We start from the raw sequence: 40714 nt of genomic DNA, 5'->3' as shown, positions 1-40714 counted from the left end.
GCGAGGCTCTGACACCAGCGCTTGGCACGTGTCGGGGCGCCCGGATATCCCCGGGCGCCCCTACTCAGCCCATCCGGCGTTTGAGGACGAGGGCGGACAGCCACCCCACCCAGCCCGCCCGACGTTTGAGGACGAAGGCGGACAGCCACCCCACCCAGCCCGCCCGACGTTTGAGGACGAAGGCGGACAGCCACCCCACCCAGCCCGCCCGACGTTTGAGGACGAAGCCGTTCAGGCCGAAGCGGGGGTCTGGGGGCGGCAGCCCCCCAGGGATGGGAAGGGTAAGGGCGGCGGGGGCGACCTTCACTCCCCGGCGGCCCCCGCCCGCTCCGCAGCCTTACGCTCCTGCTCGGCCTTCTCCTCCGCCTCCATCTCGGCGAACACATCGATAGGCGCCGGAGCCTTCGCCAGGAACACCCACGTCAGCCACACAGCCAGCAGGAACGGCGGAATCTTCAACGCGACGAGCACCCACCCGAGCTGAGTGGTGTCCGCCCACCAGTACAGCGGGAAGAGAATCGCGCACTTGGCGAGCAGAATCAGCCCCCAGGCCCAACTCGCCTTCGCATACGCCTTCTTGCGCCCGGGATTACGCGTACGCCACGACAGGTTCTCCTTGAAGACCGGCCCGAGCATCAGCCCGATCAGCGGCACACCCGCGAGCGTGGTGATGATGTACGCGAGGGCGAGCCCCAGCGTGTAGAGCATGCCCGGCAGATAGAAGTCCTTGGCGTTGCCGGTCATCATCGCGAAGACCACACCGAAGGCGACCCCGAAGACACCACTGAAGGCGTGCTTGACGGTGTCCTTCATGACGAGCCGCACCACGACCAGCAGGATCGAGACACCAAGGGCGGCGATGGCCGAAGAGTGCAGATCCTTGTTGATCGTGTAGATGGTGACGAACAGGAGCCCCGGCAGCACGGTCTCGACCATGCCCCGCACGCCGCCGAAGGCCTCGAACAGCGCGGCCTCGGTCACCGCCTTGGAGTCCTGCGCGCCGTCCTGGACACCCGGGGTGTCCCGGTGGTCGCGCTGGGCGTCTTCCGTCGGCTTGTCGAGCGACGTCACCGGCTACTCCCGTCCGAGCGGTCTGAGTTCGTACTTCGGGTTGAAGAGCACCCTACGGCCCCGGCTCATCGAGATCCGCCCGGATGCGATCAGCTTGCGCCCCGGCTCTATCCCGACGATGGAGCGCCTGCCGAGCCACACCACGTCCAGAGCGGCCGAACCGTCGAACAGCTCGGCCTCCAGGGCCGGGACACCGGCGCGCGGACGCAGCGTGACCGTGCGCAAGGTACCAGTAACCGTCACTATCTGTCGGTCGTGGCAGTCACAGATCCGCGTGCAGCCCGTGGTGTCCGCGTCCTCGCGCAGCTCCTCGGACTCAAGGTCCTCCTGCGACGAGGACAGCCGGTCGAGCATGCGCCGGAACCGGCCCACCGGCTTCTCGGAACGAGGGACAGCACTCATGCCAAAGAGCCTACCGGGGCCCACCGACAGACCCGACCCCCCGTACGCTCCACGCTGATCACTTCTCGAACCGATATCCCATCCCCGCCTCCGTGATGCATCCCCCGGGGACAACCCCCGGACCCCCGGCCGCGGCCCGGCTCATTTCTCGAACCGATACCCCATCCCCGCCTCCGTGATGAAGTGCCTCGGCCTCGACGGGTCGGCCTCCAGCTTGCGGCGCAGTTGGGCCATGTAGACCCGGAGGTAGTTGGTCTCCGTCCCGTACGACGGCCCCCAGACCTCCTGGAGCAGCTGCTTCTGGCTGACCAGGCGCCCGGTGTTGCGCACCAGCACCTCCAGCAGATGCCACTCGGTGGGCGTCAGCCGGACGTCCTTGCCGCCCCGGTTCACCTTCTTCGCGGCGAGGTCCACGGTGAAGTGGTCGGTCTCGACGATCACGTCGCCCTCGTCGCCGCCGACGGGCTCGGCGCGGCGGACGGCGGCCCGCAGCCGGGCGAGCAGTTCGTCCATGCCGAAGGGCTTGGTGACGTAGTCGTCGGCACCCGCGTCGAGCGCCTCGACCTTCTCGTCGGAGGTGTGCCGGGCGGAGAGCACGATGACCGGCACCCGGGTCCAGCCGCGCAGCCCCTTGATCACCTCGACGCCGTCCATGTCGGGCAGCCCGAGGTCGAGTACGACGACGTCCGGGTGCCGGGCGGCGGCGAGCTGCAGCGCGGTGGCCCCGTCGTGGGCCGCGTCGACCTCGTACTTGCGGGCCTTCAGGTTGATCACGAGCGCACGCACGATCTGCGGTTCGTCCTCGACCACGAGCACCCGGGTCATGTGGTTCGCCTTTCTGCCGAAGAGACCGCGTCCACCGACACGGCCGAGTCCCCTGCGCCGCCCGGCCGCACCGATGCGACCGGAGCCCTCGCCCCGGCCCCCTGTACGGCGCGCACCGTCAGCACCATGGTCAGCCCTCCCCCAGGTGTGTCCTCGGCGTCGAGGGTGCCGCCCATGGCCTCGGCGAAGCCACGGGCCACCGCGAGCCCCAGCCCGACACCGGCCCCGCGCGGAGCGTCGCCGTAGCGCTGGAAGGGGGCGAAGATGCGGTCCTTGGCCTCGTCGGGGACGCCGGGGCCGCGGTCGACGACCCGGAGCTCGACACGGCCCCCGAGGGCACTGGCAGCGACCAGAACGGACGTACCCGGCGGGCTGTACTTGACGGCGTTCTCGACGACGTTGGCGACCGACCGCTCCAGCAGCCCGGGGTCGACGGCGACCATGGGCAGGCTCTCGGGGATCTCCAGCTCCACGCTGCCCTCGGGCACCCCGCCGAGGGCCATGGGCACCACTTCGTCGAGGTCGATCTCGCGGATCAGCGTGGTGACCGTACCGGTCTGGAGGCGGGACATGTCGAGGAGGTTGCCCACGAGGTGGTCGAGCCGGTCGGCGCCCGACTCGATCCCTTCGAGCAGTTCGGCCTCGTCCTCCCGCGACCAGGCCACGTCGTCGGACCGCAGCGAGGAGACGGCCGCCTTGATCCCGGCCAGCGGCGTCCGCAGGTCATGGCTGACGGCGGCGAGCAGCGCGGTCCGGATGCGGTTGCCCTCGGCCAGCTCCTTGGCCTGGTCGGCCTCCTGCTGAAGCCGCTGCCGGTCGAGTACGACGGCGGCCTGGGCGGCGAACGCGGCGAGCACCCGGCGGTCCTCGGCGGGCAGCACGCGCCCGGAGAGGGCGAGCGCCATATGGTCGCCGACCGGCATGTCCACGTCCGCGTCCTCCGGGCGGTCCACCACCGCCCGGGGCCCCACGCTCCCCGCGCACGTCCACGGCTCCATGTCGCCCGCCCGCTCCAGCAGCGCCACCGACTCCATGGAGAAGGTCTCCCGGACCCGCTCCAACAGCGGGTCGAGCCCGGCCTCGCCGCGCAGCACACTGCCCGCGAGGAACGACAGGATCTCCGACTCGGCACGCAGCCGCGCCGCCTGCTGGGTACGCCGGGCCGCGAGGTCGACGACGGACGCGACCGCCACCGCGACCCCTATGAAGACCGCTATCGCGACGATGTTCTTGGGGTCGTCGATCGTGAGGGTGTGCACGGGCGAGGTGAAGAACCAGTTGAGCAGCAGCGAACCCAGCACCGCGGAGGCGAGGGCGGGCAGCAGTCCGCCCAGCAGGGCCGCGGCGACCGTCACCGACAGGAACAGCAGCATGTCGTTGGCGAGGCCGAGGTCGCTCTCGATGGTGGCCAGCAGCACGGCCAGCAGCCCCGGTCCGGCCACCCCGACCAGCCAGCCCCACACCATCCGCGCCCGCCCGAGCCGCGCGCCCCGGGCCACCGGCAGCCCGCGCCCCTTGCCCGCCTCGTCGTGCGTGATGAGGTGGACGTCCAGGTCGGGGCCCGAATCCCGGGCCACGGTCGCGCCGACGCCCGGCCCGAACACGTACTGCCAGCTCTTGCGCCGCGAGACGCCGAGCACTATCTGCGTGGCGTTGACACCGCGCGCGAAGGCCAGCAGCGCGGCCGGGATGTCGTCGCCGACGACGTGGTGGAAGGTGCCGCCGAGGTCCTCGACGAGGGTGCGCTGGACGGCGAGTTCCTTGGGCGAAGCGGAGGTCAGCCCGTCGCTGCGGGCGATGTAGACGGCCAGGACCTCGCCGCCGGCGCCCTTCTCCGCGAGCCGCGCGGCCCGCCGGATCAGCGTCCGCCCTTCGGGTCCCCCGGTCAGCCCGACCACGATCCGCTCGCGCGAACCCCAGATCGCCGACACCTGGTGCTCACTGCGGTACGCGTTGAGGTACTCGTCGACCCGGTCGGCCACCCACAGCAGCGCCAGCTCGCGCAGGGCCGTCAGATTGCCGGGCCGGAAGTAGTTGGAGAGCGCGGCGTCGACCTTGTCGGGCTTGTAGATGTTGCCGTGCGCCATCCGCCGCCGCAGCGCCTGCGGCGACATGTCGACCAGCTCGATCTGATCGGCCCGCCGCACCACCTCATCGGGCACGGTCTCGCGCTGCCGCACCCCCGTTATCGACTCGACGACATCGCCGAGGGACTCCAGATGCTGGATGTTGACGGTCGAGATCACATCGATGCCGGCCGCGAGCAGTTCCTCGACGTCCTGCCACCGCTTGTCGTTGCGCGAGCCGGGCACATTGGTGTGCGCCAGCTCGTCCACCAGGGCCACGGCCGGGGCCCGCCGCAGTACGGCGTCCACGTCCATCTCCGTGAAGACCGCGTCCCGGTACTCCAGCTCCCGGCGGGGTATGCGCTCCAGCCCGTGCAGCATCACCTCGGTGCGCGGCCGGTCATGATGCTCGACGAAGGCCACCACACAGTCGGTGCCCCGCTCGACCCGGCGGTGCGCTTCGGACAGCATGGCGTACGTCTTGCCCACCCCCGGTGCCGCACCGAGATAGATCCGAAGCTTCCCGCGTCCCATGGCCCCATTGTCTGCCACGTCTTCCACGGCAAAGGGACACAGCGGCAGCCGCACTCGCTCTTTGACAGAACCCTGACGCGCCACGAACACGACAATGGGCCGCACCTCACAGAAGGTACGGCCCACTTACCTGGCCGAGGGGACGCACCGCGCCCCTTGAGGGGCGCGCGGCGGCACTGTGTGCAAGGAGCGCCTAACGAACCTCGGTGATCTCCGGCCCCCGCTGCAGCTGCCCCATCCCACCGGAGAACCGAGACCCGCTCTGCTCCTCCTGCTGAACCCCTTCGGGGACCATCTGCGCGTCGTTCGGCAGCTTCAGGACGATCGGGTCACGCGGAGCCATCGGCCCCTCACCGCGTACGACGACGGTGTCCCGGAAGATCTGCTCCAGCAGCCCGGCGGTCTGCGGCTCCACCGCGCCCCGGCCCGAGATCACCCCGCGCAGGAACCAGCGCGGCCCGTCCACACCGACGAACCGCACGACCTGGAAGCCGCCCGTGCCGTCCGGCAGCTGCACCGGCACCTGGGCCCGCAGCTCCCAGCCCAGCGGGCCCTCGACCTCGTCGATGACACCGCCCTGCTGGGTGATACCGCTGGCGATCTCCTCGCGCACCTCGCCCCAGATGCCCTCACGCTTGGGCGCTGCGAAGGCCTGCAGCTGGACCGCGCTGTCGCGCAGTACGACGGTCGCGGCGACGATCGCGTCACCGGCGACCTCGACCCGCAGTTCCATGCCGTCGACCCCGGGCACGAAGATGCCGCCGAGATCCACACGGCCCTCGCCGGGCTCGCGCACCTCGGTGCTGTCCCAGGGCCCGTCGGGCCGCGGCTCGGGTTCGAGCCGCACACGCTCCCGCTCGCCCTCGTCCGCCTCAGTGTCGACTTCTTCGGCTACGCCGTCGACCTGCTCGGCCTCGCTCGCCGCGTCCGCCGCGTCCTCAGCGGAGCCCTTCTTCTTGCGACGTCCGAACACGTCACTGTCCTTCCCGGTCGGATACGACCGAAGCGTATCGATTCCCACCCGTTGTGCTGCTTGTGTCGCCCACGGCGGCATGACCGCCGGTGGACCCGAAGCCCCCCTCGGCCCGCGCCGAGTCGGGAAGCTCCGCCACTTCTTGGAAGCGCACCTTCTCGACCTGCTGGACGACCAGTTGGGCAATCCGGTCGAAGCGCTCGAACCGCACGGGCTCGTACGGGTCGAGGTTCACCACGATCACCTTGATCTCCCCACGGTACCCGGCATCAACCGTCCCCGGGGCATTCACCAGGGCGACACCGCAGCGGGCGGCGAGACCGGATCGTGGGTGCACGAAGGCCGCGTACCCCTCCGGGAGCGCGATGGAGACTCCCGTGGGCAGCACGGCCCGCTCGCCCGGCTTCAGCTCACGGCTCTCCGTGGTCCGCAGATCGGCCCCGGCGTCACCGGGATGCGCATAGCCGGGCAGCGGTACGTCCGGATCGACGCGCCTGATCAGAACGTCGACGGGAGCACGACCCGCGCTGTTCACGGGTTCACCTCGAAGGCGCGGGCACGCCGGACCTGGTCCGGGTCGCTCATGGCCGCCCGGATCTCCTCGGGGCGGCCGTTGTCGATGAAGTGGTCGACCTTCACCTCGACGAAGAGCGCGTCGGCGCGGACGGCCACGGGACCGTCGGGGCCGCCGATGCGCCCGGTGGCCGTCGCGAAGATCTTCCGCCCGGCCACGGCCGTCACCTCGGCCTCCAGGTGCAGCACGGTGTCGACGGGCACGGGCCGTACGAAGTCGGTCTCCAGCCGTCCGGTCACGGCGATGGTGCGCAGCAGCCAGTTCAGGGAGCCGAGCGCCTCGTCGAGGGCGCTGGCCAGCACTCCACCGTGCGCCAGCCCGGGTGCCCCCTGGTGGGCGGGCTTGACCGTGAACTCGGCGGTGAGGGAGACCCCTTCCCCCGCCCGTGCCTCCAGATGCAGCCCGTGGGGCTGCTCCGCCCCGCACCCGAAGCACTGCTCGTAGTGCGCGCCGAGCAGCTCGCCGGGGGCGGGCGCGTCGGGATGCCGTACGGGCGGTGTGGCATCGGCCGGGGGCAGCAGGGCCGGGGAAGTACCTCTCACAGCCGCAGACCTTACCCGTCTGCCGGCGCCGGGCCATCGCCCCTACGGGCAGGGATTCCCCTCGACCGCCCTGATTCCGGGGCCGCAGGGGCAGCGTGCCAAGCTTGACGCCATGCAGCTCTCCGCTTCGCCGTACGAAGAACGCCTCACCGCACCCCGCACCTGGTGGCTGATCTGCTTCCTGGTGGGCGTCTCCATGGCGCTGATCCTCCTGCCCTTCGGCACGCTCCCGCTGCTGGGCGGTCTGGCCGGTGGCACGGCGGCCGCGGCGGTGGTGGCCAGTTCCTACGGCTCGATCCGTATCCGGGTGGTGGGCGACGCGCTGATCGCGGGCGAGGCGAAGATCCCGGTCTCGGCCCTCGGCACCCCGGAGATCCTGGACCGCGAGGAGGCGCAGGCCTGGCGCACCCACAAGGCGAACCCGCACGCCTTCATGCTCCTGCGCGCCTATATCCCCACGGCCCTGCGCATCCCGGTGACGGACCCGGCCGACCCGACCCCCTACCTCTACCTGTCGACAAGGGAACCGGAACGCCTGGTGGCCGCCCTGGAGGCAGCGAAAACACCGGCCCGGCCCACGGCGGCCGACGAGGGTGAGAGTTAGACGGTAAGAGTCAAGAGAGAATCCGCTCGGCCCGACGGCAAGCACCCCAGGCCCAAGGGCGCCCACCCGCCCTCTTTCCGCCGCGACGGCGCCAAGCCCGCAACGACGCATTTCGGCGTTGCCGAACCCAGCCGAACCCAGCCGCACGCAGCCGCACCCAGAAACCGCTACCCAGGGGTCAGCCCCCGCCCAGCTCCTTGGGCGGCTCCACCTCAAGCGCGTCGGCCGGCTTCTCCAGCGGCGGCAGTTCCCCCAGCGCCTCCCAAGGCACCTGCACCGTCCGCAGATCCTTCCGAATCCGCGCCGCGAGCTGTCTGGTGTCCCGTCGGTTCATGACCGCCCCCACCGCGGCCCCGATCAGGAACGGCATCAGATTCGGCAGATTCCGAACCATCCGCTTCATGATCTGCTGCCGAAGCTGTCGCTTCATCTGCCCGCCGAGCGCGGCGTCGATGGTCATCGGCTTGGTCACGTCGATCCCACGCTCGCCGGACCACGAGTCGAGATAGGCGGCACTGCGCTGCCGCAGATTCCCGGCAGGCCGCACCCCGTACACCTCGTGCAGCTCGGCGATCAGCTTCAGCTCGATCGCGGCGACCCCGGTGATCTCGGCGGCCAGCTCAGCCGGCAGGGCGGGCGGTGTCGGCAGCATCGCGGCGGCCCCGATCCCGGCCCCCACGGTCGAGGTCCCGTTGGCGGCACCCGCGACGAGCTTGTCGGCGATCTGCTCGGGCCCCAGCCCGGGGAACTGCGCACGCAACGTCGCGAGATCCCGTACGGGAATCCGCGGGGCCATCTCGATGATCCGGTCGGTGAGATACGCGAGCCCCGCCCGCGCCCGTTCACCGCCCTTGCGGGCCCCGGTCCTCAGGCCCTCTCTTATGCCGTCCCGGACGACGACCACGCGGCGCCGGGCGACCGGCGCCGGAGTGTCCAGCGGTACGGGCAGGCGTCCCTGCTCCTCCGCGGCGCCCCCCGACGCCGTACCAGACGCACGTTCGAGCGAGGCCGCTCCTGGATCGGAGGAGCCTCGCTCGTCGTCACGCACGCCGTCAGAGCCGTCGTACGACTCCGGGTCCGCTCCCTTGCGGAAGCGGCGCTTCCAAGGAGGGGTCGAGCCAGTCACGGCCGACCCGGCCTCAGTCGCAGTCGCGGCAGATCGGCTGACCGTTCTTCTCACGCGCCAGCTGGCTGCGGTGGTGCACCAGGAAGCAGCTCATGCACGTGAACTCGTCCTGCTGCTTGGGCAGGACGCGGACGGCCAGCTCCTCGTTCGAGAGGTCGGCGCCGGGCAGCTCCAGGCCCTCGGCGGCCTCGAACTCGTCGACGTCGACCGACGAGGTCGACTTGTCGTTCCGACGGGCCTTGAGTTCTTCCAGGCTGTCCGAGTCGACGTCGTCGTCGGTCTTGCGTGGGGTGTCGTAATCCGTTGCCATGTCGCTCTCCCCCTCTGGGTGTCTGCGGTGTCTCCAGCGCACGTAACGCGTGAGAGGCCGGACTTGTGCCCGACCTGAGGCGGAGATTTTGCCTCACATCAAGGTCTGTTACTCAATCGACACCCAACCGCACTCCTCAAGAGTGATCGGCTTGGATGGCGAACCGGACCGTACACGGTCCCAACACTGCATTTCAAAGGCGCTTCAGCATCTACTTCCCGTGATCTCAACCACTGAAAACCCGGATTTTCCCGGCTTTCCGACAGCCTCATGATCACGCTCAGTAGATGGCTGGAAATTCGCCTATGTGATCGATCACACATTGGTCGCGCACGACCGTTTCGATCAGGCCACCGGAAAATTCCGCGCAAAGCGAACATCGTCCCGAGGCCGGGGGTCATTTTCTCAGACGGGAAGGGTCACTCGCATCACGAGCCCGCCTCCCTCTCGTGGCTGGGCCGCAATGTGTCCGCCATGCGCGCGCGCCACGGACCGGACGATCGACAGGCCCAGCCCCACACCCTTGTCGCTGCCCGTGCGCTCCGTGCGCAGCCGCCGGAACGGCTCGAAAAGGTTGTCGATCTCATACGCCGGCACCACGGGTCCGGTGTTGGTGACGACCAGGACCGCCTGGCCGTGCTGGAGCTCCGTCGTCACCTCGACCCAGCCCCCCTCCGGCACGTTGTACCGGACGGCGTTCTGGACGAGGTTCAGGGCGATCCGCTCCAGCAGGACGCCGTTGCCCTGGACGACCGCCGGGGCCCGCTCGCCGCAGATCTCGACCTTCTTGGTCTCCGCCTCGGAGCGCACCTGGTCGATGGCCTGGGAGGCCACCTCGGCGAGGTCCACGGGCTTGCGCTCAACGATCTGGTTGTCGCTGCGGGCGAGCAGCAGCAGGCCCTCCACCAGCTGCTCACTGCGCTCGTTGGTGGCCAGCAGCGTCTTGCCGAGCTGCTGGAGCTCCGCCGGGGCGTTCGGGTCGGAGAGATGCACTTCCAGGAGCGTGCGGTTGATCGCCAGCGGTGTGCGCAACTCGTGCGAGGCGTTGCCGACGAACCGCTGCTGGGCCGTGAAGGCGCGTTGGAGCCGTTCCAGCATGTCGTCGAAGGTGTCCGCCAGCTCCTTCAGCTCGTCGTCCGGGCCGTCCAGTTCGATACGGCGGGACAGGTCCGACCCGGCCACCGCGCGGGCGGTGCGGGTGATCCGGCCGAGCGGGGCGAGCACCCGGCCCGCCATCGCGTATCCGAAGGCGAACGCGATCACGGCGAGTCCGAGCAGGGCCAGCAGTGAGCGGCTGAGCAGATTGTCCAGGGCGCCCTTGCGCTTGCTGTCGATGCAGTCGGCGATCGCGGCGTTGAACTCCGAAAGCGGCAGATTGCCGGTGTCCACGGCGGGACAGCTGTCGCTGTTGACGCTGATGTCCGTACCGCCCACGATCTTGAACAGCGGCTCGTTACCGGTGTTCACGGCCTGGGCGGCCAGCAGGTAGATGATCGACAGCAGCAGGATGCCGGCGATCAGGAACATGCCGCCGTACAGCAGCGTCAGCCTTATCCGGATGGTCGGGCGCAGCCAGGGGAGCTGGGGCTGCGGTCGCCTGGGGTCCCAGGTGGGTTTCGGGGGCGTCTGGGGCGGCGCGGGTGTCGTGGCCACGGCCGATCAGATCCGGTAACCGGAGCCGGGCACGGTGACGATCACCGGTGGCTCACCGAGCTTGCGGCGCAGGGTCATGACCGTGACCCGGACGACATTGGTGAACGGATCGGTGTTCTCGTCCCAGGCCTTCTCAAGCAGCTGCTCCGCCGAGACGACCGCTCCCTCGCTGCGCATCAGCACCTCCAGGACGGCGAACTCCTTCGGCGCGAGCTGGACCTCCTTGCCGTCGCGGAAGACCTCGCGGCGGTTGGGGTCGAGCTTGATCCCGGCCCGCTCCAGGACCGGCGGCAGCGGCACGCTCGTCCGCCGGCCGAGGGCACGCACGCGTGCGATCAGCTCGCTGAACGCGAACGGCTTGGGCAGATAGTCGTCGGCGCCGATCTCCAGGCCCTCGACGCGGTCGCTGACGTCGCCGGACGCGGTGAGCATCAGCACGCGCGTGGGCAGGCCGAGCTCGACGAGCTTGCGGCAGACGTCGTCGCCGTGGACGAGGGGGAGGTCGCGGTCGAGGACGACCACGTCGTAGTCGTTGACGCCGATGCGCTCCAGGGCGGCCGCACCGTCGTACACGACGTCGACGGCCATGGCCTCCCGGCGCAGTCCGGTGGCCACCGCATCGGCGAGCAGTTGCTCGTCCTCGACGACGAGTACGCGCACGTCGCTTGTCCTTCCTGATGTCCACCCGCGTAGCGCGCGGACGGCGCACACGGGCAGGGTGTTCGTGGGTGTGTGACCTCCATCCTGCCTTTTTCGGCCGTAAGTCGGCTGTAAGACGACCCTCGGGAGATCGGCCCGGGGGGCGGGACGGGGAATGCGGGATTTTTTCGTCGGGTTGAGGTTTCCGTCGGAGACAGCGGGGGGAGGACGGCTTTACACCCCGCGATCACACTCTGCTTGTGCCGCACCACCATGCGGTACGCGGCGTTCCGCTTTCCGCAGAGCGGGCGTGGGTGTCCGGCACCGTCGCCGCCCGGCCAGGGTGGCGCTGGGCATCCGCAAGAGACGTGATCGTCCCTTCCGAACGGCACACCCCCGTGCCATCGACCCACGACCCAAGGACGAGGGGGCGCAGCATGGACGCATTCACCGCAGGACTTCTGCAGCGCATAAAGGCGACCGAGTCCGACCTGACCAGGGCTCGTGACGAGGGCGACGACTTCCTCGTCGAGGTGGAGCAGGCCGAGCTGGACGACCTGCACCGCCTCGCCGCCGACCACGGTGTGGAGGTCGGCGCGTACAGCGTCTGATCGAGAGCCCATACGCGCGACAGCGGGACCCCGGCAAGATCCAGGCCGGGGTCCCGCTGTACGTCTCGTCCTCTGCAGGGCCGTCCGCCGGCCGGAGCGAGTGCCCGGCGGGACTCGCTGTCAGTCGTGCCAGGCGCCCAGCGCGTCCAGGCGGGTCTGGAGGGTCTCGAAGAGGCCGGGTGGTGCCGCGATGGTCAGATCGGGCGAGAGGGGCTGCGAGGGGCGGCCACCGGTCAGGGCGCCCGCTTCCCTGGCGATGAGGTCACCGGCCGCGTAGTCCCATTCGTTCAGCCCGCGCTCGTAGTACGCGTCGAGGCGGCCCAGGGCCACATCGCACAGGTCGATCGCGGCCGAGCCCCCGCGGCGGATGTCGCGCACCTCGGGGATCAGCTCGCGCACGACGTCGGCCTGCCTGGCGCGGCGCTCGGCGAGATAGCCGAAGCCGGTGCCCACGAGGGCCAGGCCCAGTTCGGGTGCGGGGCGCACACGCGCGGGGCGGTCGTTGACGTGGGCGCCCTCGCCCAGGACCGCGCGGTAGGTCTCGGCGCGCATCGGGGCGTGGACCACGCCGACGACCGTCTCGCCGTCCACCCGGGCCGCGATGGACACGGCCCAACTGGGCAGTGCGTACAGGTAGTTGACCGTACCGTCGATGGGGTCGATCACCCACTGGACGCCGCTGGTCCCCTCGACGCTGGCGCCCTCCTCACCGAGCACGCCGTCGTCGGGGCGGCGCTCGGCGAGCAGGCCGGTGATCAGCTTCTCGGAGGCGATGTCCATCTCGGTGACGACGTCGACCGCGCTGGACTTGGTGGCGGCCACGCCGAGGTCGTCGGGCCGTCCGTCACGCAGGAAGGTGCCCGCGCGATGGGCGGCTTCGAGGGCTATGGCGAGCAGTTCGGCTCTGAGGGCGTCCTGCTGCGGCTGGTCGGTCACGGTGCTCCTCACGCGTACGGGCTGTCGACGCCCGCGGCGGCGGGCAGCGGGGTGCGGGCGGGGCAGCAGCCCACCGGGCACAGGTTGTGGCTCGCGCCGAGCGCGCCCAGGGCACAAGGGGTGACGTCCTGGCCCCGCTCGACCGCCGCGCGCTCCAGGACGAGGTCGCGGATGGCGGCGGCGAAGCGCGGATCGGCGCCCACGGTGGCCGAGCGGCGCACCGGCAGTCCCAGTTCCCCGCCCTTGGCCATGGCCTCGGTGTCGAGGTCGTAGAGGACCTCCATGTGGTCCGACACGAACCCGATGGGCGCCATCACGACGGCCGGGGCCCCGGCCGCCTTGCGCTCCTCCAGGTGATCGCAGATGTCCGGCTCCAGCCACGGGATGTGCGGGGCGCCGGAGCGGGACTGGTAGACGAGCCGCCAGGGGTGCTCGACGCCGGTCCGCTCGCGCACGGCGTCGGCGATGAGCTTCGCGACGTCCATGTGCTCCGCGACATACGCGCCGCCGTCGCCGTGGTCCTCGACCGGGCCGGAGGTGTCCGCCGAGGCGTTCGGGATGGAGTGGGTGCAGAAGGCGATGTGCGCGCCGTCGCGGACGTCCTCGGGGAGGTCGGCGAGGGACTCGATCACGCCGTCGATCATGGGTTCCAGGAAGCCCGGGTGGTTGAAGTAGTGCCGGAGCTTGTCGACCTTCGGCGGCTGAAGTCCCTCGGCCTCCAGCGCGGCGAGCGATTCGGCCAGGTTCTCGCGGTACTGGCGGCAGCCCGAGTAGGAGGCGTACGCGCTGGTGGCGAGGACCAGGACGCGGCGGCGGCCGTCGGCGGCCATCTCACGCAGGGTGTCGGTCAGATAGGGCGCCCAGTTGCGGTTGCCCCAGTAGACGGGAAGGTCCACGCCGTGCTCCGCGAAGTCCTTGCGGAGGGCGTCGAGCAGGGCGCGGTTCTGGGCGTTGATGGGGCTGACCCCGCCGAACAGGAAGTAGTGCTCGCCGACTTCCTTCAGGCGCTCCTTGGGGATGCCTCTGCCTCGCGTGACGTTCTCCAGGAACGGGATCACGTCGTCCGGGCCTTCGGGGCCGCCGAAGGAGAGCAGGAGGAGGGCGTCGTAGGGGGTGGCGTCGTGCGCGTGTGGCATGACTCCGATCCTGCCACCCGGCACTGACAACCGGGATGGCGCCCCATATCCCGGGTGACTCGGGGTTTACCCGCCGCGTAAGCTGTATCGGCTTGCTTCGCGCCTTACCGTGCCCGTGGGGAACGACCTCGGCCCCCGCACGCATGGTCCTCGGCCACCCGCACCCTTCGGAGACCTCCGTGCCCAGCCCCTACACCGCCCTGTTCGCCTTCCCGGGCACCAAGGCGTTCACCGCTGCGGGTCTGCTCGGCCGGATGCCGCTGTCGATGATGGGCATCGGCGTGGTCACGATGATCTCCCAGCTCACCGGGCAGTACGGCCTGGCGGGCGCCCTGTCCGCGACCATCGCGCTGTCCGCCGCCGTGCTCGGCCCGCAGATCTCCCGGCTGGTGGACCAGTACGGGCAGCGCCGGGTGCTGCGCCCGGCGACGCTGCTGGCGCTGGCCGCCGCCGCGGGGCTGCTGTTCGCCGCGCACTACGGGTGGCCGGACTGGGTGTTGTACGTCTGCTCGGCCGGCATCGGCTGTGTGCCGAGCCTCGGCGCGATGACCCGCGCGCGCTGGGCGGCGCTGTACCGGGGCACCCCGCAACTGCACACGGCGTACTCCTTCGAGTCGGTCGTGGACGAGGTGTGCTTCATCTTCGGGCCGATCATCTCCATCGGGCTGTCCACCGCCTGGTTCCCGGAGGCCGGGCCGCTGCTCGCGGGGTGCTTCCTCGCGGCCGGTGTCTTCTGGCTGACCTCGCAACGCGCCACCGAACCGGAGCCCCACCCGCGCGAGCGCCACGAAAGGGGCCGTTCCGCGATGCGCTCGCCGGGACTGCGGGTCCTGGTGGCCACCTTCGTGGCGACCGGGGCGATCTTCGGGGCGGTCGACGTGGTCACCGTGGCCTTCGCCGAGGAGCAGGGTCACAAGGCCGCCGCGAGCGTCGTCCTGGCGATCTACGCCGCCGGTTCCTGCGTCGCGGGCATCGTCTTCGGGCTCATGCGTTTCTCAGGAGCCGCAGAGGTTCGATGGCTGCTGGGCGTGTGCGGCATGGCCGTGAGTATGATCCCCCTCCTACTGGTCGGAAACTTGCCGTTTCTGGCCGTGGCGCTCTTCGTCGCCGGCCTGTCCATCGCACCCACGATGATCACGACCATGGCCCTGATCGAGGAGCACGTACCACGCGCGCAACTGACCGAGGGCATGACCTGGACGAGCACCGGGCTCGCGGTCGGGGTCGCGTTCGGCTCGTCCGTGTCCGGCTGGGTGATCGACGCGGCCGGGGCGGAGGCCGGGTACGGGGTTCCGGTGGTGTCCGGGGCCGTCGCGGTCGCGGTCGGTTTCCTCGGGTTCCGTCGGCTGCGCAGGCCGGCACAGGAGCGGGGAGGGCCCCATGAGCACCACAGTGATCGGCAAGAGCGGCACGTGGCGTAACTGGGCGGGGAACGTCACCGCCCGGCCCGTACGGGAGGTCGCCCCGGCCACCGTCGAGGAACTCGCCGCCGCCGTACGCAGGGCCGCCGAGGACGACCTCAGGGTGAAGGCCGTCGGTACAGGGCACTCCTTCACGGCCGCCGCCGCGACCGACGGCGTATTGATACGCCCTCAACTGTTGACGGGCATACGCAACATTGATCGTGATGCCATGACCGTCACGGTGGGTGCCGGCACCCCACTCAAGAGACTCAACATGGCGCTCGCGCGTGAGGGGCTGTCGCTCACGAACATGGGCGACATCATGGAGCAGACGGTCTCCGGCGCCACCAGCACCGGCACGCACGGCACCGGCCGTGACTCGGCGTCGATCGCGGCCCAGATACGGGGACTTGAGCTGGTCACGGCCGACGGCTCGATCCTCACCTGCTCCGCGACGGAGAACCCGGAGGTGTTCGCGGCGGCCCGGGTCGGCATCGGCGCCCTGGGCATCGTCACCGCGATCACCTTCGCCGTGGAGCCGATCTTCCTGTTGACGGCGCGCGAGGAGCCGATGCCGTTCGAGAGGGTGCTCGCCGAGTTCGACGAACTCCACGCCGAGAACGAGCACTTCGAGTTCTACTGGTTCCCCCACACCGGCAATACCAACACCAAGCGCAACAACCGCAGCGCGGGCCCCGAGAAGCCGGTGCCCCAGCTCAGCGGCTGGTTCGAGGACGAGTTCCTCTCCAACGGCGTCTTCCAGGTGGCCAACTGGGTCGGCCAGGCGGTCCCCGCCACCATCCCCACGATCGCGCAGATCTCCAGCCGCGCCCTGTCGGCACGGACGTACACCGACATCCCCTACAAGGTCTTCACCTCTCCGCGCCGAGTCCGTTTCGTGGAGATGGAGTTCGCGGTGCCGCGCGAGGCATTGGTGGACACTCTGCGTGAACTCAAGGCGATGGTGGACCGTTCGAAGCTGCGCGTCAGCTTCCCCGTGGAGGTCCGCACCGCGCCGGCCGACGACATCACGCTCTCCACGGCCTCCGGTCGCGAGAGCGCGTACGTGGCCGTGCACATGTTCAAGGGCACGCCCTATCAGGCGTACTTCACGGCCGCCGAGCGGATCTTCACCGCGCACGAGGGGCGTCCGCACTGGGGCAAGGTGCACACGCGGGACGCCGATTACTTCTCCAAGGTCTATCCCCGGTTCGGCGAGTTCAGCGCTCTGCGTGACCGGCTCGACCCCGAACGGCGTTTCCAGAACGACTACTTGAGGCGCGTACTGGGCGCGTAGCCGGAGCGGGCGATTTCGGTGATCTCGTAAGGCGTCTTCCTCCCCGCGGTCCTGAAGTGGCACGTTCCGTCGGCCGATTGCCGTCGTACCCGAGAAGTTGAGCGGCGTGCCGATCCACGCAAGTGGCCCGAATGGAGTACTGTTGCGAGCCCTGGGTCCGGACTCCCGCCAGGGTGTCCGGGGCCTTCGAGGACCGCCGGGAGGGGGATCGTTGCACAGGGTGATGGATTTCGTCACTTAGCGTTGCGAATAGGTAACCGTGCCATAACGGCGTCCTCGGGCCCACGCCCGACACGCCGGGCAACTCGGCAAGGTTGTGGCAGGCTGCACCCGGGCAGGCCACACTCGACTAGCGGAAGCAGCGACGCACGTGACGTCGGCAGGCACCACCCGGGAGGTCCCCATGCCCGAACTGCGTGTCGTGGCCGTCTCAAATGACGGCACACGGCTGGTGCTGAAGGCTGCCGATTCCACGGAGTACACCCTCCCGATTGACGAGCGCCTGCGCGCCGCCGTCCGCGGCGACCGCCCGCGTCTCGGTCAGATCGAGATCGAGGTCGAGAGCCATCTCCGCCCCCGTGACATCCAGGCGCGTATACGCGCGGGCGCCACGGCGGAGGAGGTCGCGCAGCTCGCCGGCATCCCCGTCGACCGGGTGCGTCGCTTCGAGGGTCCCGTACTGGCCGAGCGCGCCTTCATGGCGGAGCGGGCCCGCAAGACCCCCGTACGCCGTCCCGGGGAGAACGCGGCCGGGCCCCAGCTCGGCGAGGCCGTGCAGGAGCGGCTGTTGATCCGGGGCGCGGAGAAGGACACGGTCCAGTGGGACTCGTGGCGTCGCGACGACGGCACCTGGGAAGTGCTGCTGGTCTACCGGGTCGCGGGTGAGCCGCACTCGGCGAGCTGGACGTACGACCCGCCCCGCAGGCTGGTCCAGGCCGTGGACGACGAGGCGCGCTCGCTGATCGGCGAGTCCGACGATCTCGGGGCACCGGAGCCGAGCTTCCCGTTCGTGCCGAGGATCGCGCGGCTGCCGCGCGACCGCCCCCTGGACCGTCAGGCGGAACGTCCCGTCCTGCCCCCGGTGCCCGATCCCGACGAGGAGAGCGTGAGCGAGCGGGACTCGCTGACCAGCATCCTCGAAGCCGTACCGAGCTACCGGGGCGACCTGGTCGTGCCCGAACTGCCTTCCGCCGAGCCGCAGGAGGAGTCCGTCGAGGAGGCGGTGGAGGAGGAGTCGGCGGCGCCCGCGGCCTCGGCCGGTTCCGCCTACGCGGACGTCCTCATGCCGCCCCGGTCGGTCAACGGCCACCGTGACCGGCTGATCGGCGCCACCGACCGGCAGGCCGAGGCCGATGGCGTCCGGCCGGGCCGTCGCGCGGCGGTGCCCAGCTGGGACGAGATCGTGTTCGGCACGCGCCGGAAGAAACAGGAGTAGGAAGGCTCGAAGGTACGTGCGCGGCCGTTCTTTGTCGTAGGTCCGTTCGTGCAGGATCGGTCTTTCATACATACGTATGTGGGGCCCGCGTCGTTCAGACGCGGGCCCCACGGCGTTGCCGTCAGTGGGGTGTCACTGGGGGTCGGGTCCCGTGGCGACCGGGCGGCTGCCGTCCCGGGACCACTCCGACCACGAGCCGACGTACAGGGCCGCCTGGATGCCCGCGACGGCCAGGGCGAGCACCTCGTGGGCTCCGGAGACACCCGAGCCGCAGTAGACGCCCACCTTCGAGTCGGCGGTCGCGCCGAGTGCCTTGAAACGATCGGCGAGTTCGGCGGCTGATCGGAAGCGACCGGATTCGGTCACGTTCTCCGTGGTCGGAGCCGACACGGCCCCCGGAATATGGCCACCGACCGGGTCGATGGGCTCCACGTCGCCGCGGTAGCGCTCGGCGGCCCGGGCGTCCAGCAGCAGCCCGCTGCGGGCCAGGGCCGCGGCACCGTCCGCGTCGAGCAGCGGGAGGGCTCCCGGGGCGGGTGTGAAGGTGCCGGGGGCCGGTTCCGGGACCTCGGCCGTCAGCGGGCCGTCCCAGGCCGCGAGGCCGCCGTCCAGAACCCGCACCGAGGGGTGTCCGGCCCAGCGGAGCAGCCACCACGCGCGCGAGGCGGCCCAGTTGAGGCCGCCGTCATAGACGACGACCGCGCGGTCGGCGCAGACTCCGGCCGCCCTCATCTCCGTACCGAAAGCGTCCGGGTCCGGCAGCGGATGACGGCCCTCGGCACCTGCGGGACCGGCGAGTTGGGAATCCAAATCGACGTAGACGGCCCCCGGGATGTGCGCCTTCTCGTACTCGGGGCGCAGGTTCGGGCCGCCCAACTGCCAGCGGACGTCCAGGAGGACCGGTGGGCGCGATCCGGCCAGCTCGCTCGCGAGATCGGGTGCGGAGATGATGGCGTTCATGGCCACCATCCTCGCTCACGGAGTGGCCGCGCCGCCCCGGTCCGGCTACTCTGCCTGCCCCGGTCCCGATCACGAGGCGTACGGGACCGGGCACATGCCGTACAGCCGATGGACACCGCACGGCAGCGGTACGGAAAGCCACGGGTACCGACGCGCCGGGCATCCTCACGTGGTGCGCGTCGCGCGGCGGTGCGGCGCGGAGGCGTGGCGCTACGGGTGGTGCGAGCATCGGCACGGGGCGTGATCGCGCGTGGACGTGGTACACGCGTACGGAGGGCTGACGGACACGGCCACCGCGAGGGGCCGAGGAGAGAGTGACGATGACCGAGGCACGGGAGTCGACCGGCCTGAACGGTGATGTGTATCCACCGGGTACCCCCTGTTGGGTGAGTCTGATGGTGCACGGGATGGCCGCGACCCAGGAGTTCTACGGAGCGCTGTTCGGCTGGGAGTTCCAGCCCGGTCCCCGGCAGCTCGGCCCGTACGCGCGGGCGCTGCTCGACGGGCGTGAGGTGGCGGGCATCGGTCAACTGCCGCCCGACCGCCATCTGCCGATCGCCTGGACGCCGTACTTCGCCTCGGACGACGTGGATCTGACGGCGGAGACGGTACGGCACTGCGGGGGCACCGTGGGGGTGGGGCCGCTGGACGTCGGGGACGCGGGGCGCCTCGCGATCGGCTCCGACCCGGCAGGAGCCGTCTTCGGCGTCTGGCAGGCGGCGGAGCATCTCGGCGCGGACATCAGCGGTGTCCACGGCACGCCCGCCTGGGTCGAGTTGCTCACCATGGACACCACCCTCGTCACCAAGTTCTACGAGGCCGCGTTCGGCTTCGGGGAGGAACCGGTGGTCTCCGACGACCTCGACTACGTCACCCTCTTCGTCAAGGGCCACTCGGTCGCCGGCATCCACGGCGTGGGCAACGCTCTCCCCCGCGACCGGGGACCGCACTGGCTCACCTACTTCGAGGTGGCCGACCCCGACGAATCCACGAACCGTGTCATCGAGTTGGGCGGCCATGTCATCAAGCCGCCCCACGAGACTCCGCACGGTCTGGTCGCCTCGGTGGCCGACCCGGAGGGCGCCAAGTTCGCCATGGTCCACCGGGAGCGCTGAGCGCCGGCCGTGGGGCGCACCGGTGCCGGTGCCACCACCGGCGTCACTGTGGGCGCCGAGGCTCCGGTCAGGCGGTCTCGACCGGGAGCACGTCCGGGGAGAGGGCACCCGCGCGGGCCGTGGCCGCTGTCAGACGGCGGCGATGGTGGCGGCGGCAGAGGACCTCGTAGCCGATGTCGTCGGGCCGGTTGACGTCGCCGACGACGACCTGGGCGCCCTCGACGACCATATGGCCGCCCACGGTGCGGGCGTTGTGCGTGGCACGGGCGCCGCACCAGCACAGGGCCTCGACCTGGAGCACCTCCACACGGTCGGCCAGCTCCACCAGGCGCTGGGAGCCAGGGAAGAGCTTGGAGCGGAAGTCGGTGGTGATGCCGAAGGCGTAGACGTCGAGGCCCAGATCGTCCACCACGCGCGCGAGTTGGTCGATCTGCTCGGGGGTGAGGAACTGGGCCTCATCGGCGATCACATAATCCGCGCGGCGGCCATGGGACAGGTGGTCGACGAGGTACACATACAGGTCCTGGCCGTCCTGGACCTCCACGGCGTCGGTGACCAGGCCGAGGCGTGAGGAAAGCTTTCCCTCGCCCGCGCGGTCGTCCCGCGTGAAGATCATGCCCTGCAGCCCGCGCGCCGATCGGTTGTGCTCGATCTGGAGGGCCAGCGTCGACTTTCCGCAGTCCATGGTTCCGGAGAAGAACACGAGCTCGGGCATGTCGAGTGGGGCACCTTTCGGCAAGGAGGAGGCGGCGAGGGGGCGTTCGAAGGAGTACGGGGCGTCAGGAGCGTACTTCGAGGAGGGGGACCAGCTGTTCCACGGGGGTCATCGAGCCGTGGTTGCCGACCATCGCCGACTCGTTGGGCTCCTGCTCGGAGGCGATGATCAGGACGTCGTCGTGGGCGGCGGCGACGACATCGCCGATCCGGCCGTACACGCGTTCGTCGATGTGCGGTCCGAACCAGCCCGCCGCGATCGCCTCGTCGCGCGAGGCCACCCAGAACTGCTCGCCGAGCACCTCACGCCAACAGGTCAGTACGTCCGACTCGGCGCCCGGCACCGCGTACACATGGCGTGCGCGCCCCTCGCCGCCCAGGAGGGCGACCCCGGCGCGCAGTTCCCAGTCGGTGTCGAAGTCGATCCGGGACTGCTCGTCGAACGGGACGTCGATCATGCCGTGGTCGGCGGTGACGTACAGGGCGCTGCGCGACGGCAGTTGCTCCGCCAGCCGCTGCACCAGGCGGTCGACATACATGAGCTGGCCGCGCCAGGTGTCGGAGTCGACGCCGTAGCGATGGCCGGCGCCGTCCAGTTCGGCGTAGTACGTGTACACCAAGGCGCGGTCCCCGGCGGCCAGTTGCTCGGCGGCGAGGTCCATGCGCTCCTCGCCGGTGAGCCGCCCGTGGAAGGTGCCGCCGCTGAGGGCGACCTTGGTGAGCGGGGTGCTCTCGAAGGCGGGGGACGACACCTGCGCCGCGTGCACGCCCGCCCGGTCGGCGAGTTGGAAGACGGTGGGGTACGGCTGCCAAGGGCGCGGGGCCGTCCAGGGCGTCCAGCGGAGCTGGTTCATCAGCTCGCCGGTGGCCGGGTTGCGCACGGTGTAGCCGGGCAGGCCGTGCGCGCCGGGCGGGAGGCCGGTGCCGATGGAGGCGAGGGAGGTCGCGGTGGTGGCCGGATACCCGGCGGTGAGGGGGCGGCCGGTGCCGCCGCGCGAGGACGCCAGCAGCGAGGCCATGAAGGGCGCCTCGTCCGGGTGCGCCTTCAACTGCTCCCAACCCAGCCCGTCGACCAGGAACACACAGGCGCGGTCGACCGCGGTCAGTTCCGATATCGCGGCGGTCATGCCGGGGACCTCCATGCCCGCCGCGAGGGTGGGCAGCAGGTCGGCGAGGGAACCGGCGCCGTACTCGGGGACGGGCGCGGAGCCGAGGGCGAGGGGTTCCGGGTGGTCCCAGGTGGGCAGCGCCATCAGCTCGCGAGGTCCGCGGTCGCCTCGGAGAGGGACTGCGCGAAGGCGAGGGCCTGGCGGACCGTCTCGGGGCCGTCCCCGGCCTCGCTGACGCGCAGGCTGAGGTCGTCGGCCGTCGAGTTGCCCGTGTAGCCGTGGTCCGCCTCGCAGTTGGGGTCGCCGCAGGCGGCGGGCTCCAGGTCGATACGGGAGACGGCGCCCCAGCCGATGGTCAGGACGACCTCGCGGGGCAGGGTGCCCGGGGTGTACGACTCGGGGTTGGCGACGACCCTGCTGACCACGACCGACGAGATCCGGCCGAGCTTCACCGACTCGGTGGACGTGGTGGCGTACGGCGTCGGTGACGTGCTGTCCGCGGCCTGTTCGTCGGTGTGGCTGACGATGAAGCGGTTGCCCGTGAGGACCAGCACGGTCACATGGCGACGGACCTCGTTCGCGTCGAACGTGGTCTCCTGATGGACCAGGTACGACTTGATGGCCTCGCCGCCGACAGCGGCCTCCACCGCCTCGGCCACGAGGGCCGGGTAGTAGCCGCTGCGCTCGATCGCCGCGCGCAGCCCCTGGGTCGTCGTACTGGTCTTGGCCATGTCGTCCATCCTACGGTGACCCACTGACTGCGAGGGACCGGTCGACCATCACTGTCGTGGACGGATCAATAACGGAACCGGGCGTGATGCGTACGCGCGCGCGTGGGCGGTGTCGCGGGGTGGGCTGTGGTGCCGTCTGCCGTGGCGCGCCGCACGGTCGTCCGTCGTGGCGGTCAGTACACCGGCAGGGTCCTCGGGCCGAGGTCGTCACGGACGGGTGGGCGCGCGAGCCGTACGGTGGCGCCGAGCACGCTCAGCCCGCGCGGGGCCACGACGACGGGCTCCAGGGAGACCGCCACGACCTCGGGGTGGTCGTCGACCAGCCTGGAGACCCTCAGCAGCAACTCCTCCAGCGCGTCCGTGTCGACCGGTGCGGAGCCCCGCCAGCCGAACAGGAGCGGAGCCGTCCGGATCGATCGGACCAGGGAGGCCGCGTCCCGCTCGGTGACCGGGATCAGCCGGTGCGCCATGTCACCGAGCAGCTGGGACGCGGGCCCGGCGAGCCCGAAGGAGAGCACCGCTCCGGCCGCCGGGTCCACCACGGTCCGCACGATCGTGTCGACGCCGCGCGGGGCCATGCCCTGGACCACCGGCCGCAGCTCCTCCGGCTGCCCGAACAGCTCCGTCAACTCCGCGTACGCCCGCCGCAACTGCTCCTCGTCCGCCAGATCCAGCCGTACGCCGCCCAGGTCGGCGCGGTGGCGCAGGTGGGGGGCGGTGGTCTTGAGGGCGACCGGGTAGCCGATGTCCCGCGCCGCCGCGACGGCCTCATCGGGCGAGGGCGCGGGGCGGGCCTTCCGCACGTGGATGCCGTACCGCGCGAGCAGCTCACACGTCTCGTCCCCGCCGAGCGTGAGCCCTTCGCCCCGGACCAACAGCCCGTCGATCTGCCGGGCGGCCCCCTTCTCGTCGATGTCCTCGAACTCGGGCACCTTCCCGGGCTCCGCCGCTTCCCGCCGCCACTGGGCGTACTTGACGGCTTCGGCGAGGGCCCGGACGGCCCGCTCGGCGGCGGGGTAAGCGGGGATGAGGCGGGGGGTGGGAGAGGAGCTGGCTTCGGCTGTCGCCATGGAAGGCGCCGACGCGGCGTCTTCCACCACGGTGGGCATACGTTCCGCAGGGCGATGGGGGTCCCCCCGCTCGAGCGAAGCCGAGAGTGGGGGAGGGTGGGCACCGCCTGCAGCGCCGGGCGCCCTCTCACCCACCTGTGGCCCAGTACTGGCCGCAGCCGACAACGCCTCCGCAAGCCCACCCAACTCCACATGCACCACAAGCACCGGCTTCGAAGCGTGCGCGGCAGCCGCACTCAGCGCCTCCGCCAACTCCGCATCCCCCGGCGACACCTCCCCCAGCGCCGGAATCGCGGTCACCACCACCGCGTCGCACGACTCATCGGCCAGGGCCCGCGCCAGCGCCCCGTGGAAGTCCTCCGCCGAGGCCCCGGTCGTCAGGTCCAGCGGCGGCAGCGGCCGCAACCCCTCGGAGAGGCACGCGTCGTACGTGAGCATCCCCAGCGACTCGGAGTTCCCGAGGATCGCCACGCGCGGGCCGACCGGAAGAGGCTGGCGGGCGAGCAGCAATCCGGCGTCGACCAGTTCCGTGATCGTGTCGACCCGGATCACGCCGGCCTGGCGCAGGAGCGCGGAGACGGTGGTGTGGGGCAGCCGGGTGGCGCGCACGGCGTGCCCCTGGGGCGCGGAGCCGTGGCGCGCGCCCTGGACGACGACAAGTGGTTTGACGGCGGCCGTGCGCCGGGCGAGGCGGGTGAACTTGCGGGGGTTGCCGATGGACTCCAGGTACATCAGGACCACATCGGTGTCCGGGTCCTCGTACCAGTACTGGATGAGGTCGTTCCCGGAGACGTCCGCGCGGTTGCCGGACGACACGAAGGTGGAGACTCCGGTGACGCCGGTGACGCCTCCCCCGCGTCGGTGCAGCCGGGACAGCAGGGCGATGCCGATGGCGCCGGACTGGGCGAAGAGGCCGATGCGTCCGGAGCGGGGCACCTCGGGGGCGAGCGAGGCGTTGAGCCGGACGTCGGGGGCGGTGTTGATGATCCCGAAGGCGTTGGGCCCGATGATGCGCATGCCGTACGTACGCGCCTGGCGCACCAGTTCGCGCTGGCGCTCGCGCCCCTCGGGCCCGCTCTCGGCGTACCCGGCGGAGACGACCACGAGCCCCTGTACGCCGTGCTCGCCGCACTCGGCGACGACCTCGGGGACCTGCTCGGCGGGGACGGCGATCACGGCGAGGTCGACGGGACCGTCGATGTCCCGCACCGACCGGTGAGCCGGGACGCCGTCGATCTCCTTCTCCTCCACGGCCTTGTTCACCACGTGGAGGCGTCCCGCGAACTGCGCGTCCTTCAGGTTGGCGAGTACGGCCCGGCCCACTCCCCCGGGTGTGCGGCCGGCGCCGATGACGGCGACCGAGCCGGGGGCGAGCAGCCGCTGGACTGAGCGGGCCTCGGCGCGCTGCTCCCGCGCGCGCTGCACGGCGAGGGAGCGGTCGGTGGGCTCCAGGTCGAACTCCAGGCGTACGACGCCGTCCTCGAAGCTGCGCTTCTGCTGGTATCCGGCGTCGGTGAACACCTTGATCATCTTGGTGTTGGCGGGGAGCACCTCGGCGGCGAAGCGTCTGATGTCGCGCTCCCGCGCGACGGCGGCGATGTGTTCGAGGAGGGCGGAGGCGACACCGCGCCCCTGGTGGGCGTCCTGGACGAGGAAGGCGACCTCTGCTTCGTCGGCGGGTGCGGACGCGGCCATTCCGTCGGCGCCGATCCGGTCGTAGCGTACGGTGGCGATGAACTCGCCGCCGACGGTGGCGGCGAGCCCCACCCGATCCACGAAGTCGTGGTGCGTGAAGCGGTGGACGTCCTTGGCGGACAGGCGAGGGTACGGCGCGAAGAAGCGGTAGTACTTCGACTCGTCCGAGACCTGCTCGTAGAAGCTGACGAGGCGCTCGGCGTCATCAACGGTGATGGGCCGGATGCGTGCGGTGCCACCGTCGCGCAGCACCACGTCGGCCTCCCAGTGGGCGGGGTACTCGTGCCGGTCCGACGAGGTCTGCATGGGCCCCAGACTACGGCTCGCGTCGGACAACGGCGCTGGGGCGGTCCGGGGAAACAACACAGAGGCACAAGCCGGTTCGAGGTCAGGCCGTGGGCCCGTTCCGGCACGCTTCACGATATGGGAAACTGGTCTAGACAACCCGGTCTAGACCTCTTCGAGGTACCCGATACACCTGAAGGGCAGCATCACATGGCTGAGCGCCGCGTCAACGTCGGCTGGGCCGAGGGCCTCCACGCCCGACCCGCTTCCATCTTCGTCCGGGCCACCACGGCCGCCGGTATCCCCGTGACGATCGCCAAGGCCGACGGCAACCCCGTCAACGCGGCCTCCATGCTGGCGGTCCTGGGCCTCGGCGCCCAGGGTGGCGAGGAGATCGTCCTCGCCTCCGACGCCGAGGGCGCGGACGTCGCGCTGGACCGTCTGGCGAAGCTCGTCGCCGAGGGGCTCGAAGAGCTTCCCGAGACCGTCTGAGCATCGCACCCGCAGAACACCGGAAGGGCTCGTCCGATTCATCGGGCGAGCCCTTCGCATTTCCGCGCGACAAGCGGCGTGACAAGCGGAGGATTTCTGCGCCATAACGACTTCACGGCAGGCAGGAATTCGGTGCGCGGGCAGCAGAAATAATGCCGCTCGAATTCCGACCCTCTTTGTATACGGCCCCCGTGTTAATGACGCAGGCTCTGCATGTTTACGGGGTGTTGCGAAGTCCTCACACGGTCGGGGCGTTCCGGGCCCGACGCCCCGCCGGGAAAACGGAGCCGGTGCGCGGCGGTCGCGCGCTCGGTGTGCGCGGCGGTGATCGCCCGCGCGCGGTCGCTGTCGCCGCGCGCCACGGCGTCCACGATGCCGCCGTGCTCCCCCCAGGACTCCACGGGGTCGGCGGGCGCCTCGACCGCGTACATCCAGGCGATCTTGTGGCGCAGCTGGGCGAGTGTCGAGGTCAGGGCGGGGCTTCCGGATGCCTGGGCGAGCGTCTCGTGGAACCAGCCGCCCAGGGAGCGCAGATCCTCGCTGTTGCCCCGCCTGGCGCGCTCCTGGCCCAGTCTGACCAGACCGCGCAGGACCTTGAGGTGGGCCTCCGTGCGGCGCTGGGCGGCGCGGGCGGCGCCCAGCGGCTCCAGCAGCATGCGCATCTCCAGCAGGTCGGCGGCCTCCTGCTCGGTCGGCTCGGCGACGCACGCGCCCGCGTGTCTGCGGGTGACGACGAAGCCCTCGGCCTCCAGCGTGCGCAGCGCCTCGCGCACGGGGACGCGGCTGACGCCGTAACGGCGCGCGAGCAGTTCCTCGGTGAGCCGGCTTCCGCGCTCGTAGACACCCGCGACGATGTCATCACGGATCGCCGTGCATACCGAGTGCGCCGGAATACGCATGACCGACCTCCGCCTTAATCCCCGTGAAACGTCGTTGAATGACGTGTGTTCAGGCGACTCTATTGCAGCGGGACGGAATTTCCGATGGCGGACCGGAATCCATGGATATTTTTTGGACAGGACGTTCATCACAACGGACGGGCTGCGTCACGACGCGGAAAGCCCCGGCTCGGGTGAGCCGGGGCTTCGCGATGTCCGGGGACGGCCGGGCGGGCGGCCGTGGCACTCAGGAGCGTGCGCGTCAGACGTTCACGCCGTGCGAGCGCAGGTAGGCGACGGGGTCGATGTCCGAGCCGTACTCGGCCGTCATGCGGGCCTCGAAGTGCAGATGCGCGCCGGTGACGTTGCCGGTCGCGCCGGAGAGGCCGATCTGCTGGCCGGGGGTGACGGTCTGGCCGACGGAGACCGCGATGGACGACAGATGGCCGTACTGGGTGTACGTGCCGTCGTTCATCTTGATCACGATGTTGTTGCCGTAGGCGCCGCCCCAGCCGGCCTCGACGACGGTGCCGGAGCCGACCGCCTGGACGACCGTGCCGGAGGAGGCGTGGAAGTCGACGCCGGTGTGGCTGCCGGAGGACCAGACGGCGCCGCCGGCCTTGTAGCCGGTGGAGATGTAGGAGCCGCTGATGGGGGCGACGAAGGCGTTGAGGCGCTCACGCTCGGCGGCGCGGGCGGCGCGCGCCTTGATCTCCTCGCGCTCCTTGGCGGCGGCACGTTCCTGCTCGGCCTTCTCGGCGGCGGCCTTGCGGGCCTCCTCCTGCGCCTTCTTCTTGGCGGCGGCCACCTCGGCGGCCTGCTGCTGGGCGGCGGCCTGCGCGTCGACCTGGTCGGCGACCGTGTCACCGAGCTCGATGACCTTGTTGAGCCCCGTCTGCTCGGGGGCGGGCTCCGCGGCGAACGCCGGGACGGAGGCCACGGTGCCGATGACACCGGTGGTGGTGAGAGCGGCCACGCCCACGGTCCTCGTGGTCGTGCGCTGCGCACCGCGCTGTCGGCGGTGTTTTCCCGGGGGGCGGGTGAACGCCATGGAGTGGCTGGTCCTTTCCTTCCCTCTCGCCTACCGGGTTAGCTGACGGGTTCGGAGCAGGAAGGTCTCCTACGGGGACCCCTCACCACCTCGTTCAGCGGTGCGAAGGGCCACCGATTCACCCCAGGGACGGTTGGGTCCCCGGCTCCCCTGGCTCGCGCCGTACGGGGACTCGGCGATGACTGCCCGGTGCCGCGGATGCGACGTACTGCTGACGAACAGCCGGACCGACGCTAAGTGGGCCGTCTTCGAAATAACAAACGGATCACAGGATTTGTTGCGTACGCCACAGGTCAGACCCGCAACCTCCGCCATCAATAGGGACAAACGCGGGCCCTGGTGACTCTTCCGTCACCAGGGCCCCAGGAGTATGCGTACTTCTGTCCGACTTCTACTCGGCGGGCACGACGGTGACTTCGCCGATGCCGAGGGCCCGGACCGGCTCCTCGATCTCGGCCGCGTCACCGACGAGCACGGTCACCAGACGGTCGCCCGGGAAGGCGTTCACGACGGCCGCGGTGGCCTCCACCGTGCCCGTGGCGGCCAACTGCTGGTATAGCGTGGCCTGGTAGTCGTCCGGCAGGAACTGCTCGACCTGGTCGGCCAGTGTGCTCGCCACGGCGGCGGCCGTCTCGAACTTGAGGGGGGCCACCCCGACGAGGTTCTGCACGGCGACATCGCGCTCGGCGTCGGTCAGCCCCTCGGCGGCGAGGGTGCGCAGCACCGTCCACAGGTCGTCCAGTGCCGGGCCGGTGTTGGGCGTGTCGACGGAGCCGCTGATGGCGAGCATCGTGACACCGGACCCGTCGGGCGCGGAGCGCAGCACCTGGCCGAACGCGCGCACACCGTAGGTGTAGCCCTTCTCCTCGCGCAGGACACGGTCCAGACGGGAGGTGAGGGTGCCGCCGAGGCAGTAGGTGCCGAGCACCTGGGCGGGCCACACGCGCGCGTGGCGGTCGGCACCGACGCGGCCGATGAGCAGCTGCGTCTGGACCGAGCCGGGGCGGTCCACGATGACGACCCGACCGGTGTCGTCGGCGCTCACCATCGGTACGGCGCTGGGCTTGCCCGCGGAGCCGGTCCAGGCGCCCAGGGTGTCGCCGAGCAGTGCGTCGAGGTCGACCTCGGCGAGGTCGCCGACGACCACGGCGGTCGACGTGGCGGGGCGTACGTGCCGCTCGTAGAAGGCGCGTACGGCCGCGGAGTCGATGCCGGTGACGGTCTCCTCGGTGCCCTGGCGGGGACGCGACATACGGGAGTCGGCCGGGAACAGCTGCTTGGACAGCTCCTTCGCGGCGCGGCGGCCCGGGTTGGCGGTCTCGTGCGGGATCTCGTCGAGCCGGTTGGCCACCAGGCGTTCGATCTCGCTGTCCGCGAAGGCGGGGGCCCTGAGGGCGTCGGCGAGCAGTCCCAGGGCCTTCCCCAGCCGCGAGACGGGCACTTCGAGGGAGAGACGGACACCGGGGTGGTCGGCGTGCGAGTCGAGGGTGGCGCCGCAGCGCTCCAGCTCGGCGGCGAACTCCTCGGCGGAGTGCTTGTCGGTGCCCTCGGAGAAGGCCCTGGTCATGATGGTGGCGACGCCGTCGAGACCGGCCGGCTCGGCGGCCAGGGGGGCGTCGAGGAGGACCTCGACGGCGACGACCTGCTGGCCGGGGCGGTGGCAGCGCAGAACGGTCAGGCCGTTGTCCAGGGTGCCGCGCTCGGGCGCCGGGAACGCCCAGGGCTTGGCCTCGCCCGCGCGGGGCTGGGGGTGGAAGTCCATGGTCGCGAGCTCGGTCACTTCGCCGACTCCTCGTTCTCGTCGGTGGTTTCGGCGGCTTCGGATGCCTGGGCGTCGGCCTCGGCGGCTCCCGCCTCGGTGGCCTCCGTCTCGTCCGCCTGGTCCGCGTCGTCGTCCTCACCGGCGACGGGCTCGTAGACGAGCACCGCGCGGTTGTCGGGCCGCAGCCGGGCCTTGGCGATCTCCTGGACCTCTTCGGGGGTGACTTCGAGGACGCGGTCGACGGCGGTCAGGGCGAGCTTCGGGTCGCCGAACAGGACGGCGTAGCGGCACAGTTCGTCGGCGCGGCCCGCGACCGTGCCGAGCCGGTCCAGCCACTCGCGCTCCAACTGGGCCTGGGCGCGCTCCATCTCCTCGGCCGTGGGGCCCTCGGCGGCGAACCGGGCGAGCTCCTCGTCGACGGCGGCCTCGATGACGGGCACCTCGACATCACCGGAGGTCTTCACGTCCATCCACGCCATGGAGGGCGCTCCGGCCAGGCGCAGCAGTCCGAAGCCGGCTGTGACGGCCGTACGGTCGCGGCGTACGAGCCGGTTGTAGAGGCGGGAGGACTCGCCGCCGCCGAGGATGGTGAGCGCCAGGTCGGCCGCGTCGCACGCGCGCGTGCCGTCCTCCGGGAGCCGGTAGGCGGCCATCAACGCGCGCGCGGGGACCTTCTCCTCGACGACCTCGCGCAGCTGCTCGCCGATGACGTCGGGCAGCGAGCCGTCGCGCGGCTCGGGCTTGCCGTCGTACGCGGGGATGGAGCCGAAGTACTTCTCGATCCAGGCCAGGGTCTGGTCGGGGTCGATGTCGCCGACGACCGAGAGGACCGCGTTGTTGGGCGCGTAGTACGTCCTGAAGAACTGCTGGGCGTCCTCCAGGCTGGCCGCTTCCAGGTCCTCCATGGAGCCGATCGGCGTGTGGCGGTAGGGGTGACCCTCCGGGTAGGCCAGGCGGAAGATTCGCTCGAAGGCGGTGCCGTACGGGACGTTGTCGTACCGCTGGCGGCGCTCGTTCTTGACGACGGCCCGCTGGTTGTCGAGGTTCTTCTGGTCGAGCGCGAGCAGCAGGCTGCCCATGCGGTCGGCCTCCAGCCACAGCGCCAGCTCCAGCTGGTGGGCGGGCATGGTCTCGAAGTAGTTGGTGCGCTCCCAGCTGGTGGTGCCGTTGAGCGAGCCGCCCGCGCCCTGGACGAGCTCGAAGTGGCCGTTGTCCTTCACCTGGCCCGAGCCCTGGAACATCAGGTGCTCGAAGAGGTGGGCGAGGCCCGTGCGGCCGTTGACCTCGTGGCGTGAGCCGACGTCGTACCAGAGGCACACCGCGGCGACCGGGGTCAAGTGGTCCTCGGAGAGCACCACGCGCAGGCCGTTGTCCAGGCGGTGCTCCTTCACTGTCAGGCCTCCGGAGCCTGCCTCGGCTGTGGCCGTGTGACCCATGGGCATGTACGTCCCTTCGATCGCGAGAGCGGTCCTTGAGGACCGCGGTGTGCGTGCCGGTCCTGCCACTGTATGCAAGCGTGCGTACGCTCCGCGAAGTTCCCGGACGACGTACGCCTGAAGCGAGATCCCGTAGCCTGCGGACGGTCGTGCCGTCGGGGCCCGCGCTGCCGCCGGGAGGGCGGAGCGACGGGGGCTGGTCCGCGTTGTCAGTGCGGCAGTCCACAATGGTCCGCGTCAGATCTCGTTCGAGCCTCGGCAAGAGCGACCAGAAACAGGAGGAGCCGGCAGCGATGGCCCGCCGCAGCACGAAGACCCCGCCGCCCGACGACGCGTACGAGGAGAAGATCCTCGACATCGACGTCGTCGACGAGATGCAGGGCTCCTTCCTGGAGTACGCGTACTCGGTCATCTACTCCCGAGCCCTGCCGGACGCCCGTGACGGCCTGAAGCCGGTGCACCGCCGCATCGTCTACCAGATGAACGAGATGGGCCTGCGCCCCGACCGCGGCTACGTCAAGTGCGCGCGCGTGGTCGGCGAGGTCATGGGCAAGTTGCACCCGCACGGCGACTCGTCGATCTACGACGCCCTGGTGCGCATGGCCCAGCCCTTCTCGATGCGCGTCCCCCTGGTCGACGGCCACGGCAACTTCGGCTCGCTGGGCAATGACGACCCCCCGGCCGCCATGCGGTACACCGAGTGCCGTCAGGCCGCGGCCACCAGCCTGATGACGGAGTCGATCGACGAGAACACGGTCGACTTCGCCCCGAACTACGACGGCCAGGAGCAGGAGCCGGTGGCCCTGCCCGCCGCCTTCCCGAACCTGCTGGTCAACGGCGCGTCGGGCATCGCCGTCGGCATGGCGACCAATATGCCGCCGCACAACCTGGGCGAGGTCATCGCGGCCGCCCGCCACCTCATCAGGTATCCGAACGCCGACCTGGACACCCTGATGAAGCACGTCCCGGGCCCCGACCTGCCCACGGGCGGCCGGATCGTCGGCCTCTCCGGCATCCGGGACGCGTACGAGACGGGCCGCGGCACCTTCAAGATCCGCGCCACGGTGTCGGTGGAGACGGTCACGGCACGCCGCAAGGGCCTGGTCGTCACCGAACTGCCGTTCACCGTCGGCCCGGAGAAGGTCGTCGCCAAGATCAAGGATCTGGTCGGCTCGAAGAAGCTCCAGGGCATCGCCGACGTCAAGGACCTCACCGACCGCCAGCACGGTCTGCGTCTCGTCATCGAGATCAAGAACGGCTTCGTGCCGGAGGCCGTCCTGGAGCAGCTGTACAAGCTGACGCCCATGGAGGAGTCCTTCGGCATCAACAACGTGGCGCTGGTCGACGGCCAGCCCCTCACCCTCGGCCTCAAGGAACTCCTGGAGGTCTATCTCGACCACCGCTTCGAGGTCGTGCGCCGCCGCTCGGAGTTCCGCCGCGGCAAGAAGCAGGACCGGCTTCACCTGGTCGAGGGTCTGCTCACCGCCCTGGTGGACATCGACGAGGTCATCCGTCTGATCCGCTCCAGCGAGAACTCCGCACAGGCCAAGGAGCGCCTGATGGAGCGCTTCTCCCTGTCGGACGTCCAGACGCAGTACATCCTCGACACCCCGCTGCGCCGTCTCACCAAGTTCGACCGCATCGAGCTGGAGTCGGAGAAGGACCAGCTCACCGCCGGTATCGCGGAGCTGACGCGCATCCTGGAGTCGGACGCGGAGCTGCGCAAGCTGGTCTCCGGTGAACTGGCCGCCGTGGCGAAGAAGTTCGGCACCGCGCGCCGTACGGTGCTGCTGGAGTCCTCGGGGACCCCGGTGGCCGCGGTTCCGCTCCAGGTGGCGGACGACCCGTGCCGGGTGCTGCTGTCCTCGACGGGGCTGCTGGCCCGTACGACGGGCGGCGAGCCCTTCGCGGAGGGCGACGGCAAGCGGACCAAGCACGACGTGATCATCTCCGCGGTCCCGGCGACGGCCCGCGGCGAGGTGGGCGCGGTGACCTCCACCGGCCGTCTGCTGCGCCTGAACGTCATCGACCTGCCCCAGCTGCCGGAGACGGCCGCGGCCCCCAACCTCTCGGGCGGCGCCCCGCTCTCGGAGTTCCTCTCCCTCCAGGACGGCGAGACGGTCATCTGTCTGACGACGCTCGACGAGTCGTCGCCTGGCCTGGCCATCGGCACCGAGCAGGGCGTCGTGAAGCGTGTGGTGCCCGACTATCCGTCCAACAAGGAGGAGTTGGAGGTCATCACCCTCAGGGAGGGTGACCGGATCGTCGGTGCGGTCGAGTTGCGCACCGGCGAGGAGGACCTGGTCTTCATCACCGACGACGCCCAACTGCTGCGCTACCAGGCCGCGCAGGTCCGCCCGCAGGGCCGCCCGGCCGGTGGCATGGCGGGCATCAAGCTCACCGAGGGCGCGAAGGTCATCTCGTTCACGGCCGTCGACCCGGCGATGGACGCGATGGTCTTCACGGTGGCGGGCTCGCGGGGCACGCTGGACGACTCGGTCCAGACGACCGCCAAGCTCACCCCCTTCGACCAGTACCCCCGCAAGGGCCGCGCCACGGGTGGTGTCCGCTGCCAGCGGTTCCTCAAGGGCGAGGACTGCCTCTCCTTCGCCTGGGCCGGCCCCACCCCCGCCCGAGCCGCCCAGAAGAACGGCACCCCGGCCGACCTCCCCGACATCGACCCCCGCCGCGACGGCTCGGGCGAGTCCTTGGGCAAGCCGGTGTACTCGGTGGCGGGGCCGGTCTGAGCAGCCGTCTGCGGGGCCGGGTGTGATCAGAGGCTGTTGTACACGGCCTCCGGCTCGTCGGTCCCCTCGGCCTTCTCGGTCCCCTTCTCCGGCACGTAGCGAAGGACGCCCCACATGCTGTGTTCGTCGGCGTGTGGGGCGTCGTCCTCGCACGCCTCAAGTCCCTTGGTGAGGGCGGCGACGTCGATGCCGGCCCCGATGAGGACGAGTTGGGTGAGCCTCGGTCCGTCACCGACGGCGGCCCAGGGCTCGGGGTAGAACCGCAGGAACCGCCCCACGGCATGCACGGCATAGCGGTTGCGGACGTCATGGGGCCCGAAGTCGACGTACCCCTTGATCCGGTAGAGCCCTACGGAACGGCCGTCGAGGAAGTCCATGAGCCGGCGGGGGTTCATCGGCACATCGGAGACGAAGGAGACGCTGTCGTAGCCGGTGTGCAGATGCCCGAGGTGATCGGCGTGGCCGTCATGGCAGGCGTGACCGGTGTGACCGGCGTGCTTGTCGTGACTGTCGTGGTCGTCACGGATGTCGTGGCCGTCATGCGCGGTGAGGTGCTCGGCGTCGCGATGGAGATCGTCGAAGGAGAGCTGCCCGATGCGTTCCTCGCCGGGTCGGCAGTCGAAGAGGAACTCGGGGTCGATCCGTCCGTAGGTGGCGGACACGACGGCGGCACGCTCGCTCAGCGAACGCACGAGTGCCAGAATCCCGTCGCCGTCCTCGGCCCGGTCGACCTTGTTGACGACGACGAGGTCGGCGATGGAGAGATGCCGGTCGATCTCGGGATGCCGCTGCCGGGTCTGAAGGAACTCGGCGGCGTCGACGACTTCGACGAGCCCGCCGTAGACGACTCGGGGATTCTCACTGGCGAGCACCATCCGCACCAGTTCCTGGGGCTCGGCGAGCCCGCTGGCCTCGATGACGATCACGTCGATGCCGGCGGACGGATGGGCGAGGCGCTCCAGGTAGAGGTCCAGTTCGCTGACGTCGACGGCGCAGCACAGGCACCCGTTGCCGAGCGACACGGTGGAGTCCCCCAACGCGCCCGCCACGGCCATCGCGTCGATCTCGATGGCCCCGAAGTCATTGACGATCGCCCCGATACGGCTGCCGCCGCTGCGGTGGAGGAGGTGATTGAGCAACGTGGTCTTCCCGGAGCCAAGAAATCCGGCGAGAACGACCACGGGAATCTGCCGCGAGCCGCCCGCCCCCTCTCCCACCGGCGAAACCAGCGAACTCGGAGTCGGCCCCGCGACCGGACCTGCGGTCACGCCCGCGACGGCACCCGGATTCGACGACTGACTGCTCAACACGCGCCCTCTCTCACACCGTTGCGTGCGCCGGCTCACGACCGGCCGCCGCACGAGGACGGCTCCTGGACCAGCTCTCGCCGGAGCGGGGCGGTTCTCGTACGGCCATGGAATGCCGCCCCAGGATACGAGTGCGGACGAACGCCACGGAGCGAACGGTTGTCAGCGGCACACACGGGGCACACGCTGGGCATGGCGCTGGTTCGCACGCCCCGCACATCCCTCCGTGCGCCTCTTCTCCGCCTCCAGCCGACCCAAGGCGCTCGGCGACACTGGGAGGCGGCAAGCGCCGCCACGCTCGCCGGTCCCACCCTGTCGACCCGTACCCACGACCGGCAGACGGACGCCTGAACCGGGGGTTGACATGGCCACACAGAACTTCGGGATACGGAGGCTCGGCTCCGCCGTCGGCAAGAGGCTGCGGGCCGTGGCCGCGTCCGCATCGGCGGGACGAGCACGCCGTGAACGGCACGCGGCGCTCACCGAGCAGCACCGGCTCCACTTCGACCTGCTGTGCAAGGCCATGGACGACTCCGCGCTGGCGGCCGTGCTCGACACCTATGAGAGCGACATCCCCGCCGAGCGACAGCGCCAGTACCTCTTCGCGAACGCGCTGTACGTCAACGCCCTCTACTACCACCGCATCGGAGCGTGGAGCCTCAACGAACTGTACGGACACCTTCGGGTGATCTGCCGCAATTCCCTGTTCCGGGAGTACTGGGCGGCCACCCGCCACCACCGGCAGAGCCTGCCCGACTCCAGTGAGGAGGCCGAGCTGGGCCGCATGATGGACGGTCTCGTCCGGGAGATGGACAGGGTGAGCCGGGAGGCCGAGGAGGGCGACCTGGAGGAGTGGTGGGTCGTCGGACAACCGCCCGAGGAATGACCGTCCTCCCCTCCAATCACGCACGGCCTTCGAGGACTTGGGTTTCTGGCACACTGGCCACCCTGCCTGCACCTGGTAAACATCCTGCACAGGCGCCTGTTGTGCTGCGTAGGGCTGCCACTCCCCACAAGGGCCCGCGGTCACTCATGAGCATCCGTGGGCCCGGCACCCGAGCTTCGCCGGACGCGACAGAGGCCATCAGCCCGCGCGACATCCGATGCTCGCGACGGGCCGCCTCTCACCACTAGGAACGTACTTGAAGATCGTGCGTCGAGTCGGCGCTTCGCCGCAGGAGCGTGGCAGCGGTTCAGGACAGACGTGTCCGGACATCTTCGAATTGAGCGACGGCAACTTCGCCGTGATCGGCACGGAAGCCACGGAGGCTCTCGACGGCCAGTTGCCGCCCGACGCGGCGCGTGCGGCCCACGAACGGATCGTCGTCATCACCCGCGAAACCCTCGTCCGCGCCAAGCAGGACATCCCCGATGCCTGATCCGCAGCGGCGCGGGACACCACGCCCGCTCGGAAACGGGCCGGGGACCACGGGTCGTCGACGTCCTTCCATCCCCTGCAGCCTCTGCAGCCCCTGAAAAGCTTGTCCGTAGAGCCGAGTTGACCGTAGGGCCCGCCACCGCCATGTGTCGGGCCCGAGTCGTGCGCGCGGCCTCTCGGCACTCGACCGCGAGGGTCAGGGCATGACCGACCGGGCCCTGTACGCGCAGTCGGCTGTCCCCGCCCCGGTGAGAACCGACGCGTCAACTCAGGGTCGGCACCGTCACCGGCGCCCCCGGTCCCACATAGCGTGCCGCAGGGCGGATGATCTTCGGGTCTTCCGCCTGTTCGAGGATGTTGGCGCTCCAGCCTATGACGCGGGCCGCGGCGAAGGTCGGGGTGAACATCTCGCGGGGGATGCCGCAGAGTTCCATGACGACGCCGGCATAGAACTCGACGTTGGTGTGCAGCTCACGCCCCGGCTTCAACTCGGCGAGGATCGCCTCCACTTGGCGTTCGACCTCGACGGCGAAGTCGACGCGCGGCCCGCCGAACCGCTGGGCGATGTCGCGGAGCATGCGGGAGCGGGGGTCCTCGGTGCGGTAGACGGGGTGCCCGAAGCCCATGATGCGGTCACCGGCGAGGACGCGGTCGCGAATCCAGGGGTCGATGCGGTCGGGCGTGCCGATGGCGTCGAGGGTGTCCAGCGCACGGCTCGGCGCTCCACCGTGGAGGGGGCCGGAGAGAGCGCCGACAGCGCCCACGAGACAGGCGGCCACATCCGCGCCCGTCGACGTGATCACTCTGGCGGTGAAGGTTGATGCATTGAATCCATGGTCAATGGTTGAGACCAAGTATTGCTCGATCGCCCGCGCATGCTGAGGGTTCGGCTCTGAACCCGTCAACATGTACAGGTAGTTCGCCGCATACGGCAGATCGTCACGAGGGTTGACCGGATCAAGACCCCGGCCCAGTCGGTACAGGGCCGTCAACACGGTCGGTACGACCGCCGACGCCGCCAGGGCGTCCGCGCGTCGCCGGTCCGCGTCCAGGTCGTACACCGGCCGGAATCCCTTGGCGGCGCCGAACAGCGACAGGGCCGTGCGCAGGCCGGACAGCGGGCCGGAGCGTGTGCTCGCCGCCGCGATCGCGGGCAGCGCGGCCCGCACCTCGTCGGGCAGCGACCGCAGCGGTCGTACCTGTGCGTCGAAGGCGGCCCGCCGCGCCGCGTCCGGCAGTTCACCATGGACCATCAAGTGCCAGACATCCTCGAAGTCACGGGTTCGCGCGAGCTCGACGGCGGAGTACTGGCGGTAGTGGTAGAAGCCTTCGCGCCCTCTGACGTCACCCAATGAGGTGTCGGTGACGACGACGCCCGCGAGCCCTCGGGGTACGTCGACGGAGATGGCTCCGGCCTGGTTGATCGGCATGTCTCCTCCTTGAACTTGATTCGACTGTCCATGCTTGACTCGATCTGTGTCAACATTGATTCAATCAATGTCCAGCTTTATGGATACGGTGACGGCCATGAGTGAGCGAGGCGATCGAGAGTCGGCGGCCCCGGCGAGCACCACACCCCGCACCGAACAGCGGCTCAGCACCAAGGAGACCGCCGAGTTGCTCGGTGTGAAGCCGGAGACCGTGTACGCGTACGTCAGTCGAGGTCAACTGACCAGCCGGCGAGATCACTCAGGGCGAGGAAGCACATTCGACGCCGAGGAGGTGGCGGCACTCGCACGACGCAACAGGCGGGAGGCGAGCGGAAGTTCACCCACCGGGGGCGAGCTGTCGGTCCGTACCCGGCTCACCCTGATCGAAGGGGACCGCTACTACTTCCGCGGCGTCGACGCGACCGAACTCGCCACGCACAACTCCTACGAGGAAGTCGCCGAGTGGCTGTGGACGGGAGAGCCACGGCCGGGAGCCGTCTTCACCGCCCCGAAGGAGTCCGTGGCCCTCGCCCGCCGCGCGATCGACGCGCTGCCCGAGCACAGCGGTCCGATCGACCGGCTCCGGGTCGCCGCGATCGCCGCCGCGGCGGCCGACCCACTGCGCTTCGACCTCTCCGAGGAGGCCGTTCTCGGCACCGCGCGCACCCTGATCCCCACCCTCGTCGCCGCACTGCCCCCCGTCCTGCGCGCCCACCGCGACTCGGGCCCGCTGGCCCACCGGCTCTGGGCGCGGCTCAGCGGACGCGCCCCCGACGAGGCGTCGCTGCGCGCCCTGGACACGGCCCTGGCGCTCCTCGTCGACCACGACCTCGCCGCGTCCACACTCGCCGTCCGCGTCGCCGCGTCGGCCCGCGCCCACGCGTACGCGGCCGTCTCGGCCGGACTGGGCGCCCTGGAGGGCCCCCTGCACGGTTCGGCCGGCGCGCTCGCCCACCGGCTGCTCCTCGATGTCCTGGACCACGGCAGCGCGGCCCCCGTCATCGCCGCCGAGCTACGCGCCGGCCGCGCCGTCCGGGGGCTCGGCCACCGCCTCTACACGGGCGAGGACCCACGCGCGCGTGCCCTCTTCGCACAGTTGGAAGCCGTTCCGGGCGCCGCACCGGCCCTCGCCGCCGCCCGGGACATCGTGGCGACCGCCGCCCGCCATACGCCCCTGCACGCCAACATCGACCTCGCCCTGGCGGTCCTCACCGCCTCCTCCGGCATGTCACCCTCCGCGGGCGAGACGATCTTCGCCGTGGCCCGCACCGCGGGCTGGATCGCCCACACCCTGGAGGAGTACGGCGAACGCCCCCTGCGGATGCGCCCGAGCGGCCACTACGTGGGCGTACGACCGCCACAGCCCCTCCCGGAGTGACCGCCGGGCACCGGTCGCGAAGCTGCTTCAGACGAGGCCTGCTCCTCGCCCCCGGCAGCCCCTCCTAGTCCGCCACCCCGCGCCCCGCCCCGAATGCCCTCCTTGTGGACCCGGTTCGTCCCCCTTCGGCCCAGCGGGAAGTCACTCGCGCGCGACTCAGGTTAGGCTCACCTCTGTGAGTACGTGCACATCCGTGTCGCGGCGCCTCGACGAGCCCCTCGCGGGGACCGCCGCCACGGCAAGGACATGGCTGCTGCTGGAACAGCCGGGCCCCTGGGGTGCCAAGGCGCTCACCACGAGCCACCTGGACCCCGTACTCGGCCGCGCCCTCGAAGCCGCGGCCGAGGGCACCGGCGTACACATCGCGCTCATCCGGCGCCCCGGCCGCCACGCGGACTTCCGCCGGGCCCCCGAGCGCCAGGTCTACGTGGCCCACACCGTGCCCGGGAACACCTGGTTGCGCGCCGCCAGGACGACCGCACCGGAGCGGCTGCTCGACCTCGACTTCGACGCGCTCGGCAGGGGCGACCATCGCCCCTTCGGGACGGTACTGGGGGGCCGCCCCCACACCGGCGACCCGCTCGCGCTCGTGTGCACCAACGGCAAGCGCGACCGCTGCTGCGCCCTCCTGGGCCGACCCCTCGCCGCCGAACTGGCCGCCTCCGGAGTGGAGGGCACCTGGGAGGTCACCCATCTGGGCGGCCACCGCTTCTCACCGACGCTGCTCGTGCTGCCCTTCGGATACGTGTACGGCCGCGCCGAGGCCCACCACGTCAAGGAGGTCCTCCAGGGCGTTCGGGAAGGGCGCGTCGTCACCGAGGGATGCCGGGGGAACTCCGCCTGGGAGCGTCCCGGTCAGGCGGCCGAGCTGGCCGTGCGCGCGGCCACCGGCGAGCAGGCCGCCGACGCGCTCCATGTGATCGGCACGACGGGCGCGGGCCCACGCTGGAACGTGGCCGTCGCCCACGTCGACGGCCGCCTGTGGAACGTCACCGTCGCCCAGGGTGCCTCCCAGCCGCCCCGCCAGGAGAGCTGCGGC

37 protein-coding genes and 1 riboswitch (1 of these 38 only partly in view) are annotated in these 40714 nt (G+C 70.6%); of the genes, 12 read left to right on the top strand and 25 right to left on the bottom strand.

The features are described from left to right. Nucleotides 1-64 precede the first annotated feature (64 nt). From ACWD4G_RS31700 to ACWD4G_RS31665, 8 genes are all read right to left on the bottom strand, one after another. Complete coding sequence (locus ACWD4G_RS31700; RefSeq protein WP_451299498.1) at nt 65-307, bottom strand: hypothetical protein; 243 nt, start codon at nt 305-307, stop codon at nt 65-67. Next, a complete protein-coding gene (locus ACWD4G_RS31695) occupies nt 304-1071 on the bottom strand; it encodes a DUF3159 domain-containing protein (RefSeq protein ID WP_451299496.1) in 768 nt (255 codons plus the stop codon). The genes ACWD4G_RS31700 and ACWD4G_RS31695 overlap by 4 nt, the downstream gene beginning before the upstream one ends. 3 nt (nt 1072-1074) lie before the next feature. Further along, entirely contained in the window at nt 1075-1473 is a 399-nt protein-coding gene (locus ACWD4G_RS31690) for an OB-fold nucleic acid binding domain-containing protein (RefSeq protein ID WP_451299494.1), read from the bottom strand. Between the two features lie 141 nt (nt 1474-1614). After that, nucleotides 1615-2298: a response regulator gene (locus tag ACWD4G_RS31685; protein WP_451299492.1), complete on the bottom strand. Its 684-nt coding sequence runs from the start codon at nt 2296-2298 to the stop codon at nt 1615-1617. Further along, nucleotides 2295-4898, bottom strand: a complete 2604-nt coding sequence (locus tag ACWD4G_RS31680) for a DUF4118 domain-containing protein (protein ID WP_451299490.1) — start codon at nt 4896-4898, stop codon at nt 2295-2297. Before ACWD4G_RS31680 ends, ACWD4G_RS31685 begins: the two co-directional genes overlap by 4 nt. A 193-nt stretch (nt 4899-5091) precedes the next feature. Next, on the bottom strand, nt 5092-5871 hold the full coding sequence (locus ACWD4G_RS31675; RefSeq protein ID WP_451299488.1) for a DUF3710 domain-containing protein: 780 nt from the start codon (nt 5869-5871) through the stop codon (nt 5092-5094). Nucleotide 5872: 1 nt separating this feature from the next. Next, the gene (dut, locus tag ACWD4G_RS31670) at nt 5873-6406 is read right to left on the bottom strand and encodes a dUTP diphosphatase (RefSeq protein WP_451299486.1); all 534 of its coding nucleotides are present in this window, start codon (nt 6404-6406) and stop codon (nt 5873-5875) included. Next, the gene (locus ACWD4G_RS31665) at nt 6403-6987 is read right to left on the bottom strand and encodes a PaaI family thioesterase (RefSeq protein ID WP_451299484.1); all 585 of its coding nucleotides are present in this window, start codon (nt 6985-6987) and stop codon (nt 6403-6405) included. The genes dut and ACWD4G_RS31665 overlap by 4 nt, the downstream gene beginning before the upstream one ends. 112 nt (nt 6988-7099) lie before the next feature. On the opposite strand from ACWD4G_RS31665, the gene ACWD4G_RS31660 reads away from it, so the two are divergent. Next, nucleotides 7100-7591, top strand: a complete 492-nt coding sequence (locus ACWD4G_RS31660; RefSeq protein WP_451299483.1) for a DUF3093 domain-containing protein — start codon at nt 7100-7102, stop codon at nt 7589-7591. Nucleotides 7592-7769: 178 nt separating this feature from the next. Here the strand turns inward: ACWD4G_RS31660 and ACWD4G_RS31655 are convergent, their stop codons facing one another. The 4 genes from ACWD4G_RS31655 to ACWD4G_RS31640 form a co-directional block, all read right to left on the bottom strand. After that, nucleotides 7770-8717, bottom strand: coding sequence for a hypothetical protein (locus ACWD4G_RS31655; RefSeq protein WP_451299481.1), 948 nt, complete (start codon nt 8715-8717; stop codon nt 7770-7772). Nucleotides 8718-8730: 13 nt separating this feature from the next. Further along, nucleotides 8731-9027, bottom strand: a complete 297-nt coding sequence (locus ACWD4G_RS31650) for a DUF4193 domain-containing protein (protein ID WP_003997302.1) — start codon at nt 9025-9027, stop codon at nt 8731-8733. A gap of 405 nt (nt 9028-9432) precedes the next feature. After that, nucleotides 9433-10680: a sensor histidine kinase gene (locus ACWD4G_RS31645; RefSeq protein ID WP_451299479.1), complete on the bottom strand. Its 1248-nt coding sequence runs from the start codon at nt 10678-10680 to the stop codon at nt 9433-9435. A gap of 6 nt (nt 10681-10686) precedes the next feature. Beyond that, a complete protein-coding gene (locus ACWD4G_RS31640; RefSeq protein ID WP_009340866.1) occupies nt 10687-11340 on the bottom strand; it encodes a response regulator transcription factor in 654 nt (217 codons plus the stop codon). A 416-nt stretch (nt 11341-11756) separates the two neighbouring features. Here ACWD4G_RS31640 and ACWD4G_RS31635 point away from each other — a divergent pair, with 416 nt between their 5' ends. After that, the gene (locus ACWD4G_RS31635; RefSeq protein ID WP_181800487.1) at nt 11757-11930 is read left to right on the top strand and encodes a hypothetical protein; all 174 of its coding nucleotides are present in this window, start codon (nt 11757-11759) and stop codon (nt 11928-11930) included. A gap of 120 nt (nt 11931-12050) precedes the next feature. Here ACWD4G_RS31635 and ACWD4G_RS31630 read toward each other — a convergent pair whose 3' ends face one another. Together ACWD4G_RS31630 and ACWD4G_RS31625 are read right to left on the bottom strand one after the other, a co-directional pair. Further along, nucleotides 12051-12866 carry an inositol monophosphatase family protein gene (locus ACWD4G_RS31630; RefSeq protein ID WP_451299476.1) on the bottom strand — a complete coding sequence of 272 codons (816 nt, stop codon included), beginning with the start codon at nt 12864-12866 and terminating at the stop codon, nt 12051-12053. Between the two features lie 8 nt (nt 12867-12874). Then, on the bottom strand, nt 12875-14002 hold the full coding sequence (locus ACWD4G_RS31625) for a ferrochelatase (protein ID WP_451299475.1): 1128 nt from the start codon (nt 14000-14002) through the stop codon (nt 12875-12877). A gap of 179 nt (nt 14003-14181) precedes the next feature. On the opposite strand from ACWD4G_RS31625, the gene ACWD4G_RS31620 reads away from it, so the two are divergent. From ACWD4G_RS31620 to sepH, 3 genes are all read left to right on the top strand, one after another. Continuing rightward, complete coding sequence (locus ACWD4G_RS31620) at nt 14182-15423, top strand: MFS transporter (protein WP_451299473.1); 1242 nt, start codon at nt 14182-14184, stop codon at nt 15421-15423. Continuing rightward, complete coding sequence (locus tag ACWD4G_RS31615) at nt 15383-16702, top strand: D-arabinono-1,4-lactone oxidase (protein WP_451299471.1); 1320 nt, start codon at nt 15383-15385, stop codon at nt 16700-16702. Before ACWD4G_RS31620 ends, ACWD4G_RS31615 begins: the two co-directional genes overlap by 41 nt. Nucleotides 16703-17105: 403 nt before the next feature. After that, nucleotides 17106-18137 (top strand): septation protein SepH, encoded by a 1032-nt coding sequence (gene sepH / locus ACWD4G_RS31610; protein ID WP_451299469.1) that lies wholly within the window; start codon nt 17106-17108, stop codon nt 18135-18137. A 132-nt stretch (nt 18138-18269) separates the two neighbouring features. On the opposite strand, the gene ACWD4G_RS31605 is transcribed toward sepH, so the two are convergent. Next, nucleotides 18270-19097, bottom strand: a complete 828-nt coding sequence (locus ACWD4G_RS31605) for a sulfurtransferase (RefSeq protein WP_451299467.1) — start codon at nt 19095-19097, stop codon at nt 18270-18272. Nucleotides 19098-19417: 320 nt separating this feature from the next. Between ACWD4G_RS31605 and ACWD4G_RS31600 the strand changes: the two genes are divergently transcribed. After that, nucleotides 19418-20212, top strand: a complete 795-nt coding sequence (locus ACWD4G_RS31600; RefSeq protein ID WP_451299465.1) for a VOC family protein — start codon at nt 19418-19420, stop codon at nt 20210-20212. A 67-nt stretch (nt 20213-20279) separates the two neighbouring features. Here the strand turns inward: ACWD4G_RS31600 and ACWD4G_RS31595 are convergent, their stop codons facing one another. The 4 genes from ACWD4G_RS31595 to ACWD4G_RS31580 all read right to left on the bottom strand — a co-directional run bounded on the left by ACWD4G_RS31595 (nt 20280) and on the right by ACWD4G_RS31580 (nt 25837). Then, nucleotides 20280-20927, bottom strand: a complete 648-nt coding sequence (locus tag ACWD4G_RS31595) for a thymidine kinase (RefSeq protein WP_451299463.1) — start codon at nt 20925-20927, stop codon at nt 20280-20282. A 64-nt stretch (nt 20928-20991) separates the two neighbouring features. Beyond that, on the bottom strand, nt 20992-22179 hold the full coding sequence (locus tag ACWD4G_RS31590) for an alkaline phosphatase family protein (RefSeq protein ID WP_451299461.1): 1188 nt from the start codon (nt 22177-22179) through the stop codon (nt 20992-20994). Next, nucleotides 22179-22766, bottom strand: a complete 588-nt coding sequence (locus tag ACWD4G_RS31585) for a DUF5998 family protein (RefSeq protein WP_451299459.1) — start codon at nt 22764-22766, stop codon at nt 22179-22181. The genes ACWD4G_RS31590 and ACWD4G_RS31585 overlap by 1 nt, the downstream gene beginning before the upstream one ends. Before the next feature lie 173 nt (nt 22767-22939). Further along, nucleotides 22940-25837, bottom strand: a complete 2898-nt coding sequence (locus tag ACWD4G_RS31580; RefSeq protein ID WP_451299457.1) for a bifunctional acetate--CoA ligase family protein/GNAT family N-acetyltransferase — start codon at nt 25835-25837, stop codon at nt 22940-22942. 189 nt (nt 25838-26026) lie between these two features. Here ACWD4G_RS31580 and ACWD4G_RS31575 point away from each other — a divergent pair, with 189 nt between their 5' ends. Beyond that, a complete protein-coding gene (locus ACWD4G_RS31575; RefSeq protein ID WP_451299455.1) occupies nt 26027-26308 on the top strand; it encodes an HPr family phosphocarrier protein in 282 nt (93 codons plus the stop codon). Nucleotides 26309-26502: 194 nt separating this feature from the next. Here ACWD4G_RS31575 and ACWD4G_RS31570 read toward each other — a convergent pair whose 3' ends face one another. The 4 genes from ACWD4G_RS31570 to ACWD4G_RS31555 form a co-directional block, all read right to left on the bottom strand. Then, the gene (locus tag ACWD4G_RS31570) at nt 26503-27207 is read right to left on the bottom strand and encodes a GntR family transcriptional regulator (RefSeq protein WP_451299453.1); all 705 of its coding nucleotides are present in this window, start codon (nt 27205-27207) and stop codon (nt 26503-26505) included. Between the two features lie 241 nt (nt 27208-27448). Next, the gene (locus tag ACWD4G_RS31565) at nt 27449-28237 is read right to left on the bottom strand and encodes a M23 family metallopeptidase (RefSeq protein ID WP_451299451.1); all 789 of its coding nucleotides are present in this window, start codon (nt 28235-28237) and stop codon (nt 27449-27451) included. A gap of 12 nt (nt 28238-28249) precedes the next feature. Next, nucleotides 28250-28425, bottom strand: a riboswitch (cyclic di-AMP (ydaO/yuaA leader). A gap of 203 nt (nt 28426-28628) precedes the next feature. After that, nucleotides 28629-30017 carry a M16 family metallopeptidase gene (locus ACWD4G_RS31560; RefSeq protein WP_451299449.1) on the bottom strand — a complete coding sequence of 463 codons (1389 nt, stop codon included), beginning with the start codon at nt 30015-30017 and terminating at the stop codon, nt 28629-28631. Further along, complete coding sequence (locus ACWD4G_RS31555; protein WP_451299447.1) at nt 30014-31441, bottom strand: M16 family metallopeptidase; 1428 nt, start codon at nt 31439-31441, stop codon at nt 30014-30016. Before ACWD4G_RS31555 ends, ACWD4G_RS31560 begins: the two co-directional genes overlap by 4 nt. A gap of 287 nt (nt 31442-31728) precedes the next feature. Between ACWD4G_RS31555 and ACWD4G_RS31550 the strand changes: the two genes are divergently transcribed. Further along, nucleotides 31729-34182, top strand: coding sequence for a DNA gyrase/topoisomerase IV subunit A (locus tag ACWD4G_RS31550; RefSeq protein WP_451299445.1), 2454 nt, complete (start codon nt 31729-31731; stop codon nt 34180-34182). Between the two features lie 26 nt (nt 34183-34208). Here the strand turns inward: ACWD4G_RS31550 and ACWD4G_RS31545 are convergent, their stop codons facing one another. After that, complete coding sequence (locus tag ACWD4G_RS31545) at nt 34209-35399, bottom strand: CobW family GTP-binding protein (RefSeq protein WP_451299544.1); 1191 nt, start codon at nt 35397-35399, stop codon at nt 34209-34211. A 454-nt stretch (nt 35400-35853) separates the two neighbouring features. Between ACWD4G_RS31545 and ACWD4G_RS31540 the strand changes: the two genes are divergently transcribed. After that, entirely contained in the window at nt 35854-36375 is a 522-nt protein-coding gene (locus ACWD4G_RS31540; RefSeq protein ID WP_451299443.1) for a DUF6082 family protein, read from the top strand. Nucleotides 36376-36631: 256 nt separating this feature from the next. Next, the gene (locus ACWD4G_RS31535) at nt 36632-36868 is read left to right on the top strand and encodes a hypothetical protein (RefSeq protein WP_451299441.1); all 237 of its coding nucleotides are present in this window, start codon (nt 36632-36634) and stop codon (nt 36866-36868) included. A gap of 262 nt (nt 36869-37130) precedes the next feature. On the opposite strand, the gene ACWD4G_RS31530 is transcribed toward ACWD4G_RS31535, so the two are convergent. Further along, nucleotides 37131-38297: a citrate synthase/methylcitrate synthase gene (locus tag ACWD4G_RS31530; protein WP_451299439.1), complete on the bottom strand. Its 1167-nt coding sequence runs from the start codon at nt 38295-38297 to the stop codon at nt 37131-37133. A 97-nt stretch (nt 38298-38394) separates the two neighbouring features. Here ACWD4G_RS31530 and ACWD4G_RS31525 point away from each other — a divergent pair, with 97 nt between their 5' ends. Further along, nucleotides 38395-39675 (top strand): citrate synthase, encoded by a 1281-nt coding sequence (locus ACWD4G_RS31525; RefSeq protein WP_451299437.1) that lies wholly within the window; start codon nt 38395-38397, stop codon nt 39673-39675. 175 nt (nt 39676-39850) lie between these two features. Continuing rightward, nucleotides 39851-40714, top strand: the 5' portion of a protein-coding gene (locus tag ACWD4G_RS31520) for a sucrase ferredoxin (protein ID WP_451299435.1). It continues 75 nt past the right edge of the window; only the first 864 of its 939 coding nucleotides appear in the window; its start codon is at nt 39851-39853; the stop codon falls past the right edge of the window.

The organism is Streptomyces sp. NPDC002643 (assembly GCF_053592555.1).
The sequence above is the reverse complement of the archived record's forward strand: the minus strand, read 5'-3'. Positions and strand labels throughout refer to the sequence as shown.

What these genes read in the sequence shown, in the direction of transcription:
- ACWD4G_RS31690 (WP_451299494.1), bottom strand. Translation starts at nt 1,473, where the DNA reads ATGAGTGCTGTCCCTCGTTCCGAGAAGCCGGTGGGCCGGTTCCGGCGC.
- ACWD4G_RS31685 (WP_451299492.1), bottom strand. Translation starts at nt 2,298, where the DNA reads ATGACCCGGGTGCTCGTGGTCGAGGACGAACCGCAGATCGTGCGTGCG.
- ACWD4G_RS31680 (WP_451299490.1), bottom strand. Translation starts at nt 4,898, where the DNA reads ATGGGACGCGGGAAGCTTCGGATCTATCTCGGTGCGGCACCGGGGGTG.
- ACWD4G_RS31660 (WP_451299483.1), top strand. Translation starts at nt 7,100, where the DNA reads ATGCAGCTCTCCGCTTCGCCGTACGAAGAACGCCTCACCGCACCCCGC.
- ACWD4G_RS31650 (WP_003997302.1), bottom strand. Translation starts at nt 9,027, where the DNA reads ATGGCAACGGATTACGACACCCCACGCAAGACCGACGACGACGTCGAC.
- ACWD4G_RS31635 (WP_181800487.1), top strand. Translation starts at nt 11,757, where the DNA reads ATGGACGCATTCACCGCAGGACTTCTGCAGCGCATAAAGGCGACCGAG.
- ACWD4G_RS31625 (WP_451299475.1), bottom strand. Translation starts at nt 14,002, where the DNA reads ATGCCACACGCGCACGACGCCACCCCCTACGACGCCCTCCTCCTGCTC.
- ACWD4G_RS31615 (WP_451299471.1), top strand. Translation starts at nt 15,383, where the DNA reads ATGAGCACCACAGTGATCGGCAAGAGCGGCACGTGGCGTAACTGGGCG.
- sepH (WP_451299469.1), top strand. Translation starts at nt 17,106, where the DNA reads ATGCCCGAACTGCGTGTCGTGGCCGTCTCAAATGACGGCACACGGCTG.
- ACWD4G_RS31605 (WP_451299467.1), bottom strand. Translation starts at nt 19,097, where the DNA reads ATGAACGCCATCATCTCCGCACCCGATCTCGCGAGCGAGCTGGCCGGA.
- ACWD4G_RS31600 (WP_451299465.1), top strand. Translation starts at nt 19,418, where the DNA reads ATGACCGAGGCACGGGAGTCGACCGGCCTGAACGGTGATGTGTATCCA.
- ACWD4G_RS31595 (WP_451299463.1), bottom strand. Translation starts at nt 20,927, where the DNA reads ATGCCCGAGCTCGTGTTCTTCTCCGGAACCATGGACTGCGGAAAGTCG.
- ACWD4G_RS31590 (WP_451299461.1), bottom strand. Translation starts at nt 22,179, where the DNA reads ATGGCGCTGCCCACCTGGGACCACCCGGAACCCCTCGCCCTCGGCTCC.
- ACWD4G_RS31585 (WP_451299459.1), bottom strand. Translation starts at nt 22,766, where the DNA reads ATGGCCAAGACCAGTACGACGACCCAGGGGCTGCGCGCGGCGATCGAG.
- ACWD4G_RS31580 (WP_451299457.1), bottom strand. Translation starts at nt 25,837, where the DNA reads ATGCAGACCTCGTCGGACCGGCACGAGTACCCCGCCCACTGGGAGGCC.
- ACWD4G_RS31575 (WP_451299455.1), top strand. Translation starts at nt 26,027, where the DNA reads ATGGCTGAGCGCCGCGTCAACGTCGGCTGGGCCGAGGGCCTCCACGCC.
- ACWD4G_RS31570 (WP_451299453.1), bottom strand. Translation starts at nt 27,207, where the DNA reads ATGCGTATTCCGGCGCACTCGGTATGCACGGCGATCCGTGATGACATC.
- ACWD4G_RS31565 (WP_451299451.1), bottom strand. Translation starts at nt 28,237, where the DNA reads ATGGCGTTCACCCGCCCCCCGGGAAAACACCGCCGACAGCGCGGTGCG.
- ACWD4G_RS31555 (WP_451299447.1), bottom strand. Translation starts at nt 31,441, where the DNA reads ATGCCCATGGGTCACACGGCCACAGCCGAGGCAGGCTCCGGAGGCCTG.
- ACWD4G_RS31550 (WP_451299445.1), top strand. Translation starts at nt 31,729, where the DNA reads ATGGCCCGCCGCAGCACGAAGACCCCGCCGCCCGACGACGCGTACGAG.
- ACWD4G_RS31540 (WP_451299443.1), top strand. Translation starts at nt 35,854, where the DNA reads ATGGCCACACAGAACTTCGGGATACGGAGGCTCGGCTCCGCCGTCGGC.
- ACWD4G_RS31530 (WP_451299439.1), bottom strand. Translation starts at nt 38,297, where the DNA reads ATGCCGATCAACCAGGCCGGAGCCATCTCCGTCGACGTACCCCGAGGG.
- ACWD4G_RS31525 (WP_451299437.1), top strand. Translation starts at nt 38,395, where the DNA reads ATGAGTGAGCGAGGCGATCGAGAGTCGGCGGCCCCGGCGAGCACCACA.